Annotated in this window: 53 protein-coding genes, 1 pseudogene and 1 riboswitch (2 of these 55 running past the window's edge); of the genes and pseudogenes, 20 read left to right on the top strand and 34 right to left on the bottom strand. The window is 72.3% G+C overall.

All coding sequences use genetic code 11. The features are described from left to right. Positions 1-558: the 3' portion of an SDR family oxidoreductase gene (locus AQI70_RS30930; protein ID WP_062155758.1), read on the top strand. Its footprint begins 276 nt before the window's first position; only the last 558 of its 834 coding nucleotides appear in the window; the start codon falls outside the window, past its left edge; its stop codon occupies positions 556-558. 83 nt (positions 559-641) lie between these two features. On the opposite strand, the gene AQI70_RS30925 is transcribed toward AQI70_RS30930, so the two are convergent. Together AQI70_RS30925 and AQI70_RS30920 are read right to left on the bottom strand one after the other, a co-directional pair. Next, the gene (locus tag AQI70_RS30925) at positions 642-2,330 is read right to left on the bottom strand and encodes a DUF885 domain-containing protein (protein ID WP_062155757.1); all 1,689 of its coding nucleotides are present in this window, start codon (positions 2,328-2,330) and stop codon (positions 642-644) included. Positions 2,331-2,362: 32 nt separating this feature from the next. Next, positions 2,363-2,854, bottom strand: coding sequence for an Lrp/AsnC family transcriptional regulator (locus AQI70_RS30920; protein ID WP_062155756.1), 492 nt, complete (start codon positions 2,852-2,854; stop codon positions 2,363-2,365). A gap of 59 nt (positions 2,855-2,913) precedes the next feature. On the opposite strand from AQI70_RS30920, the gene AQI70_RS30915 reads away from it, so the two are divergent. Next, entirely contained in the window at positions 2,914-4,176 is a 1,263-nt protein-coding gene (locus AQI70_RS30915; RefSeq protein ID WP_062155755.1) for a trans-sulfuration enzyme family protein, read from the top strand. 3 nt (positions 4,177-4,179) lie between these two features. On the opposite strand, the gene AQI70_RS30910 is transcribed toward AQI70_RS30915, so the two are convergent. The 6 genes from AQI70_RS30910 to pdxR form a co-directional block, all read right to left on the bottom strand. After that, entirely contained in the window at positions 4,180-5,586 is a 1,407-nt protein-coding gene (locus tag AQI70_RS30910; RefSeq protein WP_062155860.1) for a GNAT family N-acetyltransferase, read from the bottom strand. 158 nt (positions 5,587-5,744) lie between these two features. Beyond that, a complete protein-coding gene (locus tag AQI70_RS30905) occupies positions 5,745-6,854 on the bottom strand; it encodes a barstar family protein (RefSeq protein ID WP_062155754.1) in 1,110 nt (369 codons plus the stop codon). A gap of 349 nt (positions 6,855-7,203) precedes the next feature. Continuing rightward, entirely contained in the window at positions 7,204-9,864 is a 2,661-nt protein-coding gene (locus AQI70_RS30895; protein WP_062155752.1) for a DUF7824 domain-containing protein, read from the bottom strand. Continuing rightward, on the bottom strand, positions 9,861-11,267 hold the full coding sequence (locus tag AQI70_RS30890; RefSeq protein WP_062155751.1) for an SWIM zinc finger family protein: 1,407 nt from the start codon (positions 11,265-11,267) through the stop codon (positions 9,861-9,863). Before AQI70_RS30890 ends, AQI70_RS30895 begins: the two co-directional genes overlap by 4 nt. A gap of 141 nt (positions 11,268-11,408) precedes the next feature. After that, positions 11,409-12,983, bottom strand: a complete 1,575-nt coding sequence (locus tag AQI70_RS30885; RefSeq protein ID WP_062155750.1) for an alkaline phosphatase D family protein — start codon at positions 12,981-12,983, stop codon at positions 11,409-11,411. A gap of 209 nt (positions 12,984-13,192) precedes the next feature. After that, on the bottom strand, positions 13,193-14,611 hold the full coding sequence (gene pdxR / locus AQI70_RS30880; RefSeq protein WP_062155749.1) for a MocR-like pyridoxine biosynthesis transcription factor PdxR: 1,419 nt from the start codon (positions 14,609-14,611) through the stop codon (positions 13,193-13,195). Between pdxR and AQI70_RS30875 the strand changes: the two genes are divergently transcribed. Further along, the gene (locus AQI70_RS30875) at positions 14,610-14,798 is read left to right on the top strand and encodes a hypothetical protein (RefSeq protein WP_062155748.1); all 189 of its coding nucleotides are present in this window, start codon (positions 14,610-14,612) and stop codon (positions 14,796-14,798) included. The two genes, pdxR and AQI70_RS30875, sit on opposite strands and share 2 nt — an antisense overlap. Before the next feature lie 169 nt (positions 14,799-14,967). Next, positions 14,968-15,756, top strand: a pseudogene (locus AQI70_RS37930) (EamA family transporter); the annotation flags it as partial. Positions 15,757-15,849: 93 nt separating this feature from the next. Here the strand turns inward: AQI70_RS37930 and AQI70_RS30865 are convergent. Next, positions 15,850-16,680 (bottom strand): alpha/beta fold hydrolase, encoded by an 831-nt coding sequence (locus tag AQI70_RS30865; protein ID WP_062155747.1) that lies wholly within the window; start codon positions 16,678-16,680, stop codon positions 15,850-15,852. Between the two features lie 217 nt (positions 16,681-16,897). Between AQI70_RS30865 and AQI70_RS30860 the strand changes: the two genes are divergently transcribed. Together AQI70_RS30860 and AQI70_RS30855 are read left to right on the top strand one after the other, a co-directional pair. Then, positions 16,898-17,785: an RNA polymerase sigma-70 factor gene (locus AQI70_RS30860; protein WP_062155746.1), complete on the top strand. Its 888-nt coding sequence runs from the start codon at positions 16,898-16,900 to the stop codon at positions 17,783-17,785. 171 nt (positions 17,786-17,956) lie between these two features. Further along, complete coding sequence (locus AQI70_RS30855; protein ID WP_062155745.1) at positions 17,957-18,718, top strand: GntR family transcriptional regulator; 762 nt, start codon at positions 17,957-17,959, stop codon at positions 18,716-18,718. 264 nt (positions 18,719-18,982) lie between these two features. On the opposite strand, the gene AQI70_RS30850 is transcribed toward AQI70_RS30855, so the two are convergent. The 3 genes from AQI70_RS30850 to AQI70_RS30840 form a co-directional block, all read right to left on the bottom strand. Further along, positions 18,983-20,140: an ROK family protein gene (locus AQI70_RS30850; protein ID WP_079051549.1), complete on the bottom strand. Its 1,158-nt coding sequence runs from the start codon at positions 20,138-20,140 to the stop codon at positions 18,983-18,985. 131 nt (positions 20,141-20,271) lie between these two features. Next, positions 20,272-20,934, bottom strand: coding sequence for a response regulator transcription factor (locus AQI70_RS30845; protein ID WP_062155743.1), 663 nt, complete (start codon positions 20,932-20,934; stop codon positions 20,272-20,274). 14 nt (positions 20,935-20,948) lie between these two features. Beyond that, on the bottom strand, positions 20,949-22,118 hold the full coding sequence (locus tag AQI70_RS30840; RefSeq protein WP_062155742.1) for a sensor histidine kinase: 1,170 nt from the start codon (positions 22,116-22,118) through the stop codon (positions 20,949-20,951). A 108-nt stretch (positions 22,119-22,226) separates the two neighbouring features. Here AQI70_RS30840 and AQI70_RS30835 point away from each other — a divergent pair, with 108 nt between their 5' ends. The 3 genes from AQI70_RS30835 (at position 22,227) to AQI70_RS30825 (ending at position 24,369) form a co-directional block, all read left to right on the top strand. Beyond that, positions 22,227-23,147 carry an ABC transporter ATP-binding protein gene (locus tag AQI70_RS30835; protein ID WP_062155741.1) on the top strand — a complete coding sequence of 307 codons (921 nt, stop codon included), beginning with the start codon at positions 22,227-22,229 and terminating at the stop codon, positions 23,145-23,147. 2 nt (positions 23,148-23,149) lie between these two features. Further along, the gene (locus AQI70_RS30830) at positions 23,150-23,875 is read left to right on the top strand and encodes an ABC transporter permease (protein WP_062155740.1); all 726 of its coding nucleotides are present in this window, start codon (positions 23,150-23,152) and stop codon (positions 23,873-23,875) included. 80 nt (positions 23,876-23,955) lie between these two features. Then, the gene (locus AQI70_RS30825) at positions 23,956-24,369 is read left to right on the top strand and encodes a hypothetical protein (protein WP_062155739.1); all 414 of its coding nucleotides are present in this window, start codon (positions 23,956-23,958) and stop codon (positions 24,367-24,369) included. Here the strand turns inward: AQI70_RS30825 and mug are convergent. Then, positions 24,356-24,925 carry a G/U mismatch-specific DNA glycosylase gene (mug, locus tag AQI70_RS30820; RefSeq protein WP_062155738.1) on the bottom strand — a complete coding sequence of 190 codons (570 nt, stop codon included), beginning with the start codon at positions 24,923-24,925 and terminating at the stop codon, positions 24,356-24,358. The genes AQI70_RS30825 and mug overlap by 14 nt on opposite strands. 33 nt (positions 24,926-24,958) lie before the next feature. Then, positions 24,959-26,401, bottom strand: a complete 1,443-nt coding sequence (gene purB, locus AQI70_RS30815; protein ID WP_062155737.1) for an adenylosuccinate lyase — start codon at positions 26,399-26,401, stop codon at positions 24,959-24,961. A gap of 552 nt (positions 26,402-26,953) precedes the next feature. On the opposite strand from purB, the gene AQI70_RS39850 reads away from it, so the two are divergent. Beyond that, positions 26,954-27,766 carry a hypothetical protein gene (locus AQI70_RS39850; RefSeq protein ID WP_208607476.1) on the top strand — a complete coding sequence of 271 codons (813 nt, stop codon included), beginning with the start codon at positions 26,954-26,956 and terminating at the stop codon, positions 27,764-27,766. A gap of 291 nt (positions 27,767-28,057) precedes the next feature. Here AQI70_RS39850 and AQI70_RS30805 read toward each other — a convergent pair whose 3' ends face one another. The 7 genes from AQI70_RS30805 to AQI70_RS30775 form a co-directional block, all read right to left on the bottom strand. Beyond that, entirely contained in the window at positions 28,058-28,840 is a 783-nt protein-coding gene (locus AQI70_RS30805) for an SGNH/GDSL hydrolase family protein (RefSeq protein ID WP_062155735.1), read from the bottom strand. A 94-nt stretch (positions 28,841-28,934) separates the two neighbouring features. Next, positions 28,935-29,948 (bottom strand): hemolysin family protein, encoded by a 1,014-nt coding sequence (locus AQI70_RS30800; protein WP_062155734.1) that lies wholly within the window; start codon positions 29,946-29,948, stop codon positions 28,935-28,937. Continuing rightward, on the bottom strand, positions 29,945-31,285 hold the full coding sequence (locus AQI70_RS30795; protein WP_062155733.1) for a hemolysin family protein: 1,341 nt from the start codon (positions 31,283-31,285) through the stop codon (positions 29,945-29,947). Before AQI70_RS30795 ends, AQI70_RS30800 begins: the two co-directional genes overlap by 4 nt. Positions 31,286-31,429: 144 nt before the next feature. Further along, complete coding sequence (locus tag AQI70_RS30790; RefSeq protein ID WP_062155859.1) at positions 31,430-31,855, bottom strand: GNAT family N-acetyltransferase; 426 nt, start codon at positions 31,853-31,855, stop codon at positions 31,430-31,432. 63 nt (positions 31,856-31,918) lie between these two features. Then, complete coding sequence (locus tag AQI70_RS30785) at positions 31,919-32,809, bottom strand: LLM class F420-dependent oxidoreductase (RefSeq protein WP_062155732.1); 891 nt, start codon at positions 32,807-32,809, stop codon at positions 31,919-31,921. Positions 32,810-32,855: 46 nt separating this feature from the next. Then, complete coding sequence (locus AQI70_RS30780; RefSeq protein ID WP_062155731.1) at positions 32,856-35,429, bottom strand: ABC transporter permease; 2,574 nt, start codon at positions 35,427-35,429, stop codon at positions 32,856-32,858. Between the two features lie 4 nt (positions 35,430-35,433). Continuing rightward, positions 35,434-36,252 carry an ABC transporter ATP-binding protein gene (locus AQI70_RS30775; RefSeq protein ID WP_062155730.1) on the bottom strand — a complete coding sequence of 273 codons (819 nt, stop codon included), beginning with the start codon at positions 36,250-36,252 and terminating at the stop codon, positions 35,434-35,436. A gap of 190 nt (positions 36,253-36,442) precedes the next feature. Here AQI70_RS30775 and AQI70_RS30770 point away from each other — a divergent pair, with 190 nt between their 5' ends. Next, positions 36,443-36,691 (top strand): hypothetical protein, encoded by a 249-nt coding sequence (locus AQI70_RS30770; RefSeq protein ID WP_062155729.1) that lies wholly within the window; start codon positions 36,443-36,445, stop codon positions 36,689-36,691. 4 nt (positions 36,692-36,695) lie between these two features. Next, positions 36,696-37,070, top strand: a complete 375-nt coding sequence (locus tag AQI70_RS30765) for a hypothetical protein (RefSeq protein ID WP_062155728.1) — start codon at positions 36,696-36,698, stop codon at positions 37,068-37,070. 10 nt (positions 37,071-37,080) lie between these two features. Here AQI70_RS30765 and AQI70_RS30760 read toward each other — a convergent pair whose 3' ends face one another. After that, positions 37,081-37,767 (bottom strand): class I SAM-dependent methyltransferase, encoded by a 687-nt coding sequence (locus AQI70_RS30760; protein ID WP_062155727.1) that lies wholly within the window; start codon positions 37,765-37,767, stop codon positions 37,081-37,083. Between the two features lie 83 nt (positions 37,768-37,850). Next, positions 37,851-38,537 (bottom strand): esterase/lipase family protein, encoded by a 687-nt coding sequence (locus AQI70_RS30755; protein WP_062155726.1) that lies wholly within the window; start codon positions 38,535-38,537, stop codon positions 37,851-37,853. Between the two features lie 115 nt (positions 38,538-38,652). Between AQI70_RS30755 and AQI70_RS30750 the strand changes: the two genes are divergently transcribed. Continuing rightward, positions 38,653-41,184 carry a helix-turn-helix transcriptional regulator gene (locus AQI70_RS30750; protein WP_063801624.1) on the top strand — a complete coding sequence of 844 codons (2,532 nt, stop codon included), beginning with the start codon at positions 38,653-38,655 and terminating at the stop codon, positions 41,182-41,184. Between the two features lie 10 nt (positions 41,185-41,194). Here AQI70_RS30750 and AQI70_RS30745 read toward each other — a convergent pair whose 3' ends face one another. Genes AQI70_RS30745 through bioB form a run of 4 tightly spaced genes read right to left on the bottom strand, consistent with a single transcriptional unit; the run spans position 41,195 to position 45,085 of the window. Continuing rightward, complete coding sequence (locus AQI70_RS30745; RefSeq protein ID WP_062155725.1) at positions 41,195-41,773, bottom strand: hypothetical protein; 579 nt, start codon at positions 41,771-41,773, stop codon at positions 41,195-41,197. A gap of 55 nt (positions 41,774-41,828) precedes the next feature. Then, a complete protein-coding gene (gene bioD, locus AQI70_RS30740; protein WP_062155724.1) occupies positions 41,829-42,545 on the bottom strand; it encodes a dethiobiotin synthase in 717 nt (238 codons plus the stop codon). 1 nt (position 42,546) lies between these two features. Then, entirely contained in the window at positions 42,547-43,827 is a 1,281-nt protein-coding gene (locus tag AQI70_RS30735; protein ID WP_062155723.1) for an adenosylmethionine--8-amino-7-oxononanoate transaminase, read from the bottom strand. Continuing rightward, complete coding sequence (bioB, locus tag AQI70_RS30730) at positions 43,820-45,085, bottom strand: biotin synthase BioB (RefSeq protein WP_062155722.1); 1,266 nt, start codon at positions 45,083-45,085, stop codon at positions 43,820-43,822. The genes AQI70_RS30735 and bioB overlap by 8 nt, the downstream gene beginning before the upstream one ends. A gap of 148 nt (positions 45,086-45,233) precedes the next feature. Between bioB and AQI70_RS30725 the strand changes: the two genes are divergently transcribed. Next, on the top strand, positions 45,234-46,361 hold the full coding sequence (locus AQI70_RS30725; protein WP_062155721.1) for an 8-amino-7-oxononanoate synthase: 1,128 nt from the start codon (positions 45,234-45,236) through the stop codon (positions 46,359-46,361). Positions 46,362-46,422: 61 nt separating this feature from the next. Here AQI70_RS30725 and AQI70_RS30720 read toward each other — a convergent pair whose 3' ends face one another. After that, the gene (locus AQI70_RS30720) at positions 46,423-46,650 is read right to left on the bottom strand and encodes a DUF397 domain-containing protein (protein ID WP_004002946.1); all 228 of its coding nucleotides are present in this window, start codon (positions 46,648-46,650) and stop codon (positions 46,423-46,425) included. A 9-nt stretch (positions 46,651-46,659) separates the two neighbouring features. Next, positions 46,660-47,538 carry a helix-turn-helix domain-containing protein gene (locus AQI70_RS30715; protein ID WP_062155720.1) on the bottom strand — a complete coding sequence of 293 codons (879 nt, stop codon included), beginning with the start codon at positions 47,536-47,538 and terminating at the stop codon, positions 46,660-46,662. Positions 47,539-47,751: 213 nt separating this feature from the next. Here AQI70_RS30715 and AQI70_RS30710 point away from each other — a divergent pair, with 213 nt between their 5' ends. After that, positions 47,752-48,210, top strand: coding sequence for an ATP-binding protein (locus tag AQI70_RS30710; protein WP_037890624.1), 459 nt, complete (start codon positions 47,752-47,754; stop codon positions 48,208-48,210). A 69-nt stretch (positions 48,211-48,279) separates the two neighbouring features. Here the strand turns inward: AQI70_RS30710 and AQI70_RS30705 are convergent, their stop codons facing one another. Further along, positions 48,280-49,194 (bottom strand): LysR family transcriptional regulator, encoded by a 915-nt coding sequence (locus tag AQI70_RS30705; RefSeq protein ID WP_062155719.1) that lies wholly within the window; start codon positions 49,192-49,194, stop codon positions 48,280-48,282. Between the two features lie 118 nt (positions 49,195-49,312). Between AQI70_RS30705 and AQI70_RS30700 the strand changes: the two genes are divergently transcribed. After that, on the top strand, positions 49,313-49,939 hold the full coding sequence (locus tag AQI70_RS30700) for a LysE family translocator (protein WP_062155718.1): 627 nt from the start codon (positions 49,313-49,315) through the stop codon (positions 49,937-49,939). Positions 49,940-49,994: 55 nt separating this feature from the next. Here the strand turns inward: AQI70_RS30700 and AQI70_RS30695 are convergent, their stop codons facing one another. From AQI70_RS30695 to AQI70_RS30685, 3 genes are all read right to left on the bottom strand, one after another. Further along, a complete protein-coding gene (locus tag AQI70_RS30695) occupies positions 49,995-50,468 on the bottom strand; it encodes a C40 family peptidase (protein ID WP_062155717.1) in 474 nt (157 codons plus the stop codon). Positions 50,469-50,471: 3 nt separating this feature from the next. After that, positions 50,472-50,604, bottom strand: a riboswitch (cyclic di-AMP (ydaO/yuaA leader). 418 nt (positions 50,605-51,022) lie between these two features. After that, entirely contained in the window at positions 51,023-51,331 is a 309-nt protein-coding gene (locus AQI70_RS30690; RefSeq protein WP_037890630.1) for a hypothetical protein, read from the bottom strand. A 7-nt stretch (positions 51,332-51,338) separates the two neighbouring features. Then, positions 51,339-51,974, bottom strand: coding sequence for an ATP-dependent Clp protease proteolytic subunit (locus tag AQI70_RS30685; protein ID WP_062155716.1), 636 nt, complete (start codon positions 51,972-51,974; stop codon positions 51,339-51,341). Between the two features lie 69 nt (positions 51,975-52,043). Between AQI70_RS30685 and AQI70_RS30680 the strand changes: the two genes are divergently transcribed. Further along, positions 52,044-52,322 (top strand): type II toxin-antitoxin system Phd/YefM family antitoxin, encoded by a 279-nt coding sequence (locus AQI70_RS30680; protein WP_062155715.1) that lies wholly within the window; start codon positions 52,044-52,046, stop codon positions 52,320-52,322. Between the two features lie 335 nt (positions 52,323-52,657). On the opposite strand, the gene AQI70_RS30675 is transcribed toward AQI70_RS30680, so the two are convergent. Beyond that, a complete protein-coding gene (locus AQI70_RS30675) occupies positions 52,658-53,704 on the bottom strand; it encodes a hypothetical protein (RefSeq protein WP_079051548.1) in 1,047 nt (348 codons plus the stop codon). Positions 53,705-53,832: 128 nt separating this feature from the next. Here AQI70_RS30675 and AQI70_RS30670 point away from each other — a divergent pair, with 128 nt between their 5' ends. The 3 genes from AQI70_RS30670 to AQI70_RS30660 all read left to right on the top strand — a co-directional run. Continuing rightward, complete coding sequence (locus tag AQI70_RS30670) at positions 53,833-54,462, top strand: TetR/AcrR family transcriptional regulator (RefSeq protein WP_062155714.1); 630 nt, start codon at positions 53,833-53,835, stop codon at positions 54,460-54,462. 132 nt (positions 54,463-54,594) lie between these two features. After that, positions 54,595-54,897: an urease subunit gamma gene (locus AQI70_RS30665; protein ID WP_037890687.1), complete on the top strand. Its 303-nt coding sequence runs from the start codon at positions 54,595-54,597 to the stop codon at positions 54,895-54,897. Between the two features lie 10 nt (positions 54,898-54,907). Then, a protein-coding gene (locus AQI70_RS30660; protein ID WP_062155713.1) for an urease subunit beta crosses the window boundary here: on the top strand, positions 54,908-55,140 show its 5' portion. 79 nt of this gene lie beyond the right edge of the window; 233 of the gene's 312 nt are visible here — the first part of the coding sequence; the start codon lies at positions 54,908-54,910; its stop codon lies beyond the right edge, outside the window.

Here is a 55,140-nt window from a genome sequence, read left to right as displayed (position 1 = left end):
GATCTGTCCGACCCGGACACGCCCGCCGAACTGATCGCCACGGCCGCCTCGGCGCTCGGCGGACGGCTGGACATCCTGATCGCCAACCATGCGCTGAGCGGCTCCGATGGCACCCTCGACGAGATCGACGCCGCGATGCTCGACGCTCACTGGGCGGTCGACACCCGCTCCGTGCTGCTCCTCGTCCAGGCCCATGCCCGGCTGAGGCCACCGGGCCCCGGCGGCCGCGTCGTGCTGATGACCTCGGGGCAGGACATCGCGAGCGGCATGCCGGGGGAGATCGCCTACGCCCTCCAGAAGGGCGCCCTCGCCTCGATCACCCGCTCCCTGTCGACCACGCTCGCCGGGCAGGGGATCACGGTGAACACCGTCAACCCCGGTCCCGTGGACACGGACTACCTGACCGGCGAGGCGTACGAGGCCGTGGCGGCCTGCTTCCTCGCCGGCCGGTGGGGCATGCCCGACGACCCCGCCCGCCTCATCGCCTGGCTGGCGACGGAGGAGGCGGGCTGGATCACCGGCGAGGTCATCAACTCCGAGGGCGGTTTCCGGCGTTGACCCGGCGGTGCTGATGACCCAGCGGCGTTGACCGGCGGAGTTGACCGGCGGAGTTGACCCGACGGCGTTGACCTGTCGGTGGGTCAGAGCTGGGACAGCTCGTCCACCAGGTCGTCCAGGCCCAGGGAGCCCTGGGACAGGGCCGCCATGTGCCAGGCCTTGAGGTCGAAGGCGTCGCCGTGCCGCTCACGCGCCTTCTCGCGGCCCAGCAGCCACGCCCGCTCACCGAGTTTGTAGCCGATGGCCTGGCCCGGGATCGTCAGATACCGGGTCAGCTCGCTCTCCACGAAGTCCACCGGACGGCTGCTGTGCGCGCCGAAGAACTCCTGGGCCAGCTCCGGAGTCCACCGCTCGCCCGGGTGGAACGGCGAGTCGGCGGGGATCTCCAGCTCCAGGTGCATGCCGATGTCGACGATCACGCGGGCGGCCCGCATCATCTGCGCGTCGAGATAGCCGAGCCGCTGCTCCGGGTCCGTGAGGAAGCCGAGCTCGTCCATCAGCCGCTCGGCATACAGCGCCCAGCCCTCGGCGTTGGCGCTGACCCCGCCGACGGTGGCCTGGTAGCGGGAGAGGTTCCCGGCGACGTACGTCCACTGCGCGAGCTGCAGATGATGGCCCGGTACGCCCTCGTGGTACCAGGTGGAGACCAGGTCGTAGACCGGGAAGCGGTTCTGTCCCATCGTCGGCAGCCAGGTGCGGCCCGGACGGGAGAAGTCCTCCGACGGGGGCGTGTAGTACGGGGCCGCCGCACCGCCGGGCGGGGCGATGCGGGACTCCACCTTCCGCACCGGCTCGGCCAGTTCGAAGTGCGTGCCGTCCAGCTTCTCGATCGCCTCGTCCATCAGGCTCTGGAGCCACTCGCGGACCTCGTCGACGCCCTCGATGTGCCGGCCGTGCTCGTCGAGGTGCGCCAGCGCCACCCATGGCGTCGCGGCGCCCGGGAGGATCTTCTCGGCCTCCTTCTTCATCTCGCCGAGCAGCCGGTGGTACTCGGACCAGCCGTATGCGTACGCCTCGTCGAGGTCGAGGTCCGTGCCGTTGAAGTAGCGCGCCCAGCGGGCGTAGCGCTCGCGGCCCACCGTGTTCGGCGCGCCCTCGATCGCCGGCGCGTACACGTCGCGCATCCAGTCCCGCAGCTCCAGCACGGCGTCCGTCGCCCCGCGGGCGGCCTCGTCCAGCTCCGCGCGCAGCGCGTCGGGGCCGGCCGAAGCGAAGTCCTCGAACCAGCCGTGCCCTTCGCCCGTGTCGGACCACTCGGTGAGCTGCTCGATGAAGGTGGCGGTCGGGCGGGGCGCCGCGTACAGCTTGCGCTCCAGACCCAGCGCCAGGGACTCGCGGTAGCCCGTCAGCGCGGCCGGCACCGCGCGCAGCCGCTCCGCGATCGCCGCCCAGTCCTCGTCGGTCTGGCTGGGCGTGACGGTGAAGACCTCGCGGACCGAGTGGGCGGGTGTGCCCAGGTTGCCGACCGTGCGCAGCCCCTCGTCGGCCTCGTGCACGGCGAGTTCCGCGGTCAGCCGCTCGCGCAGCAGGCGCGCGCACCGGCGCTCGATGTCACTGTCCGCGCCGGGCCGGCGCTCGGCCTCGGCGAGCCGCCCGAGCGTGGCCCGCTGGAGTGCCGCAAGCGCCTCCTGGCCCGCGGGTGAGAGGTCGGGGAGCTTGCTCGAACTCTCCTTCACGCCGAGATACGTACCGGTGACCGGATCGAGGGCGATGAGCTCGTCGACATACGCGTCGGCGACCTGACGGGGCAGCGGGCTCTTGGTCTCAGACATGCGGTCCATCCTCATACGAGGGGACCGGTACGTCACTCGGATTGAGCTGAGGGCGAAGGCGGCAGCAGAGGGCCGCAGTCCCACTGCTGGAAGATCAACCGGGTCTCCACCCGGGCGACTTCCCGGCGGGCGGTGAACTCGTCCAGGACCAGGCGTTGCAGGTCCGCCATGTCCGCCACCGCGACGTGGACGAGGTAGTCGTCAGGACCCGTGAGGTGGAAGACGGTCAGCGCCTCCGGCAGGGCGCGGATCCGTTCCACGAACGGCCCCACCAGCTCCCGTCGGTGCGGCCTGACCTGCACGGACAGCAGCGCTTGCAGACCCCGCCCGAGCTTCGCCGGATCCAGCTGGAGCCGGTGGCCGAGGATCACGCCCGAGCGGCGCAGCCGGGTCACCCGGTCCAGGCAGGTCGACGGCGCGACCCCGACCTGCGCGGCGAGGTCGCGGTAGGTGGTCCGGGCGTCGTTCTGCAGAAGTCTCAGCAGCTGGAGATCCACCGGGTCCAGTACGACAGATTCGGCCATTGGCCGAACGTAGCACGGGCCATGACCACTGTGGCCCGGTCGGTGTTCACCCTTCGGTCATGGACACGCCCCTGGACACGCCCGCGTACGACGGCGTACGCCGCACAGCACCCAGAGCACTCGCCACCGAGGCCGTGCACGCAGGCCGTGACGACCTCGCCCGGCAGGGACTGCACGCCCCGCCGATCGACCTGTCCACCACCTATCCCTCGTACGACAGCCGCGGCGAGGCCGCCCGTATCGACGCGTTCGCCACGACCGGCGCGGAGCCGGACGGCCCGCCCGTCTACGGCCGCCTGGGCAACCCGACCGTCGCCCGCTTCGAGACCGCCCTGGCCCGCCTGGAGGGCACCGAGGCGGCGGTCGCCTTCGCCAGCGGGATGGCGGCGCTGAGCGCGGTTCTCCTGGTACGGGCCTCGATGGGCCTGCGGCATGTGGTCGCCGTACGCCCGCTGTACGGCTGCAGCGACCATCTGCTCACCGCCGGGCTGCTGGGCTCGGAGGTCACCTGGACCGACCCGGCCGGGATCGCGGAGGCGCTGCGCCCGGACACCGGACTGGTGATGGTGGAGTCCCCGGCGAATCCGACGCTCGCCGAAGTCGATCTGAAGGCCGTGGCCCATGCCTGCGGCTCGGTCCCGCTGCTCGCGGACAACACCTTCGCCACACCGGTGCTCCAGCGTCCCGCCGAACACGGCGCCCAGCTGGTGCTGCACAGCGCCACCAAGTACCTCGGCGGGCACGGGGACGTGATGGCGGGCGTGGTGGCCTGCGACGAGGAGTTCGCCGGGCGGCTGCGGCAGATACGGTTCGCCACGGGCGGCGTCCTGCATCCGCTCGCCGGCTACCTGCTGCTGCGCGGCCTTTCCACCCTGCCGGTGCGGGTCCGGGCCGCCTCCGAGACCGCCGCCGAACTCGCCCGCCGGCTCGCCGCCGACCCGCGCGTCGCCCGGGTCCACTATCCGCGCATCGGCGGCGCCATGATCGCCTTCGAAGTCCATGGCGACCCGCACGAGGTCATAGCCGGCGTCCGTCTGATCACCCCCGCCGTGAGCCTCGGCAGCGTCGACACCCTCATCCAGCACCCGGCCTCCATCAGCCACCGCATCGTGGACGCGGACGACCGGCGCGGCGCCGGGGTGAGCGACCGGCTGCTGCGGATGTCGGTGGGCCTGGAGGACGTAGAGGATCTGTGGGCGGACCTGGACGGAGCGCTGGGGACGGCCGCGCGCCCCCGAAGGGGCGCCGACTTTATCGACATACGGCTGCACCGCGTGGGCGCGACCGACCGCAGCGAACCCGCAGGCGCCGGCCGCCCCTAGCCCCTACGGCGCTTCGGCCTTCCCCCACTCACCCGCGCCCGTCCCGCGCCCCGCGACTCCCACGGCGTCCTCCGGCTCGGCCGGCGGAGCCAGCCGCGCGGTGATGACCAGAGTCCCCTCCTCGACCTGATAGTCGAGGGGGAGGCCCAGGCCGCGCATCGCGGCGACCATGCCGGTGTTGGACGACTGCGTCACGGCGTACACGCTCGCGCAGCCCGCCTCGACCGCCATCGCCACCAGCCTGCGCAGCAACTCGCCGCCGATGCCGCGTCGCTGCCAGGCGTCCTCGACGAGCAGCGCGACCTCGGTCTCGTCCCCGTCCCACAGCAGGTGACCGAGGCCGACGACACGGCCCGACGCCGTCTGCACGGCGAGGGTACGGCCGAAGCGGGGGCTGAGCAGGTGGTTCAGATAGCGGTCGGCGTCGCCGACCGGACCGTGGTACCGCATCTTGAGCGTCCCTGCCGAGCACCGCTCGTGCATCTCCCGCGCGGCCCGAAGGTCATCGGTGTCCGCCCGGCGCACGGTGATGTCGTTGCCCTCGGGCAGCGTCAGCACGTCCTGGCCGCGCGGCACACGCGGGCCGAGCCGGGCGTCCAGCTCCACCAACGCCCGCGCCCGCGCGAATTCGGTCGGCGTGAACGGCAGATACGGCCGCTCCACCGTGATCACCCCGCCTTCCGGCGCCCGCAACCGCATCACGGTGTCCTCCAGGGCCCCTTCCACCGGTACCGACTGCGGCCCGCGACCGCCCCCGGCCGGGACCGCGGGCAGCGACCGGATGGTGCACCGGCCCAGCAACTGCCGCAGCGCCAGCGGCAGTTCCGCCGCGTCCAGGGCGGTACGGGTGGCGAGGCCGAGCACTCGGGTCGGCGCGTCCACCAGATCGTGGGCGTCGGCCCGCTCGATCCACGTCCCGGCGCCGCCGGCCACCGAGACCGCACGGGTGATCTCGGCCGCCGCCAGCCCGCCGGGCGCACGCAGCAGGAACTCGTCCACCGTGCCCTCGGCCAGCGGATGCGTCTGCAGGCTCAGGATGTCCACCCGCTGCCCGGCGAGCGCCGTGCACAGCGCGCCCAGCGACCCCGGTTCATCCTTCACCGTCGTCCGCATCCGCCACAGCGCACCCTCCTCGGACACTGTCGCAGCCGCGTCCTGCGCCTGGTCCGACGGCCCGGCCCGCTCCTCGGAGCGTGACCGGGCACCGGTATCGCTCGTCGGCGGTGCATGACCGTGGCGGCGTGCCCACCAGGTGTGGAACCCCGCCGTGGCGACCAGCACGACCGCCGAGATCAGCAGCAGCGCGGGTCCGTCGGGCCCGTGCCCGACCAGGTTCGCCACGGCGTCGGCCACCGCCACCGCCGTGAAGAGCGCGGCGAGTTCGATGACGTCCCGCCGCCAGTGGTGCACGGGACGGCCGTGTTTCGCGCGCGTCACATCAGACATGTCTCGACTCATGCAGCCACTGTGAAGGAAAGGTGTTGCGTGATCACGAACGCTTTGTGACCGGGCGGTAAAGAGGCTCTATGCCGGTTTTGTTGCTCTTTTTCAATTGTTGAAGACCGTGTTCAGACCAGCGTGACGTGCATGCCGCCCTCTGCCAGGACCTGGAGTGTCCCGGCGAACAGGTCGTAGGGCCGGCCCTCCGCGGTGAGGGTGTGGGAGAGGTGCTCGCGTGCGGTTGAGGCGTTGCGCCAGAGCAGGGTCGCAGGGGCTGTGTAGCCGAAGGTGCCGCGCAGGCAGTCGTCGAGGGCGGTCAGGCAGCCGCCGAAGTAGCCACCCGGCCCGTTCACGGCCTCACCGAGCGCCAGGTACAGGCCCGGCTCATCGGTGACGTGCCGGCCGTCGAGTTCGTAGGCATGACCAGCCGGCCGGTCACGGTGGGTGCCTCGACAGGCTCGCTCTCGGACGAGATCGAGCCAGGCCTTGCGGCACCTGGTGTCGAGGCCGGTCCAGGCGCCCGGGGTGTCCGGTGGTCCGGCGAACCACTGTTCCCAGACCGGCCGGGCGTATTCGGGGACAGGCGTGAGGTGCCCTGCGTCGAGTTCCAGGTCGATCAGCCCGGGCCCAAGATCAGAAGGGCGCCAGGAGCTGACCTTGGCCCACAGCAGTCGTTCGGCAAGCGGCTGGCCCCGTTCGTCCCGTATCTCCAGGGAGGCTTCCTCCAGGTTCAGCGCCCGCCTGGTTCCCTTCGCCAGCGCTGCCCGCAGTTGATCACTCTGGGCGAGGCCTCGCAGGACCAGTGGGAGCTGTGCCTGCTCCGGCTCCGGCTCCGGCGGCACGATGCGGGTGAGTTCCCGGCAGGAGCCCAGCCAGCGGTGCCCGTCGTGCACTCGGACAGGACGTCTGTGTCCCTCGGGCGGGCCTTCGTAGTCGTCGAGGCCGGTGAGCACGAGACTGTTCGTCCAGGAGCGCTGCCCTGGGCTCTCCACATCCTCCAGGAGCCAGGGGTCGAGCGCCTCGCCTTCCGGCACCAGCCACACCCGGCTGCCGATCCAGCCGCACACCTCGGCGCCTTCCGGGACCCAGTCGAGCAGCTCGTATGTGCCGCGGTGGGGCTCCCCGAAGAGTCCTTCCACTGCGGCGCACACACCCCAGACGTGGCCCTGCCCCGTCTCCGTCAGCGCGTACTGCATGTGCGCGCGATGGCCCCCAACCTCATGCACGGTAGGAATCATGCCCGGACTCGGCTGCCATACCGAAGTCTTTTTGCGGCGCTGTCGTTTTCGAGCCTTTTGCAAGAGTGCGGCCGGGCGACGGACCGGGGACCCCGTCACGTGACGGCGTGGCGGAGAACCTCCGTATCTTCGGCAGCGGCCCGGTCGAGAGCGTGCAAGACGCCGGGCGGCGCCTTTCCCCGACTGCCCGGGTCGCCTTCCTCGCCCTCGCCCTCGCCCTCGTCGTCGCTCGCGAGGGCGTCGCACTCGGACGGGGAGGCGCTGACCCGGGCAGGAAGGCGCCCATGAGCCCATGCTGAGCAGCACAGATGCCGAGCGCGCTGCCGACCGGGCTGTTCCGCCGCACTCGTCAGGCGGCCACCCCCTCCGCCAACGCGCTCCGCAGCCGCCGGGCCTCGGTCACGAGCCGGGACGAGCCGCGGCGGTCCGCCGTCCGGGTCAGGTGCGGCAGTTCCTCCCGGGCCCCCGTCCGCTCGGCGCATTCCGCGGCGACGGACAGGAGGTCGGCAAGTCCCCGAGCGGGCGCGGGCGTCTCGCCGGTCGCCAGATCGGCGAGCAGGGCGGGGAGGGTGTGCCGGAGTATCCCCCACACGGTGGCGTGCGCCCCCGTGGCCGCCGCCGTCCGTGCCGACTCCACCAGGCGCGACGGCTTCACGGCCCCGCGTCGCACCAACTGCCCGAGGTCCGCGCCCAGCCGCGCCGCGTCGAGCTGCCCGCGCGCCGCCAGCACCAGCAGGGCGTCCACGGCGGCGAGCCGGTCCTCCGGGTGCCGTGCGCCGAGCCCGTACGCCACGGACAGGTGTACGAGCTCACCCGCCGCACCGCCCGACTCGGCCAGCCGGGGCAGGATCGCCGCGGCGCCTCGGGCGTCGTCGACGGCGACCGTCGCTATGTCGCGCAGCATCCGGACCGCCACCAGTTCGCGCTGCTCGGGCAACAGGGCCAGCCAGTGCTGTCGCATGCCGTCGCTCCAGTGGTTGCAGTACCGGCGATCCCGGAACACGCTCACGGGCCGTCCCAGCGACTGGAACTCGGACGGCAAGTCGCCCTGCAGCTCGGGGACTTCCCCGGACTCCAGGAGGACGCGGTCCGCGGACGTCCGCCGCCGGGTCACCGGCACGGCGGGAGGCACCGAGGTCAGCCACTGGGCCAGACGCGCTCCCTCCGCTGTGCCGAGCAGCGCTGCCCGCTCCGCGGCCGCCTCGGCCGCCGCACGGTCGCCGCGCCGGACCCGCAGCAGCGCCTGTGCGAAGTCGGCCGCCGATACTCGTGCCCCCAGGCGCCGGTATTCGTCGAGGCGGGCCACCAGCTCGTCCGGCTCCAGCAGACCCGTGTCCCAGGTGGGCGTGGACAGCAGGAAGGGCAGCGGCTCGGTCCGGATCCGGTACGCCACTTCCCAGACGCGGGCCTCGAAGGCACGGGCGAGCGCGCTCTGACCGCAGTCGTCGGTGCCGGGCCGGCGCCGGACGGCGGTGTGGAGCGTGCTGGTGAGGACGTTCCCCCGCAGCGTGGCCAGCAGGAGTTCGAGAGCGTCCGCGGCGCTGACCAGGCCGTGGTGTCTGGTGAAGTAGTCGTCCACCCGGAACCCGTACTGTGCGTCCCCGTTGTCCCACCAGCGGCGTGTGACGACGGGTTCCAGCGCCTCCACAAGCGCGTCCCGGTTTCGGTACGCGTGCCGGACGACGCCGTCCAGCGCCCGCTCGAACGCCGCCACGTCACCACCGGACATCAGCAACGCCCCCACCTCTTCGGCGAGTTCCACCGCTGACTCGGGCGCGGGCCCGAGAGACACCGGTTCCGGTGCGGGCGGCAGGACCTCCTCGTACGGCACCGGTGCCGACGCCACCGGGGAAACGCCCAGGCTCTGCGCTGCCCGCCGGCGGAGTGTGGGGATCAACTGTCCGGCGGCCGAGGCGAGTTCCTCGCGTACGTCAGCCGTAGCGACCTTCCGGACATGCCGTTCCACCAGTTTCAGCGCCCGCTCCTGCACATCCGAGTCCTCGTGGCCGAAGGCCTGCGCGGCGGCGGGCAGCAGTTCGTCGGCGGCGGACGCGTCCCGGGTGAGCACCTTGCCGAGGAGTACGAGCTGGGCGCGCACGAGCTTCTTCTCGGTGCGGAAGAGCACCGCGCCCGACACCTCGGCCAGTTGGCGGGTGGACAGTTCACCGTCGAGAGCCAGCGACGCGAGCACCGACTGCGCGTGCGCGGCGACGACGGACGCGGCGTCGGAGGCCAGTGCCAGCCAGTCGGCCGTGTGCTCCCGCTCCTCGTCCCGGCTGAGGGCGAGCGCCCGCAGCATACGCAGGAACACCCGGTGGTCGGCCGGCGGGCCGCCCCGCAGCAGCCGGGCCAGGCACGCGTCGACCGTCGCCCTCCGGTCCAGGATGCCCTCGACGGTGAGCTGCGCGAGCGCCTCGGTCCAGCTGTTCGGACCCTCGACAGCGGTCCACGCCAGACGGCTGCCGATGTCGTTCGTCTCGAACAGCGCGGCCGTCAGCCGTGCGAGGTGCGGGTCCTTGCGCAGCCGGGCCAGCAATGTGTCACCGCGCTGCCAGACGTGGCCGATGTGCTCCACCCACCCGTGGACATACGCCTCGGTCGTCGGCACCGGGCATCCGGAGAGCCGTACCAGACCTGCCATCAGCTCATAGGGCACGCGCGCACTGAGCGGCCGCTCGGCGAGCCGGTGCACCACGTCGGCGAGCCAGCCGGGGGCCCGGTCGCTCAGGACGTCGATGAGCACCCCCGGCGACGCCTGCCACCAGCGCATGTCCGTGGCGGCGAGCCAACTCGCCACGCCCGCAGCGCCGGTCTGGCACGCGGCACCGGCCACATGCAGGGCGGGATAGGCACGGCGGGCCTCCGCAGTCCACGGATCCGCCCGTAGCTCCTTGCGCAGTGCCCTCAACTCCGGGAAGCAGGACCGCCGTTCGGCGTCCGTCATCCCGTCCAGCAGGCTCACCACCTCGGCCGTCCGCCCGGCCCGTACCGCGTCCATCAGCGAACTCATCGCGCACCCCCGTCGACTCGTGCCATGTCCCGCTCCGCCGCGGCGACGCCCCGCCGCACCATCCGCACCGCCAGCGCGTGCTTGCACGGCCCGCGCCCACCCCGGTACTTCGCCCACCACACACAGCTGCAGCTGAGCACCCCTGCCTCGTCACGCACCCGGTGCACATGGCCGTCCTCGGCCGTCACCGTCCCGAGGGCGCCGTCCAGCGCCACCGCGCCGGCCGCCACCAGCGCCCGGGCCGAGCGCAGGCGCGGGTTGTGACGCTCCACGCGCTCGGCGTCGTACGGCAGCTCCCGGTGGAAGTAGGCCGCCTCCGCCGTGTCGTACCCGACCCGTCCCGACGTGCCCAGACGGATCAGGGCCGCCCGGACGCGGTCGGGTGTGAGACCCGACGCGGTGGCCAGGTCGGCGACGTCGACGCGGGGCTCCCACGCGAGCAGCACCGCGATCAGCTCCGCGTTCTCGGCGGCCTCGTCGGTCGCGAGCGCGTCGAGGACCCCGCCCTCGCCGGAGAAGCCGCGCGAGGCGTCGGGCGACAGCGTCAACGTCAGCCGCATGCCCGGCAGGACCGCCTCCCAGGCACTCGCCGCGGCGGCACCGCCGGTGACCGGCGGGCCGTACACCCGCAGGGCCGTGGCGTACCGCAACACCCGCTGCAGCGCGACCAGTCGCTCCGGACCGGGCAGGCACACCGCGCCGGGCACCGGGCGCGTGGTCGGCCGCAAGCCGCTGCCCGAGGGCACCACCCACCGCGGACCGCCCGAGGCACCGCGTGCCCCACCGCGCGGGAGCGCCCGCAGGAACCGCACGGCCTCGGCGGCCGGCAGCTCGGCCCGCAGGTCGAAGCCGGCCGCCATCACCTGCGCCTCCGCGAAGCCGCGCAGCCAGCGGTCCGGGAGCGGCACCTTCTTCTCCACGACCGGGCCGTCCAGCGTGGTCACGGCCAACTCCTCCGGGCCCACCCGCAGATGGAGCGGATCGTCCGCGCCGATCCTGGACAGGGCCTCCCGCAGGGGGTTGTTGACGTCGACGTTCGTCGTGCCGTGCCCCACCTCGCCGCCGTCGAGGCCCGCCTCCAGCACGTCCAGGCGGGCGTACACCCCGCAGCAGCCGGAGAAGGACTCGAAGCGCAACCGGTCACCGTTGCCCGTCACCACCGGGTCGAGGGAGGCGCGCAGCTGTCGCTGGTAGTACCGGGCGGCCGCCACGTCGGCCACCGCGAGCAGGCCGGCGGAGGCTACCTGAGGGAACGTCAGGAAGCCTGCGAAGAACCGCGGATGGTCCTCGATACCCGAGGGCGTCGCACCCCGTGAGGTCTCCAGTCCCAGGCGCTGTCCGTCCGCTGCGGACTCCAGCACGGAGGGTCGGCAATAGGCCACGGCCTGCAAAGATCGCGTCATGGAAAAACCGTAGAGGCGACCACTGACAATCGGCCCTGACCTGCGCAAACGCCATACGCCACGAGGATCTTGGGGTCCTCGCGACGGTGCCGCGCACCGGGGATGACACCAGTGCGCGGCACGGGGTTCAGGCTACGGCAGTCACTGACCGACCCGGCCCGGCTGGAGCACCTGCTTGAACAGCACGGTGCCGTCCGACTCGCGCAGGCGAACCGTCAGTTCGCCGCTGTCGCCGTCGATGTCGACCTCGCCGAAGAACTGGTAGCCCCCGGCGGGCGAGACGTTCGCGGTCGTCGGCGCCTTGATGAACACCCGCTCCGGGCCGAAGGTGTCGTCCAGGGTGTTGGCCGGGAACGCGCCCGCGTTGAGCGGGCCGGAGACGAACTCCCAGAACGGCTCGAAGTCGGTGAAGGCCGCCCGCGACGGCTGGTAGTGCTGGGCAGAGGTGTAGTGGACGTCGGCGGTGAGCCACACCGTGCCGGTGATCCGGCGGTGCTTGATGAACCGCAGCAGCTCGGCGATCTGCAGCTCCCGCCCCAGCGGAGCCCCGGGGTCGCCCTGCGCCACGGCCTCGATGTTCGGCTGGCCGTCGCCGGTGTCCGGCACCACCAGGCCCAGCGGCATGTCCGAGGCGATCACCTTCCACACCGCCCGCGAGCGGGCCAGTTCGCGCTTGAGCCAGTTCAGCTGCTCGGCACCGAGGATGCCCTGCGGGTCGGTGCTCTGGTCGTCCCGCGAGTTGGCGTTGCGGTAGGTGCGCATGTCCAGCACGAACACATCGAGCAGCGGGCCGTGGTGGACCACCCGGTGGACCCGGCCGTCGGGGCGGCGCAGGGTCGAGATCGGGAAGTACTCCGAGAACGCCTGCCGGGCGCGGGCGGCCAGCACGTCGACGTTCTTCTCCGTGTAGCGGGAGTCGGCGAGGATCTCGCCGGGGTACCAGTTGTTGGTCACCTCGTGGTCGTCCCACTGGATGATGGCGGGGACCTGGGCGTTGAACCGCCTCAGGTTCTCGTCGAGCAGGTTGTAGCGGAAGTTGCCGCGGAACTCGGCCAGGGTCTCGGCCACCTTGGACTTCTCCTCGGTTGTGATGTTCCGCCAGGTGCTGCCGTCGGGCAGGGTGACGGACGCCGAGATCGGGCCGTCGGCGTAGATGTTGTCGCCGCTGCACAGGAAGAAGTCCGGGTCCAGCGCGGCCATCGCGTTGTAGATCCGGTAGCCGCCGAAGTCGGGGTTGATTCCCCAGCCCTGCCCGGCCAGGTCGCCCGACCACACGAAGCGCACGCCGTCACGCCGCCGCGCGGAGGCCGTACGGAACGTGCCGGTGACCGGCTCGCCGGTGCGGCGCGGATCGTCGGGGTCGGCGAGCAGCACGCGGTAGTGGATCTGTTCGCCGGACGGCAGGCCGCGCAGCCGCGTCGTACCGGTGAAGTCCGTCTCCGCGCCGAGCAGCGGGCCGTGCCATCTGCGCGCGTTGCGGAACGACTCGGTGGCGGACGTCTCGACGATCATCCGCGCCGGACGGTCGGACCGCACCCACACCAGCCCCGAGTCGCAGGTCACGTCTCCCGTCTGCACACCCCAGCCCGCCCGGGGACGCCCCGACAGGGCGAAGGCCGGTGCCGAGCCGAGGGCGGTGGGCAGGGTCAGGGCCGCCGACGCGGCGAGCGAGCCGCGCAGGACGCTGCGTCGGCCCGGGAAGGGACGGTGTGACATGGAGGCCTCCAGGGGCGGGATCCGGCCAGTGTGCAGTGCCACAACTACTGGTGCGCCGCAGCGCACACGGAAACCACAAGTGAACAACTGACCGCATCCACAAGGGAACCGGCGAGTCCTGGCGGTGCCCTGCCGGACGTGCGGTTCCGGTCACCTCCTGGTGGGCGCTTCCCCACGGGTGATTGCGCCGACCGCCGAGGAGGTCCTGATCAGTGCGGACGCGCCGCGACCGCCTCGGCCATCAGCCGTACGCCCGCCCGGATCCGCGCGGGCGACAGGTGCGCGTACCCCAGGACCAGCCGCACGCCGGCCTCCCCGTCGCCCCCGGCACGCGCGTGCGCGTAGTCCGACAGCGGGCGCACCGCAACCCCGGCCGCGGCCACGCGCGCGTGGAACCGCTCCTGGGGCCCGTACCGCTCCGGCAACGCGGCGATGACGTGCAGCCCCGCGGCGATCCCGGTCACCTCCGAGCCCGGAAAGTGCTCCCGCAGAGCGGTGACCAGGGCGTCGCGCCGCTCCCGATACGCGCGCTGGCAGCGGCGCAGCTGCCGGTCGTAGTCGCCGCGCTCCAGGAACCGGGCGAACAGCGCCTGATCGAGGGTGGGATGGCCGAGATCCATGGTCCGCTTGCGCTCGACGACCTCCTCGGCCAGGCACTCCGGTACGAGCAGCCAGCCGAGCCGCAACCCCGGGGCGAGGGACTTGCTGACCGACCCCGCGTAGGCGACGCGCTCCGGGTCGAGTCCCTGGAGCGCGCCCACGGGGGCACGGTCGTACCGGAAGTCGCCGTCGTAGTCGTCCTCCAGGACGAACCCGTCGACGGACCGCGCCCAGTCGAGCAGTTCGGCGCGGCGTGCGGCGGAGTAGGCGATGCCGGTGGGGAACTGGTGGGCCGGCGTCGTGACCACGGATCGTACGCCGGCCTGCCGCAGCGGGCCGATGGCGAGGCCCTCGTCGTCCAGCGGCAGCGGCACGGTGCTGACGCCGGCGGCGGCGTAGAGGGCGTCGTGCTGCGGGCTTCCGGGGTTCTCGACACCGACTTCGCGCATCCCGCGCGCGTGCAGCACGAAGCCGAGCACCGCCGTGGCCTGCGACACCCCGGAGACGACCACGATGCGCTCGGGGTCCGCGACCACGCCCCGGCGGCGCGCGAGCAGTTCGGCCAGGGCCGTACGCAGCCTGGGCAGCCCGCGCGGGTCGGGATAGCCGAGCTCGTGGTGCGGCAGCTCCGCCAGCACGCCGCGCTGTGCGGCCGCCCACGCGGCGCGCGGGAACAGCGACACGTCCGGCGTGCCCGGTACGAAGTCGGCCCGCGCACCCGCGGAGCGCGGAGCGAGGTCACGCGCGCGTGGCCGCGCGGCCCCCCGTACGGCGCCGCCCACCCAGGTCCCCGCACCCCGGCCGCTGCGGAGATAGCCCTCCGCCGTCAACTGCTCGTACGCCTCGGTGATCAGCCCGCGCGAGACGCCCAGGTCGGCGGCGAGATCCCGGCTCGACGGCAGCCGCGTACCCGGCGCGAGCCGCCCCGACCGCACCGCCTCACGCAGCGCCGCCTGCAACGAACGCCCACGCGCGCGTGCCGGCGCCGACGCGGCCGGCAGCAGCAGCTCCCAGGCGGCGGAAGCCATGTCCGTGGTGTCCCCGGTCGGCGTCGCAGGGGGCGTCGCCCGGCCGGTGGGATTGCTGGGCGGCGGTGATGGTGCGGTGATGGCGGTACGTGCGGGCCTGGCCGGATCGCTCGCGAGCGGCCCGGAAGAGCGCTCCGTCTCCTCGGCCGGACGGCTCGCGGACGGTCTCGCGGCGCGGTCCACCTGACCGGCGGGGTCTGCCGTGTACGGCACCGAGGCCCGGTCCACCTGCCCAGCCGGCCCCGGCGTCGACGGTAGCGAGGCGGACCGTGCCGTCCTCCCGGTGGGATTGGTCTCCGATGGCGTCATGAAAGTGGACCTTAATCCGGACCGCGCAGCTTCCTAGCGTCGCTGCCATGAACGCCACCACCACGCGCGGCGCCCTCCTGGCCGCGCTCGCCTGCGTCCTCGTCGGAGGGTCCTTCACCGCCAACAGCCTCCTCGGCGACTACCCGTACGCCGGCGGCCAGTTCCTGCGCTACGGCCTCGCCTTCCTCCTGCTCGTCCCCCTGGCGGGGCGGGACGCCGCGGCCCGGCTGCGCTCGCTCGGCGCCCGTCAGTGGGCCCGCCTCGCGGTGCTCGCCGCCGTCGGCATGGTGGGCTTCAACCTGGCCGTCATCGCCGCCGAGCGCACCGCCGAACCGGCGGTTCCCGGGGTCTTCGTCGGCTGCGCGCCGGTCGTCGTGGCGGTGGTCGTACCCCTGCTGGACGGGCGCCGCCCCCAACGGGCCGTCCTGTACGGGGCGTTGCTCGTGGCTGTCGGGGCGTTCACGGTGCAGGGCTGGGGGCGCACGGACGGGCTCGGCATCGCCTTCTCCGTGTGCGCGCTGGTCGGCGAGGTCGGTTTCGCGGTCCTCGCCGTGCCCGTGCTGCGCCCGCTGGGTCCGCGGCTGCTGTCCGCCTCGGTGTGCGGCGTCGCCGCCGTCGAGTCCATGGCCGCGGGGCTGCTCCTGGACGGCACCGCCTGGCTGCGCCGGCCCGACACCACGGAGGTGACGGCACTCCTGTGGCAGGCGGTGGTCGTGACCGTCGTCGGCTTCGTGTGCTGGTACATGGGCATGCAGCGGATCGGCGCCGAGCGCGCCACGCTCTTCTCCGGTCTCATCCCGGTCGCCGCCGCCGGCACCGCCCCGCTCGTGGGAACCGGCTCCTACGGCGCCGTCCAGGCGCTGGGCAGCGCCCTGGTCGGCGCCGGTGTCGCCCTGGGCTCAGGCGCGTTGAGGCGCGCCCCGCGCGGGTCAGCGGCTGCCGTCGAGGATGACGCGCGCGACCAGGGCGGGGTCGTCGTTCATCGGGCAGTGGCCGCAGCCGGGCAGCCGAACCAGACGCGCCCGGGGAATGATCTGCTTGGCGCGCACCCCTTGGCGGCGCACGAGCAGCCGGTCCCTGGTGCCCCAGGCCACGGTGACCGGTATTCCGGGGAGGTCGTCGGTGAACTGGACGGTCCGGCCGGCCCGGAGGGTCTGGTCGAAGCCCGTGGCCCCCGCGAGGGCGAGCGTCTCGGCGACCACGGCCTCGGGTGAACGCCGGCCCGGGCGGGCGTAGATCGTGCTCGTCAGGACCGTACGGCCGGCCGCCGACCGGGACAGCTGTTCCACCAGAGGCAGCGGCAGCCGCCGCGAGATGTGCCGCATCGCCAGCAGCACGCCGAAGGCGTAGCGCCGCTCGGCCGCGGACCAGAACCCGGCCGGGGAGAGGGCGGTGACGGACCGCACGAGCTTCTCGCGGCCGAGCTCCAGCGCGATCAGTCCGCCCAGCGAGTTGCCCACCACATGCGGCCGCTCCAGCTCCATGGCCGCACAGAAGGCGCCGAACACGGCCGTCGTCGTGGCCAGGTCGTAGGAGAGGCCGTCGGGCAGGCCGGGAGAGGCCCCGAACCCGGGCAGATCCACGGAGATCACGTCGCGCTCGGTGGCGAGGACGTCCACGACCGGCTCCCAGACCTGCCGGTGGTGACCGATGCCGTGCAGCAGGAGCAGCGGTTCGCCGCGCCCCACGCGCGCGTAGTCGACGGTCACGCTCCGCGGGCCGTGGGGGGAGGGGACCTTGAAGGAGACGGTGGCGGACATGGGGTGCTCCTCGTCTGGGACACGCGACGGACGTCCGTAGACAGCTTGTCAGCGATTGCTACCGACGGGTAGACCCCGGCGCTCGCCGGCCCCCCCAGGCCAGGCTCGGGGGCGCGGCGCCCGCAACCCGCCCCGCGCGTCTGCGGGTTGCGCCACACCTCCCCGGGGACGCCGATTTCGCCTGGACACGGCCGGTCGCGTCGGATGGGATGGTGCGGTGACCACCGAAACCGAGACAGACGTCTTCGAAGAGCACCGCCCCGTCCTCCTGGGAGTCGCCTACCGCATGCTCGGCCGTGTCGCCGACGCTGAGGACGTGGTGCAGGAGGCCTGGCTGCGCTGGTCCGGCGCGGACCGGTCGGCGGTGCGCGAGCCGCGCGGCTATCTGGTGCGCGTCACCACCCGGCTCGCCATCGACCGGCTGCGCCAGGTCAAGGCGCGGGGCGAGACCTACGTCGGCCCCTGGCTCCCGGAGCCGTACGTCACCGACTTCGGGGACAGTGTCCCCGACACGGCCGAGCGGGCCGTCCTCGCCGACTCCGTCTCACTCGCCGTCCTCGTCGTCCTGGAGTCGCTGTCGCCCCTGGAGCGGGCGGTGTTCGTCCTCAGGGAGGCCTTCGGCTACCCGTACGCCGAGATCGCCGCCATGCTCGACCGCGGCGAGGCGGCGGTGCGGCAACTGGCCGGGCGGGCCCGCAAGCACGTCGACGAGCGGCGGCCGCGCTACGAGGTCGACCCCACCCAGCGACGCGATCTCACCGAACGATTCCTGGCCGCGGCCGGAGAGGGCGACCTGGAGGGGCTCATGTCACTGCTGGCCCCGGACGTCCGCCTCGTCGGCGACAGCGGCGGCAAGTCCAGGGCGCCGCTGCGGGTCGTGGAGACGGCCGACAAGGTGGGCCGCTTCCTCGTCGGCGCCGCGAAGAAGGGCGACGTCCCCGACCTGTCCTTCCGGTTCATGGAGCTCAACGGCGGCCCCGCGGTGCTGGTGCTGTCCGGCGACAAGCCCGACTCCGTCTTCCAGGTGGACATCCTCGACGGGCGCATCCAGTCGGTCTACATCATCCGCAACCCCGACAAACTGAGGTCGCTGCCGACGGCGTAGATCCCGCCGCCACGTCATGGGCGTGGCGGCGCACGTCCGTCCCGTGAACGTTCCCGGCCATTGGTCTTGACCAAGGGTGAGGGCCGCCCTATGGTCGCAGAGAAGTGCAACAACCTTTAATAAACAAGGGCGCTAAAACGCCGATGGGCCACGGCGATTGCGGAGGACAGGGTGGGGACCACGCAGCTCGAAACGGTGCCGGAGCCGAAGTACTGGCACCTCAGGACCGTGCTCAGTGAGGCACTGGACTCCGAATTCTCCGTGGGCGAGATCCTGCCCAACGAGCGCGACCTGGCCGCCCGCTTCGGCGTCGCCCGGGCCACGCTCCGCCAGGCCCTGGAACAGCTCGAACTGGAAGGCAGGCTGCAGCGTCGCCGCGGTGTCGGTACGACCGTCGCGCCGCCGCGGGTGGGTGTGTCCGTCGGCACTGAGCAGCACGCCTGGCCGGGAGCGGCCGACGACGTCTGGCAGCCCACGGACTGCACACAGGCGCTGCCGCCCGTGTCTGTCGCCGCCGCCCTGGAGAGCGGCCGGGACGAGCCCGTGCACATCGTGCGCCGCTCCCGTGTGACGCACGGCCAGCCCGTCGCCGCCGAGCTGCTCTACGTCCCGCAGTCGTCGGTGCCCGCCCTCTCCGCCATCGACGCGCCGTCCGGAGCGGCACGCGCGCGTGCCGTGCTGCGCGAGCTGCAGCGCCTGGAGCTGGAGGGCCAGGAGAGCGCCGTCGAGCTGGGCTCGGCCCGCGCGGACGACGCGAAGGAGCTGGACCGCCTCCCCGGGGCGCCCGTCCTCGTCGTGACCACCCGCTACATCGCCGAGGGCCGCACCGCCGCGCTCTCCGTGGCCACGTACCGCGCGGACACCTGCCGGCTGACCTTCGGCGACTCGGGCGGTGTGGAGATCCAGCAGGACCCGGAACGCCGGGCGTCCTGACCGCCGTGTCACTTTCCGCCCCGCGCCTCGGGACTGCTCCGGGGCGCGGGGCGTCGGCGGAGAAGCCGCCCTGCGGCTGATCGGCGCGACGGCCCCGGGCGGGCGTCCCGGTCCGCACCCCCGCTCCCGGGCACACGACCGGCGGCTGCCGACGCGCCTCCTGCTCGGACCGGCCCCCACGGTGCCGCGGCGGCGCATGGTACTCAGCCGCCGGCGCATGGGTCCAGCTGCCACCGACCACACCAGGCCCTCGGCCCGATCCCCTCAGCGCCGCCCCGTGACCGTCCCCTCCACCGCGAACAGCTGCTCCTCCACATGGTCGAGGGCGAGCCGCAGCGCGCCCGTCGCCACCGCCGCCTCGCCGAGCAGGGACAGGGCCACCTTCGGCGGGCGCAGACAGTAGCGGGCCAGTTCGCGCCGCAGCGGCTCCAGGACGCCGTCCAGACCGGCCGCCCAGCCGCCGATGACGACCAGTTCGGGGTCGAGGGCGAGGACGAGCGCGGCCACGTCGTGGACGAGGCGCTGGATGAAGCGGTCGACGGCCGCGCGGGCCCGCTGGTCGCCCTCGCGGGCCTGCGCGAAGACCTTGGCGACGGCATGCTCGTCGAGGGGGCGCAGCGGCTCGTCCGTGGTGGACAGCAGGGTCTCCGGGGTGGCCTCACGGCCCAGCAGATGCAGCGCGCCGATCTCACCGGCCGCTCCGCCGAACCCCCGGTGCAGCTGCCCGCCGATCAGTGCGCCGGCGCCCGGGCTCAGCCCCGCCAGCACGAACACCACGTCGTCGGACTCGGTGGCGGAGCCCTTCCAGTGCTCGGCGACGGCCGCCGCGTTGGCGTCGTTCTCCACCAGGACCGGGCACTTGAAGGACCGGCTCAGCCGCTCGCCCAGCCGCAGCCCCGTCCACTCGGGCAGCGCGGCACCCAGCCGCACGGTGCCGTCCGCGTCGACGATGCCCGGCGTCGCGACCCCCACGGCCCGCAGCGACCCGCGTGCGACCCCGGCCCGGCGCAGCAGTTCCGCGACCGCGGTGCGCAGCCGTTCCAGGCGCTCATCGGCCGGGGCCGTCTCCTCGACATCCTTGGCGATGGAGCCCAGCACGCGGCCGTCCAGGTCGGCGAGGAGCGCGGCGACCCGATGCGACCCGATGTCCAGGCCCAGCAGATGACCGGCCTCGGCGCGGAACCGGAACCGCCGCGCGGGCCGCCCCTGGCGCCGGACGACACTCTCGTCGGCCGCCTTCTCGATGACGTACCCCGCCTCGATGAGCCCCTCGACGACGCCCTCGACGGTCGGCCGGGACAGTCCGGTCACCCGGGTGATCTCCGTCAGCGTGGCGGCGTCCGTGGCACGCAGCGCGTGCAGTACCACCGCCGAATTGATCCTTCGCAGCAGCGAGGGATCCCCGCCGGTCAGCCGCCCCAACGTCCGTCCTCCCAGCTCGTGCGCATGTGGGCCGGATGGTACTCGCCAGGGCCGACCCCGGCGAGTCATGGGCACCCACCCACCTACCGGCCGGTCCGCGCCAGGCCGCGTCGCTCACCCGCCTGCGCGGATCACGCGGGCGCCATGAAACCCGACTCGTACGCCGTGATCACCGCCTGGGTGCGATCACGCGCCCCCAGCTTCGCCAGCACGGCACTCACATGCGACTTCACCGTCTCGGTGCCGACCACGAGCCGGGCGGCGATCTCCGCGTTCGACAGACCGCGCGCCATCAGCCGCAGCACCTCGGCCTCCCGCCCGGTCAGCCGGGCCCGCTCCAGCAGGGCGCGCGCCGCCAGGTTCCCGGCCTCGTCGCCGTACCGAGCGGCGAGCTGCCGGACCGAGGCCGGGAACAGCAGTGACTCGCCCTCGGCGACCAGCCGGACCGCGTGCACGATCTCGGCCGGCCGCGCCCGCTTCAGCAGGAAACCGTCGGCACCGGCCCGCAGCGCCTCGTACACGTACTCGTCGTTCTCGAAGGTCGTGATGACGACGATCTTCGGCGGGTCGTCGACCGTCCGCAGCACCGCGCGTGTGGCCTCGATCCCGTCCAGCAGCGGCATCCGCACATCCATGGCGACCACATCGGGCCGCAACTGCCGGACCAGCGGAATCACCGCCGCCCCGTCCGCCGCCTCCCCGACGACCTCGATGTCCGGCTGCGCCTCCAACACGGCGCGCAGACCGGCGCGTACGAGGGGTTCGTCGTCGACCAGGAGAACGGTGACCGGCATCCGGCCAGCGTAGATCAACCGATCGGCAGCTCAACAAGCACCTGCCACTCACCTTCGTCGGGGCCGGTCCGCGCACGGCCGCCCAGCAGGGCGGCGCGCTCGCGTATGCCGCGCAGCCCGCTGCCCCGGCCGGGCCCCGGTATCTCGGCGGTGAGCGGATTACGGACCTCAAGGGTGAGCGTGCCGGCAGCGACGGCGACACGGGCCCGGACCGGGACGGATCCCGCGTGCCGCAACACATTGGTCAGCGACTCCTGGAGGATGCGGTAACCCTCCCGGGAGACCGGCCCGGGCACGGTGTCCAGGGGCCCGGTCACATCGGCCTCCACCTTCGCACCGGAGGCACGCGCGGACTCCAGCAGCCGGCCGACGTCCGTGAGCGTCGGCCGGCTGCTGACCGGCCGCTCCGACTCGCGCAGGACGCCCAGGACGCGTTCCAGGTCCTCGAGGGCGGCGTGGCCGGTCTCCTCGATGGCGTCCAAGGCCCGGTCGGTGAAGGCGGGATCGCCTGCCGCACGCGCGGCTCCGGCCTGCACCACGGCCACCGTCAGGGCGTGGCCGATGGAATCGTGGAGTTCGCGGGCGATGCGCGTGCGTTCCAGGAGCTGCTCGGTGCGCTCCTCCAGGGCGGCGAGGCGCTCGGCGGGGGAGGGGCCCAGGAGGCGGTGGGCGAGCGCGGTGATGAGGTGGCCCGACGCGACCAAGGTCACCGCCAGCACGAGCAGCGCCACGGGCGCGAGCAGGATGTGCCACCAGTCGTGGCCGCCGAGGCGGAACAGCTCGCCTGCGTCGCTGTCACGGCCGAACGCCGCCGACACCGAGTCCACCGAAGTGAGGAGCAGTTGGACGGTGAACAGCCAGGTCGCGCAGCCGAGCAGCAGCCGCATCTCCAGCCACAGCACGAGCCGCCCCCGGTCGCTCCAGGAGGCGGACGGCGCGACGACGATGTCGGTGCTCTCACTGTCGTGCCGGTGACCGGTCAGCAGCAGCCTGGCCTGCAGCCCCTCCACGGTGCGCATCGCGGGCACGAGCCCGGCCGGGGCGAGCGCCGCGGCCGCCACCGCCCAGGTCCACCAGGCGTCCTCGATGAACAGCCACATGGCCGGCCACACGACGGCGATGCCCAGATGCAGCAGTCGTGTGTACGTCACCGCCCGACCGAACGGGCGCAGCAGGCGGACCATTTCGTCATCGTGCCAGCCGCCACTGACAACGGACCTCCCCCGCACGGGGGAGCCGTTCTCCACCGGCGGGGGAGGATCCGGCCCGCCCCAGCGGCCAGGCTGGCTGCCATGACCAGCATCGACGTCCAGGACCTCACCAAGGAGTACGGCACTCGCCGGGCCGTGGACCACCTCACCTTCCGTGTCGAGCCCGGCCGTGTCACCGGCTTCCTCGGCCCCAACGGCGCCGGGAAGTCCACCACCATGCGGCTGGTGCTCGGCCTGGACCGGCCGACCTCCGGAACCGCCATGGTCGGGGGCCGCGCCTATCCGACCCTGAACGAACCCCTGCGCCATGTGGGCGCGTTGCTCGACGCCCAGGCCGCGCACGGCTCGCGCACCGGCCGTGACCATCTGCGCGTCCTGGCGGCGAGCAACCGCATCCCGAACCGGCGCGTCGACGCGGTGCTGGAGGAGACGGGGCTGGCATCGGTGGCGCGCCGCAGGGTGAAGACGTACTCCCTGGGCATGCGCCAGCGGCTCGGGATCGCCGCCGCCCTCCTCGGTGACCCCGAGGTGGTCATGCTCGACGAGCCGTCCAACGGTCTCGACCCCGAAGGCATCATCTGGATCCGTGAGTTGCTCGGCCGGCTCGCGGAGGAGGGTCGCACGGTCCTGGTCTCCAGCCACCTCATGAACGAGACGGCGTCCTTCGCCGACCACCTCGTCGTCCTCGGCCGGGGCCGCCTGCTCGCCGACACCCCCATGCGGGCGTTCATCCACGCGCGCGTGGAGCCCCGCGTCCGTATCCGCACCACGGACGCCGCCGCACTCGAGACCGCCCTCAGCCGGTACGGCCACGACGCGGTCCAGCACGAGGACGGTCACTGGAGCGTGCGCCACGCGCGTGTGGACGACATCGGCCGCATGGCCGCGGAGGCGGGCGTCACCCTCCTCGAACTCGCGCCCGAGGAGGGCACGTTGGAGCAGGCCTACCTCGATCTGACTGCCGGCGAAGCCGAGTTCACCGCACAGCCCCAGGAGGCCTGACCATGACATCCCCACCCGTGCTCCACGCGGAGTTCCTCAAGATCCGCACCCTGCGCTCGCTGCCGGGAGCACTGCTGGCGCTGTTCGCCGGGACCACCGCGTTCTCGGCGCTGGCCGGTGCCTCCGGGACCTCGGACCCGGAGTTCGACCCCCTCTTCACGGCGCTGTCGGGCGTCCTGCCGGGACAGATCGCGGCCATCTCGTTCGGCGCGATGGCCGTGTCGGCGGAGTATCACGGGGGTGCGCTCCGGTTGTCGCTCGCCGCGGTTCCCCAGCGCGGACGGTGGTTCGTCGCCAAGCTGACGGCGATTGCCGTGCCGACGCTGTTCGTCGGACTGGCCACCGCCTTCGCCGCCCTCGTGGTGGCGAGGGCGGGACTGGGCTCCGCAGCGAGCGGGCTCACCGTGGCCGAGGATGTGCGCGGGGTCGTCGGCTGCGGGATCTACGTCACGCTGATGGCGCTGTCGGCGGCCGGCCTCACCGCCGTGCTGCGCAGCGGCGTCGCCACGCTCTCCGTCCTGATCCCGTTCATCCTCGTGGTGTCGTTCGTGATCGACGACGCCGCGGGCACCGTCGCCGACTTCCTGCCCGACCAGGCGGGCCAGATCGTCCTGCACCAGACGTACGAGGGCACCCTCGGCCCCTGGTCGGGACTGATGGTGACCGCGCTGTGGACGGTCGCCGCGATGCTGGCGGGGGCCTGGAGCGTACGGCGGCGGGACGCCTGACCGCAGCGCCGACTCGGTCGGAGACGTACGGCAGGCTGACGCCCCGCCAATTGTCAGTGCCGGCCGCTTTACTGGATCACATGGACATCGTGGACGACCTCGCCCTGATCGACCTGCTGTGCGCCCGGGACCTCCCCGCGGAGCACGGCGGGACGGACGCCGGCATGGGCGGACCGGGTTACCGCATCGTCCCGTTAGGGCCGGACGACTGGGAGAGCCCGGACGACTGCTACGCCTACGAGGCGGCCGTCGCCGAGCGGTTGACCGCGCGGCACGGAGAGCCGGCGCGGTGGGGGACCGCCACCCTCGGCGAGCGCATGGCCCGCGGCGAGGACATATCCGAGCCCTGGGCCACGCTCGGCGCCCTGGCGTACGAGCTGCGCGCGTGGGAGGCGAAAGGCACCGGTCGCTGGGTCGCCCTGGCGGTCGCCGACCGGGACGCCGACGAGCAGCCCCGGCTGTGGGCCGCCGTCACGGACGTCAACCCGCCGTGATCTCCTGGCCCTCGGCCGTCGCCGCCACCCACAACCGGGCGAACTCCTCCGCCATCGTCGCCGCCGTCCAGTGCGCGTTCAGCCCGCTCGGATTCGGCAGCACCCACACGCGCGTGTCCCCGATCATCCGTTCCTGCGGACCCACCTGGGCCTTGCGGTCGCCGAAAGCCGCCCGATACGCGGTCACCCCCACCACGGCCAGCCAACGCGGCCGCAGCCGTGCCACCTTGGTCGCCAGCAGCCGCCCGCCCTCGCGGTACTCCTCGGCGCTCAACTCGTCGGCCCGCGCGGTCGCCCGTGCGACGACGTTCGTGATGCCGAGCCCGTAGGACAGCAACTCCCGCTGCTCCGACGGCTTCAGTAGCCTCGGCGTGAAGCCGGACAGATGCAGCACCGGCCAGAAACGGTTGCCGGGCCGGGCGAAGTGATGGCCCGTCGCGGCCGTCGTCAGACCGGGGTTGATGCCACAGAACAGCACGTGAAGGCCGTCCGCGACCACGTCGGGGACGAGTCGGTCGCGGGCGGCTTCCAGTTCGGCCGGGGTGAAGCGTGCCATGGCGTGCGGTGTGTCAGCTTCCGGGGCCGCGGGTCAGAGGATCGCCCCGGGCGTGTACCCCGCCGCCTCCGGGCGCTGCTTCACGATCTCCTCGATCCGGCTCACGACGACGCCGACCTGGTCGGCCGCGGCGCCCGTGAAGGACAGCTTGTCGGCCATCAGCGCGTCCAGCGCGGCGCGGTCGAGCGGGATGCGCTCGTCGGCGGCCAGCTTGTCGAGCAGTTCGTTGCGCTCGGCGCCCTGCTCGCGCATCGCCAGCGCGGAGGCCACGGCGTTCTCCTTGATCGCCTCGTGCGCGAGCTCACGGCCGACCCCCGCGCGCACCGCGCCCATCAGCACCTTGGTGGTGGCCAGGAACGGCAGGTAACGGTCCAGCTCACGCGCCACGACCGCCGGGAAGGCGCCGAACTCGTCGAGGACCGTCAGGAACGTCTCCAGCAGACCGTCCAGCGCGAAGAACGCGTCCGGCAGCGCGACCCGGCGCACCACCGAGCAGGACACATCGCCCTCGTTCCACTGGTCGCCCGCCAGCTCGCCGGTCATCGAAGCGTAGCCGCGCAGGATCACCATGAGGCCGTTGACGCGCTCGCAGGAGCGGGTGTTCATCTTGTGCGGCATCGCGGAGGAGCCGACCTGGCCCGGCTTGAAGCCCTCGGTCACCAGCTCGTGCCCAGCCATCAGCCGGATCGTCTTCGCCAGCGAGGACGGCGCCGCGGCCAGCTGCACCAGCGCGGTCACGACCTCGTAGTCCAGCGAGCGCGGGTAGACCTGGCCGACCGAGGTGAACGCCTGCGAGAAGCCCAGGTGCCCGGCGATACGGCTCTCCAGCTCCGCCAGCTTGGACGCGTCCCCGCCGAGCAGGTCCAGCATGTCCTGCGCCGTACCCACCGGGCCCTTGATGCCGCGCAGCGGGTAGCGGCCGAGGAGCTCCTCGACCCGGCCGTAGGCCACGAGCAGCTCGTCGGCCGCCGTCGCGAACCGCTTGCCCAGCGTCGTGGCCTGCGCGGCGACGTTGTGCGAGCGGCCGGCCATGACCAGCTCGCCGTACTCACCGGCCAGCTTGCCCAGGCGGGCCAGCACGGCCACCGTACGGTCGCGCATCAGCTCCAGCGAGAGGCGGATCTGGAGCTGCTCGACGTTCTCAGTGAGATCGCGGGACGTCATGCCCTTGTGCACGTGCTCGTGCCCGGCGAGGTCGTTGAACTCCTCGATCCGCGCCTTCACGTCATGCCGCGTGACCTTCTCGCGCTCGGCGATCGAGGCCAGGTCGACGGTGTCGAGGACACGCTCGTAGTCGGCGATCGCCTCGTCCGGCACCTCGATCCCCAGGTCCTTCTGGGCCCGCAGCACGGCGAGCCAGAGCTGACGCTCCAGCCTCACCTTCTGCTCGGGCGACCAGAGCGTGGCGAGCTCGGTGGAGGCGTAGCGTCCGGCGAGGACGTTCGGAATGCGGGGCTTGGCGGGCGCAGAAGTCACGTGTACGGAGTTTACCCGGCGCCCGGATGGCCTCCGGCTGGTCCATACGGTCCGGACAGCGCAGGTGGGACGCGAACCGACCGGCGGCCGTCAGCTCGCCCTGAGAGTTTTCTGCGGGCGCCGGTCCGTACTCGATCGGCTAATCCCCATTCGGTAACAGCGAGTCGCGCAATTTCTGCGGTATTCGCAGAAGACGCGCTGCTGTGCAGCGGCGGGAATTCCGGGCCGGTGAACTCGCCCGCCGACAGACGCTCGGACGGGCTGTCGAGTGTGGGTTCGAGCTTGGCGAGCAGCCGCTGCCGCGTCCGGCCGACGGGTCCGGGCGGGTGTGGCGGTCGCGCGCAGACGGGCGATCGGGTGAATTCCCAGGCCGTCAACGCGTCCCGGTTTCCTGGGGGCTCCCTCTCTCGTTCATAGTCGGCAGGTCGTGGCGAGTTTGCACGCGCGGCATCACGGTTCCTGCGAGGACCCTGCGAATCGCGGCAATCGACAAGATCGCGTCAACGACTGACGTCGGCTTCCCCCGTTCCGCCTGAGAGGAAGACAACGAGAATGCGACAGAGCCTGACCAAGGGATTGATCGTGGCTGCCGCCGCGACAAGCGCCTTGTCTCTGTACGGGACATGCGCGTCCGCGGCCCCCCGCCTGCATGGGGCCGTGGTCTCCGCCGCCGCACTGTCGGGCCGCACGGATCCCTGGGACTCGGACGGGCTGGACCAGCTGAATGGGATGGATGAGAAATTCAGCGAGATGCAGGACAAATTCAGTGAGCTGAACGAAAAGCTCGGCGAGCTGGACCGGATGGATCCCGCCGCGGGAATCCGCGTGCCCGAATTCGGCACGTCCGGGCACGGCGCGGGTTCGAGCGGCCACGGCTACGGCGACGAGAAGTCGAGCGGTTATGGCTACGGCGACGAGAAGTCGAGTGGCCACGGCTATGGCAACGAGAAGTCGAGTGGCCATGGCTACGGCAACGAGAAGTCGAACGGCTACGGTGACGAGAAGTCGAGTGGCTACGGCTACGGTGACGAGAAGTCGAGCGGTTACGGCTACGGTGACGAGAAGTCGAGCGGTTACGGCTACGGTGACGAGAAGTCGAGTGGCTACGGCTACGGCGACGAGGAGTCGAGTGGCTACGGCTACGGTTACGGCAAGGAGCCCAAGCCCACACCCACCAAGAGCAACCCGCCGAAGCACAAGCCCACCCCTTCGCCCGAGCCGACGCCTCCTCCGTCGAAGCCCGAGAAGCCGAAGATGCCCGAGACCGGCGCTGAGGGCGTCATCGCAGGCGTGGCCGCCAGTGGGGCGCTGCTGATCGCCGGAACCGTCCTGTACCGGCGAGGCCGGATCTCGTTCCGTCGGTAGCGCACCGGGTCCCTGTCCCGTGGGCAGGGACCGTGCGGCTCGGTGTACCCGGGCTGCCGGGCGACGGCGCGCACCCTGTGGGCGGGGTCGTCCGTCCGGGGAGTGCTCACCGGGCTGCCCGGCAGCGCGGGGCAGGCCCAGGACGGGAGGAAGCACCCGCACGGCGGCCGGGCGCGGCGCGGCCCCTGCCGCAGCGGTGACCGGACCGCCGGCTGTGACCGGAGGCTGTGACCGGAGGCCGGGTCCCGCGCCGGGCATGGCCCCCGGCATGGCCCCCGCATCGCCGAGGGCCTACGCCGCCAGCCCCTCGTACGGCAGCAGTTCCGGCCGCTTGGGCGGCCGCCCGTCCCCGGACGAGCGGCCCGTCAGCCGTCGCCCGATCCACGGCAGGAGATGCTGACGCGCGAACCGCACGTCCGCGATCCGCCGGGCGACCCACCCGGGCGGCAGCGTGGCCGGCATCGGCGTGTGCCACTCGGTGTCCTCGGGGTCGCAGCCGAGCGCCTGCCACACCGCCTCCGCGACCCGGCGATGCCCCTCCGCCGTCAGATGCAGCCGGTCCACGTCCCACAGGCGAGGGTCGCCGAGCGACGGGGCCCCGTACAGGTCGACGACGACCGCGCCATGCCGCTCGCCCAGCTCGTCGACGCAGGCGAACAGTTCCTCCATGCGGGGCCGGAACCGCTCCAGGACCGGTCCCTGGCGGCCCGGGCTGCGCATCAGCACCAGTTGCTTGCAGGACGGGGCGAGCTTCTCCACGGCCTCCTCCAGGAGACCGCGCACCCGCCCCATGTCGCACTTGGGCCGCAGGGTGTCGTTGAGCCCGCCGACGAGTGTGATCACGTCGGCGCCCATCGCGGCGGCCACGTCGACCTGCTCCTCGACGATCTGCCCGATCAGCTTCCCGCGCACCGCGAGGTTGGCGTACCGGAAGCCGGGCGTGCGGGCGGCCATCCGCCCGGCGAGCAGGTCGGCCCAGCCCCGGTAGGAGCCGTCCGGGAGCAGGTCCGACATGCCCTCGGTGAAGGAGTCGCCGACCGCGACGAGGCTGGTGTGAGTGGGGTTCGTCTGCATGGCGACACAGATGGTATCCGGGCTCCATACCCAGCGGTCGGTCGGCCCGGGCGCCGGCCGCCCGAGACCGTCGGGCTCGCCTCGAACCCGCCTGTCAGGCCCGCTGGCCGAACAGCTCCCGCAGCACGTCCTCCATGGTCACCATCCCGGCCAGCCGCCCGTCGCCGCCCAGTACGGCCGCCAGATGCGTACGGCTGCCCCGCATCGCCGTGAGCACGTCGTCCAGCGGCGTGCTCTCCCGCACGCGCGCGATGGGCCGCATGTCCCGCACCTGGAACGGGACGTCCCGCGGGGAGGCGTCCAGCGCGTCCTTCACATGCAGGTAGCCCACGATGCGGCGCCCCGCGTCGACGACCGGGAAGCGGGAGAAGCCCGACTCGGCCGACAGCCGCTCCAGCTCCTCCGGCGTGACGCCCACGCGCGCGTGGACGACGGCTTCCAGGGGAAGCACCACGTCACGCACCGGCCGGCGGCCCAGTTCCAGGGCGTCGTGCAGCCGCTCGCGCGCACGCTCGTCGATGAGGCCGGCCTCTCCGGAGTCGCGCACCAGCCGGGCCAGCTCGGCGTCCGAGAACGTCGCGGCGACCTCGTTCCTGGTCTCGACGCGCAGCAGCTTCAGCAGCGCGTTGGCGAAGGCGTTGATCGTGAAGATCACCGGCCGCACCGCCCGGGCCATCGCGACCAGCGGCGGACCGAGCAGCAGGGCGCTGCGCACCGGCTCGGCCAGCGCGATGTTCTTCGGCACCATCTCGCCGAGCAGCATGTGCAGATACGTGGCCAGCGTCAGCGCGATCACGAAGGACACCACGTGCCCGGCGCTCTCCGGCACGCCCGCCGCGTGGAACACCGGCTCCAGCAGGTGCTCGATGGCGGGTTCCGCGACCACACCGAGCACCAGAGTGCACAGCGTGATGCCGAGCTGGGCGGCCGCCATGAGCGCGGACAGATGCCGCAGACCCCACAGCACGCTCTTGGCGCGCCGGTCGCCCTCGTCGGCGTACGGCTCGATCTGCGAGCGCCGAACCGAGATCAGTGCGAACTCGGCGCCCACGAAGAAGGCGTTGACGACCAGCGTCAGGAAACCGATGAACAGCTGTACGGCGGTCATCGCCCGCCCTCCTTCTCGTCCTCGGCGGAGTCGTCGAACGGCGCGTGCAGCAGGACCCGCGCGGCCCGGTGGCCCGCCGCGTCCACGACGTCGAGCCGCCAGCCGCCGACCTCGACGCGGTCGCCCACGGCGGGGATACGGCCGAGCTCGGTCGCGACGAGACCGGCCAGGGTCTCGTACGGCCCGTCGGGCGCTCTCAGGCCGACGCGGGCGAGCTGGTCCACCCGGGCCGAACCGTCGGCCGAGTACAGCGCCCGGCCCTCGTCGTCGCTCCCCGCGGGGGCGAGGTCGGGCGTCTCGTGCGGGTCGTGCTCGTCGCGTACCTCGCCGACGACCTCCTCGACGATGTCCTCCAGCGTGGCCACGCCGGCCGTACCGCCGTACTCGTCGATGACCACGGCCATGGTGCGCTTGCCGGAGAGCCGGTCGAGGAGCCGGTCGACGGTGAGCGTCGCGGGGACGAGGAGCGGCTCGCGCATCAGCTCGGCGACGGAGACACGGGGGCGGCGCTCGGCCGGCACCGTCAGGATGTCCTTGATGTGCGCGGTGCCCACGACCGAGTCGAGGCTGCCGCGGTAGACCGGGAACCGGGACAGTCCGGTGGCCCGCGTCGCGTTCGCCACGTCCTCGCAGGTCGCCTGGGCCTCCAGGGCGATGACCTGGACGCGCGGCGTCATGACGTTCTCCGCCGTCAGGTCGGCCAGGTTCAGGGTGCGGACGAAGAGCTCGGCGGTGTCCGGCTCCAGGGCGCCCTCCCGGGCGGAGTGCCGGGCGAGGGCGGCCAGTTCCTGGGGCCCGCGCACGGCCGCCAGCTCCTCGGTGGGGTGCAGGCCGAAGCGGCGCACCACGCGGTTCGCCGTGTTGTTGAGGTGGGTGATGAAGGGGCGGAAGATCGCGCTGAACCAGCGCTGGGCGTTCCCCACCCGCTTGGCCACGGCCAGGGGCGAGGAGATCGCCCAGTTCTTGGGCACCAGCTCGCCGACCACCATCAGCATGACGGTCGACAGGGCCGTGCCGATCACCAGCGCGATCGATTCCGCCGCCGGGTGGGCGATGCCGAGCGACTCCAGCGGGCTCGCGATCAGCGAGGCGATCGACGGCTCGGCGAGCATGCCGACGACCAGGTTCGTGACGGTGATGCCGAGCTGCGCGCCGGAGAGCTGGAACGTCAGATTCCGTACGGCCTTCAGGGCGCCGGCCGCGCCCCGTTCGCCGCGCTCCACGGCGTGCACGAGCTCGCTGCGCTCGACCGTGGTCAGGGAGAACTCGGCCGCGACGAAGGCGCCACAGGCGAGCGACAGCAGGATCGCCACCAGAAGGAGGAGCACTTCGGTCATCGGGTCACCTCCGTCCCATGGTGGGACAGGGTGGGGAGGATCGCGCGATGTCGGGTACTGGGAGGCTCGCCCATGGGCGGACGCTCACACCTTTCATTGGAGGACCGAAGCGGCCCGCCAATAGTAAAGGACAGGCAAAGTGTTTCAGTCGGCGAGGGGTTTCACCCACCGCCGCCAGTGTTCCTCGGGCGTGTACCCCGCCGCGCGCCACGCATGATGCGCCGTCTCGTTGCGCCGCAGCACCATCGCGTCCCCACGGCGCCCTCCGAGCCGTACGAACCTCTCCTCCGCGGCGGCCAGCAGGGCTGAGCCGATGCCGCGGCGGCGGCGCTCCGGGTGCACCGCCAGCCGGTACAGATGACAGCGCCAGCCGTCGAAGCCCGCGATCACCGTGCCGACCAGCTCGCCCTCCAGCTCCGCCAGGATCAGCGCCTCGGGATCACGGGCGATCAGCCGCTCCACGCCGTCCCGGTCGTCGCTGATGCTCGTGCCCTCGGCGGCCGTCTTCCAGAAGGCCAGCACGGTGTCCAGGTCGTCGGCCATCGCGGGCCGTATCCGCAGATCAGTCATGCCGTGGATCACATCACGGGTGGCGGAGCCGGGTACGGAATTCCAGTATCCGGACGGTCCGGGCTACTTGCCGCGCAGCCGCTCGATCACCGGCGCGAACGCCTCCATGTACGGCTCCAGGACCGTGAGATACGAGAACCCGTACCGCTCGCGCCGTGCCAGCACCTGATCGACGATCTGTTCCAGGGTGCCGATCAGCAGGATGGGCAGTTCCAAGGCCTGCGTCAGGGTCAGTTCCGGCACACGGTCGAGAAGGGGCTGGACGGTTCCCTCGCGGTCCTCGGTGACGGCCACCATCTGCACGAGCAGGTTCAGCTCCGCCGGTTCGGCCCGGCTCGCCGCGAACTTCCGGTACCGGGCCACCCGCTCGTCGAACTGCTCGGCCGTGATCGGCAGCAGCCGGCCGGTCGTGCTCCGCGGGTCCGGGTACGCGCCCCCGAACGCCGCGATGTCGGCGTGCTCGGCGGCCAGCCGCAGCACACGGTCGCCGTTTCCGCCGATCAGCAGCGGTACGCGCGGTTCCTGTACCGGCCGCGGCTGATGATCCGGCGATCCGAGCAGCCGCTCCAGCTCCTCGACCGTGCGCCGCAGATGGTCCACGCGCTCGCCGGGAGTGCCGAAGGGCAGCCCCGCGCTGTCGTGCTCGGCCTGTACGTAGCCCGCGCCCAGCCCGAGTTCGAGGCGCCCGCCCGTCAGGGCGTCGGTCGTCGCCACCTCGCGAGCGAGCAGGGCCGGATTCCAGAAGCCCGCGTTGAGCACGAACGTGCCCAGTCGTGGCCGCTCGGTCGCCTCGGCCGCCGCGACCAGGGCCGGGAACGGCGCCGGCATGCCCAGATGGTCGGGGACCAGGAGCACGTCGTAACCGAGTTCCTCGGCCCGGCGGCACTTGGCCCGCCACTCACCCGTCGGAGCGGGGGTCATCAGATTGACGCCGAAACGGAACGGACGCGGCATGAACTCTCCTCGCCTTCAGGTGACTTGAGCGGCTGCCGCGATTCCATCACTCGTGCGCGATGGCCGCCAGCACATTCATGCGCGATGCACGCAACGCCGGCAGCAGCGCCGCCACGACGCCCACGACCGCCGAGCCGATCACCACCGCCACGATCGTGCCCCAGGGGACGGCCAGCGCCGTCATGCCCTGCAACGCCAGCACCTGCTGGGTGCACACGCCCCACACCAGCCCCAGCGCCAGGCCCAGGACCGCGCCGAACACGGCGATCACCACCGACTCCAGCCGGATCATCCGGCGCAGCTGCCGCCGGGCGAGCCCGATGGCCCTGAGCAGCCCGATCTCCCGGGTGCGCTCGACCACCGACAGGGCGAGGGTGTTCACCACGCCGAGCACGGCGATGATGATCGCGAGCCCCAGCAGGGCGTACACGAGGTAGAGCAGCACGGCGATCTGGTCGTGGACCAGCTCCTTGTAGTCGGCGATGTCCCGGACCTTCACCTGGGGATAGGGGTCGAGCGTCGCCTCCAGGCCGGCGCGCAGATCGCCCGCGCTCGTACCGGAGGCGGCGTTGACGTACACGGCCGCGTCCTGCCCGCCCGGCGCATACTTCTCAAGCGTGGCCAGGCCGAAGTAGATGCCGCCCTGGGTGCCGAACCCCTCGGCGGTCTCCTGGTCGGTCAGGGCGCCCACGGTCAGCTCGGCCGTGCGCCCGCCCTGGAACTCGACGGGGAGCGTGTCGCCGACGCCTGCGCCGTGATCCTCGGCGAAGTCCTTGTCCATGGCGAGGTGGCCGCTCGCCAGCGCGGCCGGGGTGTCGCCCTGGGCGTAGGTGATGTTGGCGACCTCGTCGAGCTCGGGTTCGTAACCCGCGGCGGTCGTCTTCACCCGGTCGCCGTCCGGGAGGCGCACCGAGACCGTCGTGAACTGCGAGCGTACGACGAGCCCCACGCCCTCGGTGTCCCGGATCCTTTCGGTGATCTCCCGCGGGAACGGCACGAAGTTGCCGTTCTGCACCACGAAGTCGGCGCCGAGCGTCTTGTCGATCTGCTCGTCGAACGACTCGGTCATCGAGGCGCTCGCCACCGACATCCCGCCCACCAGCGCGAGGCCCACCATCAGGGCGGCGGCCGTGGCTCCGGTACGGCGCGGATTGCGCAGGGCGTTGCGCTGGCTCATCCGGCCGACCGAGCCGAACAGCGCGGGGAAGGCCCCGCCCAGGACCCGGATCACGGGCCGCACGAGCAGCGGTCCCGCGACGACGGTCGCGATCAGGGTCATGATGACGCCGAGACCGAGCAGGGACGCAGCCGACGACGTCTCCGACGACACCGCACAGCCCGCCAGCGCCGCCGCACCGGCCGCCCCGACGACCGAGCCCACCACCGCGCGCAGCCGCAGCGGCCGTCCGATGTCGGCGATCTCGGCGTCCGCGAGGGCCGCCATCGGCGAGACGCCCGCCGCGCGCCGGGCCGGCAGGTACGCCGCGACGAAGGTGACGCCGAGGCCGACGACGTACGCGGTCACCGGCGTTCCCCAGCCGATGACCATCTCCGTCGCCCTGATGTTCATGCCCATCAGACCCATCAGCTCGATGAGTCCGACGGCCAGCCCGATCCCGGCCGCGAGGCCCACCGTCGAGCCGACCAGCCCGAGCAGCAGCGCCTCGGTGAGGACCGAACGCCGCACCTGGCGCCGGTCGGCGCCGAGCGCCCGCAGCAGGCCCAGTTCGCGGGTGCGCTGGGCGATCAGCATCGAGAACGTGTTGACGATCAGGAACACGCCCACGAGCACGGCGATCCCGGCGAAGCCGAGCATGACGTACTTGATGATGTCGAGGAATCCGCCCAGCTGTTCGACGTCCGACTCCGCCTGTTCCTCGGCGGTGCGCAGCTCGTAGGTGTCGGCGCCGGGGCCGAGCGCGGCGGCCACGCGCCGCTTGAGCTCGGCGTCGCCGACGCCGTCGGCCGCGTCGACCGAGATGCTGGTGGCCGCCTTCGGGTCGCCGAGGAGTTTCGTCTGCGCGGTCGGCGGGTCGAAGAAGACCAGCGCCGCCCCGGGGTTGGTGGTGGTGAAGGTGACGATGCCGACGACCTCGACCGGGAAGGAACCTTCCTGCCCGATGACCGTGAGGCGGTCTCCGATCCGCACGTCCTTGCTGTCGGCGGTGTCCGCGTCGATCAGCACCTGCGCGTCGCCCTTCGGGGCGTGCCCGGAGGTGAGCTCCACGGGGCTGCGCTCGGTCGGGTTCCAGGCGGTGCCGATCGTGGGGGCGCCCGTGGTCGGGCTCACCGACTCGCGGTCCTCGTCGGCGACGGTGATGCCGTCCACGTCCACTTCCGCCCGGGCCGCTGCGACGCCGTCGACCCGGGCCAGGCGGTCGGCGAGCGCGGCTGGCAGGGTCAGCGTCTGTCCGGAGGGCACCGTCTCGTCGAGGGTCTCCTTCGGGGTGACGGTGACGTCGGCGGCGGTCGAGGCGAAGAGCCGGTCGAAGGTGCGGCCGACCGTGTCCGAGAAGATCAGGCTGCCCGCGACGAACGCCACGGACAGGATCACCGCCAGGGCGGAGAGCAGCAGCCGTCCCTTGTGGGCGAGGAAGCTCCGGAGCGTCGCCTTCAGCACGGGGTCAGCGCTCCTCGGACGACGTGGGCCCGCGGCCGTCGGACTGGCCGCGGATCACGTCGAAACGCTTCATCCGCTCCAGCACGGCCTCCGCCGTCGGCCGTTCCATCTCGTCCACGATCCGCCCGTCGCCCAGGAAGAGCACCAGGTCGGAGTGGGCGGCGGCGCCCGGGTCGTGGGTGACCATGACGACGGTCTGGCCCAGCTGGTCGACGGCCTCCCGCAGGAAGCCGAGTACCTCCAGGCCGGCCCGCGAGTCCAGGTTGCCGGTCGGTTCGTCCGCGAAGATCAGCTCCGGCCGGGCGGCGAGCGCGCGGGCACAGGCGACGCGCTGCTGCTGGCCGCCGGAGAGCTGGGACGGACGGTGCCTCAGGCGGTCCCGCAGGCCCAGCGTGTCGATGACCTGGTCCAGCCACTTCTCGTCGGGCTTCTTGCCCGCGATGTCCATGGGCAGGGTGATGTTCTCGGCCGCGTTCAGGGTCGGGATGAGGTTGAACGACTGGAACATGAACCCGATCCGGTCCCGCCGCAGCCGGGTCAGCTCCCGGTCCTTCAGGCCGGTGATCTCGGTGTCGCCGAGCCACACCTGCCCCGCCGAGACGTTGTCGAGACCCGCCAGACAGTGCATCAGCGTGGACTTGCCGGAGCCCGACGGCCCCATCACGGCCGTGAAACGCCGGCGCGTGATGTCCACGTCCACCGAGTCGAGGGCGAGCACCGTCGTCTCGCCCGAGCCGTACGCCTTGGTCAGCCCGCGGGCGCGGGCCGCTGTCCCGTCGGCCGACGCAGGCCCCGGAGTGTGCTGCGCAGCTGCTGTGGACAAGACCGCCTCCTCACGGACATCACGGACTCCTCCCCGCCGAGCGTAATGTGATCCAGTGCACACCCGGAATCCTCCCCAGGTCCCGGTCCGTCTCCGCCCCAGGTCGGGCCACTGATGTCGATGTAAGGGGCACTCTCCACCCGTCGGTGGCCCCTTGCCGGTGCTAGCACCCCGGCGCTAGCTTCGAGGTATGGCGAAGACCCAGTTGAACGTGAGAGTGGACGAGGGCACCGCCCGGGCGGCCCGCGAGCGCGCCCTGGCCCGAGGCATGAGCGTCAACCGCTACATCGAGGAGCTGGTCAGGAAGGACACCGGCGAGGTCGGTCATACGTTCGTGGAGGCCGCCGCCGATTTCATGAAGCAGTACGAGTCGGTGTTCGCCGAGGAGTTCGGCCCCGACGGCGCCCCGTCGGACCGCACGCGCGAAGGTCGCCACTGATCCCTTGAACAATCTGAACATCGACCTTGCCTGGCTGCTGATGCTCGCCGAGAAGAGGACACCGGGGGATCCCCAGGTCACCGACTGGGGCGCCCTCGTCGCCGCCGTAGCACGCCATCAGGCAGAGATATTCGACGTCCCCGTCTACGACACCCCGCACGCCCGGGCCGCCGCCCTCCTCCAACTGCTCATCCACGTCCCCGCGCTGGAGCGCTCCAACGCCCTGTTCGCCTCCGCCGTCGCCTACGCCTACCTCGTCGCCAGCGGCCTGAAGGTCGTCACCTCTCCCGAGCAGGTGCGCGAGCTGGCCCGGCTGGTGAAGAGCGGTGAGGCCTCGGTGCACGACATCGCGCGGGAACTGCGGCAGTGGAGCCTGTGAGAGGCGGTGGCTACTCGCCGAGCCGCGGACGCCACGCCGTGCCCAGTACGCAGTACGACGTGGGCAGCGTCGGCCCCTTCTCCGGCATCATCACCCGCCGGTAGGGGCCGAGCTCGAAGCCGGCGTCCCGCAGCGCCGCGACCGGGTCGCGCGAGACATGACAGCCGCCGTTGAGCACCGGCCACACCGTCCGGTCCAGCGCCCGCTGGGTGAAGGTCATCGCGCGCCCGCCGCCCCGGCCGTGCTCGAAGAACCGCACGACACCGCCGGGCCGCAGCACCCGCCGTACCTCACCGAGCGCCCGCGGCACGTCCCGCACGCTGCACAGCACCAGCGAGAGCACCACCGCGTCGAAGGCCTCGCTCTTGACCGGCAGCGCCTCCGCCGCGCCCGGCACCACGTCCACCGGCACCCCGGCCCGCAGCGCGGACTCCACCGCCAACTTCCGCAGCACACGCTCCGGTTCGATCGCGACGACCTCCGAGACCGCACCCGGATAGTGGGCGAAGTTCAGACCGTTGCCCGCGCCGATCTCGATCACCCGGCCGGACAGCCCGGCCAGCAGCCGGTCGCGGACACCGCCCATGCCCATCCGCGTCTCGGCGTTGACGCTGATCCGGGCGTAGAAGCGGGCGAACAGCGGGTGGTGCACGGCATCCCGTGACACCTTGCCGGAGCCGGCGGGCCGTAGGGCCATGGGAACCTCCCGGGCAGGACGGGCCTACCCCGATTCTCCCCCGTACGGGCCCGCCGCACCCCCGCTGTCGCCGTCGCTCTCGCTCAGCCGATGAAGTCGCGCACCTGCTCGTACACGCCGTGATCGTTGTTCATGTCGGTGTGCGAGACACAGCCGACCTCGACGTTCGTCGCGCCGCTGAGGATCGCGGTGGTGTCGGGCGTGAGCGCGTCGTCGCAGTTCGACCAGTAGCTGGCGTACGACACGCTGCCCGGGGTCTCGTCACCGGAGTTCAGGGCGGTCAGGAACGAGCTGCCGGTGTTCATCTCCGCGCAGGAGGTGTACAGCCACGCACACCACGAGGCGGTGCTCGTGCCGTGGTTCGTGCCGGCGGTCGAGACGAAGTCGTCGACGTAGGCCGTCCCGCCGAGGTTCTTGAGGTAGTAGCGGGAGCTGAGCGCGCCCATGGAGTGGACGACCAGGTCGACCTTGGAGGCGCCGGTGCGGGAGAGCACGTTTCTGATCTCGGTCTGGAGTTGCCGGGCGGTCGTGGCGTTCGACTGGGCCCAGTCGTACGACCAGGCGTTCAGCTCGGCGGAGGTGTAGCCGTCGGCCTTGAAGTAGCCGACCCAGTCGTTCCAGCTGCTCGACGAGCTGCTCAGGCCGTGCACGAAGACGACGGGATCGCGGGTCGCGGCGTGCGCCGGGGTGGGGGAGAGGGAGAGTGACAGAAGGAGCGATGAGGCCAGAGCCGTCAGGGCCGTGGCGATGCGACGCTTGTGGCGCTGCATGATGCCTCCTGAAACGTGTGGGGTTGTCAGGAGTGTCGAGCCGGGTCTACGCGCGCCGCATCGGCGAAATCGCCGGTCTTTACGGTTCAATTAACTCGCCAGTAACGTCACTTGTGTGGTGACTCCGGTGAACCCCCCGCATCTCGGTCGCACTTCGCCACCGCAGGGCACGCACGCGTGGCGCCGGCTGGCCGCCACCCTCCCGGAAGGCGTCCGCGTTCGGGTGCTGCGTGCCGTGTACGGCGATCCGCGCGCGGCAGCCGAACTGGTCCCGCGCCTGACCGACCGCCAGCGCGCGGGACACGACCCGCTCCCCGCCGAACCGGCCGAACTGGCCCTGACACTGCTGCGCGAACGCCGGGCGGAGATCAGGGCGTTGCCGGACGACACACGCCTTCTGCTGCTGCTCGCCGCGGCCGACCAGCACCCGGTCCGCACCGACGCCTTTCTGCGCGCCGTCGTGGCCGCCCGCCTCGACACCCGGCGCCTGGACGCCGCCGAGGTGGCCGGCGTCGCACACGCGGGAGCGGGCGGAGTGGTCTTCCGCGACGCGTGGACGCGGATCGCGGCCTACGAGACGGGCTCCCCGGCCGACCGCCGCGACGTCCACCGCCTGCTGGTCCGGGTGCTGCGCGGCGAGGGCGAGACGCCGTGGCGTTCCTGGCACCGGGGTGCGGGGGCGCTCGGCCCCAGCGGGCGGCTCGCGGCGGAGCTCGGCGGGGCGGCGGACAGGGCGGGTGCCGCGGGGCGGCTTCCCTTGGCGCGGGCCCTGGCGGAGCGGGCCGCGGCGCTGTGCCCCGACCCGTCCGAGCGGACCCGCCTGCTGGCCCGGGCCGCCGGGTACGCCTGGCAGTCGGGCGACGGGGACCGGGCCCGCAGATTGGCCGCCGCCCTCTCCGACGACGCACTGAGCGGGGTGCTCGCCCTGCGGGCGGGGAACGCGTCGGAGGCGTTCGACGCGTTGCTGACAGCCGTGGCCTCCCAATCCTCGGCCGCCCCCACTGCGCCGGGGCCCGCAACGACCGCCGCCGACACGGCGCCTGCACCGTCGGCCGGGGGCGGTACAGCCGCCTGTACGTCAGCCGCCGTTGGCACAGCCGCATATGCGTCAGCCGCCGTCGATGCAGCCACCAACGCGTCAGCAGGCGACGGCGCAGCCACCACCACTACGCCAGCCACCACCACTACGCCATCCACCGTCGATACAGCCACCACCGCGTCAGCCGCCGTAGGCGCAGCCACCGCTACGCCAGCCCCCGTCGTCCCCACCCCCCTCAACCCCCTCACCTCGGCCCCCCTCTTCCCCGCTTCCCTCGCCCCCGCTCCCCTCACCCCCGCCCTTCACCTCCTCGCCCGAGCCACCGAAGCCGCCATCTACACCGGAGACGTACGTCGGCTGCGAGAGGCCGCCCGTCTCGCCGATCGGCTCGGCGTCGTGCCGCCGGGCACGCTGAGCGGGCTCGTGGCCGCCTTCGACGGGCGGTACGAGGACGCGCGCGACCTGCTGCAGGCGGCGGCGGGGCGCGGTGGGCCGGGCGGTGACCCCACGGTCCTCATCCACGCCGGGATCGCCGCCCTGCTCCTCGGTGACCACACCCGCGCGGCCACCGCGACGGTCCGCGCGGTCGCTTCCGCCCGGGCCCGGGGCACTCCGGTGACCGTGGCGCAGGCGATGGAGTTCCGTGCCTACGCCGACTTCTGGACGGGGCGTCCCAGGGCGGGCGAGGCCACCGCGGCGGACGCGCTGTGGCAGGCCCACGCCACCGGTCAGGACAACGGCGCCTGCCATCTGCAGGCCGCCCTCGCCATGTTCGCGGCGCTCACCGCAGACGCCGACGTCTGCCGCGAACGCGCCGCGACGGCACGGTCGTACGCCCTCGCCCACGGTCTTGGCCTGCCCGCCGCCCTCGCCCGTTGGGCGCTCGCCTTCCTCGACCTGAGCAGCGGCCGGTACGCCGCCGCGGCCACCCGACTGCGCGCCCTGGCCGCTTTCGGCCCGGGCCACGGCCACCGGGCCATCCGCCACCTGGCCACCCCGCACTACGTGGAGGCCGCCGTCCGCACCGGCGACACCCGGGTGGCCCGCGTCGCGCACGCCGACTACCACCGCTGGGCGAGCGCCGTGCGCAGCCCCGACGACCTGGCCCTCAGCGCCCGCTGCCGTGCCCTGCTCGCCCCCGGCGAGGAAGCGGTGGACCACTACCGCACGGCACTCGACCTGCACGCCCACGGCACCCGGGACTTCGAACGCGCCCGCACGGAGCTGTTGTTCGGCAGCGCGCTGCGCCGACTGCGCCGCCGTACGGAGGCACGCGACCGTCTGCACAGCGCCCTGGAGGCGTTCGACTCCTTCGGTGCTCCGCACTGCGCGGCCCAGGCCCGCACCGAACTCCGCGCCCTGGGCACCCCGGCCGCCCCCGCGCCGACCGCCCCCGACAACCCCACCGCCCGCCTCACGGCCCAACAGCTCCTGGTCGCCCGTATGGCCGCCGAGGGCGCCACCAACCGTGAGATCGCCGCCCGCCTGGCCCTGAGCCCGCGCACGATCGACCACCACCTGCGAGGCGTCTTCACCCGCCTGGGGATCCGCTCCCGCATCGAACTGGTGCGGCTCCTCGCCGAGAGCGGGGAGGGAGGTTCGTGCTAGCCGCTCCGGCTCAGTCGGCGAAGGCGCGGGCGAACCCGGCGAGGTTCCGCGGACAGGCCCATATCTCCCGGGTCATCCGGCCTTCGAACCAGTTCTCGGAGTCCTCGTCGGGCCGGAGCTCCTCGTCGGCCAGGGACGCCTCGTGGGCGGCGTCCCGCTCCGGCCGGGCCAGCATCTCCAGGACGTACCGGAGGTTGTCCAGCTCGTCGTCGAGCGGCATGTCGTCGCAAGGATGCTCGTCATGGGCACAGGGCGTCTCCCCGAGAGCCCGCTCGACGGCGCTCATCGCCTTCAGCACCCGGGCCTCGGCCGCCGCGTCCGGGCGGGCGTAGATCACATAAGGGCCTATGAGCACCAGCCCGAGGGTCCAGAGCGCGGTGTCCGGTCCGCCGGCTGCCACGCTCGCCTCGACGTTTCTCGCGCACTCCAGCACCCTCCCCGGTGTATCGCCGAGGTGGTAGCCCTGCCGGATCTCGTCCCACTCCGCGATCAGACCGGCCCACTCGTCGGGGGTGGGCCTTCCCGCCCATGCCGGTGCCGGAGCCGCCTCGTCGTCGTGCCGGTCTTCGACCGCGTCTGCATTGACCATGATCAGAGCATGGCACGAGGGTCTGACACCCCGGCAGCGTCACCCGTAGCAGGCCTCAGGGCGCTTCCCGCGCCCGGAACCCCTCCGCGTCCCACGTCCCGAACAGCCGCGGCGCCAGCCAACCCGGTGACGCGACCCGGAAGTCGGCCGGTGCCAGCGCCCCCGCACCCGCCGGCAGGGCACCCAGCAGCGGCGCCCCCGCCACGTCCGGCAGGTCCGCGACATTGCAACGCGACGCCAGATCCGGCGCGGCGGGCCAGCTGCCGATCACGACGCCCAGCAGGTCCAGCCGTCTGCCGCGCAGTTCACGTGCCGTCAGCTCCGTCGTGTTCAGGGTGCCGAGCCCCGCCGACGCCACCACCAGCACCGGCGCCGCCATCAGCTCGGCCGCGTCCGCCAGCGTCCCACCCGCCTCGTCGAAGCGGACGAGCAGTCCGCCCGCCCCCTCCACCAGCACCAGGTCGTGCTCGGCGGCCAGCTTGGCGGCGGCCTCGGCGACCTGCTGCGGACGCACCGGTGTCCGGCCGGCCCGCCGTGCGGCCGTCGCCGGGGCCAACGGATCGGGAAACCGGGCGAGTTCGGCCGTCGCCACGGCTCCCGCGAGCCGCGCGACCTCGTCCGCGTCCCCGCGCTCATCCGGCCGTACGCCTGTCTGCGCGGCCTTCAGCACCGCCACCGACCGGCCCGCCGCCACCGCGGCCGCGGCAACCGCGGCCGTCGTGACGGTCTTGCCCACCTCCGTGCCCGTCCCCGTGATCACCAGTACCGGCATGTCAGCCCTCCCTCGCCGCCGCGCACACCGCGCGGGCGATCCGTGCCACGTCCGCGTCGCCCGTGACGTACGGCGGCATCGTGTAGATGAGGTCGCGGAACGGCCGCAGCCACACGCCCTCGCGCACGGCCGCGTCCGTCGCCGCCTTCATGTCCACGGCGTGGTCGAGCTGGACGACGCCGATGGCGCCGAGCACCCGCACGTCCCGCACGCCCGGCAGGCCCGCCACGGGGGCCAGCCCCTCCCGCAGCCCCGCCTCGATCCGCTTGACCTCGGCGAGCCAGTCCTGGCCGAGCAGCAGCTCGATCGAGGCGCAGGCGACGGCGGCAGCCAGGGGGTTGCCCATGAACGTCGGTCCGTGCGCCAGGACCGGCACCTCGCCCTGCGAGATCCCGTCCGCCACGCGTGAGGTGCACACAGTGGCGGCCAACGTCAGGTAGCCGCCGGTCAGCGCCTTGCCCACGCACATCACATCCGGCGTCACCGCCGCGTGGTCCGCCGCGAACAGCGCGCCCGTGCGCCCGAACCCGGTCGCGATCTCGTCGAACACCAGCAGCACGTCGTGCGCGTCGCACGCCTCCCGCAGCACCCGCAGATACGCAGGGGAGTGGAACCGCATCCCGCCCGCGCCCTGGACGACGGGCTCGACGATCACCGCCGCCAGTTCGTGCGCATGCCGCTCGATCAGGGAGCGCAGATGGTCGGCGTACGACTCGTCGTACTGGGCCGGCGGCGGGTCCGCGAACACCTGGCGCTGGAGCACGCCGGTCCACAGCTCGTGCATCCCGCCCTCGGGGTCGCACACCGACATCGGCTGCCAGGTGTCGCCGTGGTAGCCGCCCCGCCAGGTCAGCAGCCGCTGTTTGCCGGGGCGGCCCAGGGAACGCCAGTACTGCAGGCACATCTTGACCGCGACCTCGACCGACACCGACCCGGAGTCGGCGAGGAAGACATGCTCCAGGCCGTCGGGCGACATGTCGACAAGGAGCTTCGCCAGCCGTACGGCGGGCTCGTGCGTGAGCCCGCCGAACATCACATGGCTCATCCGCGCCAGCTGCTCGTGCGCGGCCTCGTTGAGCACCGGGTGGTTGTAGCCGTGGATCGCGGACCACCAGGACGACATGCCGTCGACCAGCTCGCCCGAACCCCCCGCCAGCTTCAGCCGCACCCCGCTCGCCGACTCCACGACGAGCGGGTCGATCCGGCCGGGCATGGGGCCGTACGGATGCCAGACGTGCCGCCGGTCGAGCGCCAGCAGCTCTGGCACGCTCAGGTCAGGCATTGGGCGCGAGGTCCGTTCCGGCGCCACGGCGGCGTACGGCGACCAGGTCGGGGCGCGGCTCGTTGGCCGGGGCGCCGGCGGCCGTACCGCACACACCGCCCCCCTCGTGCGACCCGCACCCGGCGCTCTCATGGGACCCGCATCCGGCACTCTCGGCAGTGCCGCACCCAGCACTCTCCTGCGACCCGCACCCGGCACTCTCCTGCGACCCGCACCCCGCGCTCTCGTGCGAGCCGCACCCGCCCCCGGCCGTCGCCCGGTGCTCCGGCAGCGTCACCTGGTCGGCGCCCTCCACCTCGAAGCCGGCGTCGGCGATCATCTCCAGGTCGGCCTTGCCCGCCTGGCCCTCGCTGGTGAGGTAGTCGCCGAGGAAGATCGAGTTGGCCAGGTGCAGGGCCAGCGGCTGCATCGTGCGCAGATGCACCTCACGGCCGCCCGCGATGCGCACCTCGACGTCCGGGCACACGAACCGGACCATCGCGAGGATCCGCAGACAGCGCTGCGGGGTGAGGTTCCACTCCTTGGCCAGCGGGGTGCCCTCGAACGGGATCAGGAAGTTCACCGGTACCGAGTCGGGGTCCAGCTCACGCAGCGAGTAGACGACGTCGACCAGGTCCTCGTCGCTCTCGCCCATGCCCGCGATCAGGCCGGAGCAGGCGGACAGACCGGCCGCGTGCGCCTTCTGCACGGTGTCGACACGGTCGGCGTAGGTGTGCGTGGTCGTGATGTCCGCGTAGGTGCCCTCGGAGGTGTTGAGGTTGTGGTTGTACGCGTCCGCGCCCGCCTCGCGCAGGCGCTCCGCCTGGCCGTCGGAGAGCAGACCGAGGCAGGCGCACACCTCGACGCCCTCGTTCTGCTCCTTGATCGTCTTGATGGTCTCGGAGACCCGGTCGACGTCGCGGTCCGTCGGACCGCGCCCGCTGGCCACCAGACACACCCGCTTGGCGCCACCCGCCAAACCGGCCGACGCGGCCTTGGACGCCTCGTCCGGCTTGAGCCAGGTGTACTTGAGGATGCCGGCGGTGGAGCCGAGCCGCTGGGAGCAGTAGGAGCAGTCCTCCGGGCACAGGCCCGACTTGAGGTTGACGAGGTAGTTGAGTTTCACCCGCCGGCCGAACCAGTGACGGCGTACCTTTCCGGCCGCGGCCACCACATCGAGCAGGTCGTCGTCGGAAGTGGCGAGGACGGCCAGCGCTTCCTCGCGGGTCGGCAGCTCGCGCCGAAGCCCCTTGTCCACCAGCGTGTTCAGCAGGTCCATGGGGACCGATCCTGTCCTATCGAGCCGTCCCGGGCCAAGGTGGGGATCACACAACACACCCGGTTCGACGTGTGGGTATTGCCACACCATGGGTGGCCGGTCGTACCGCTAGTGTCTGTCCGCTACCTACAAAAGCCCCGGAGGACCCATGGCGTTCGGCTGGATCGACGAGCAGGCGGAGCTGCGCCATCGTGCCGGACTCGTACGGACCTTGCGCCCCCGCCCCGCCGACTCGCCGCTGCTCGACCTGGCGAGCAACGACTACCTGGGACTGGCCCGGCACCCCGAGGTCGTCGAGGGCGCGGCGCGGGCGGCGCGGACCTGGGGCGGCGGCGCGACCGGGTCCCGGCTCGTCACCGGCACGACCGAACTGCACACGGAGCTGGAGCGCGAGCTGGCCGACTTCTGCGGCTTCGAGGCGGCGCTCGTCTTCTCGTCCGGTTACGCGGCCAACCTCGCCGCGGTCACCGCGCTGGCCCCGCACGGCTCGCTGATCGTCTCCGACGCGGGCAACCACGCCTCGCTCATCGACGGCTGCCGGCTGGCCCGCGGCACGACCCAGGTCGTCGCGCACGCCGAACCGGACGCCGTGCGCAAAGCGCTCCGGACACACGACGGACCGGCGGTCGTCGTGTCCGACACCGTCTTCTCGGTCGACGGCGACGCCGCCCCGCTGGCCGGGCTCGCCGCGGCATGCCGGGACCGCGGCGCCGGGCTGGTCGTCGACGACGCGCACGGGCTCGGCGTGCTCGGCGACGGCGGCCGCGGCGCCCCGCACGCGGCGGGGCTCGCGGGCGCCGACGACCTCGTCGTGACGGTCACGCTGTCCAAGTCGCTCGGCAGTCAGGGCGGTGCCGTCCTCGGCCCCGCCCGGGTGATCGACCACCTGGTCAACGCGGCCCGGACGTTCATCTTCGACACGGGCCTCGCCCCCGCCGCGGCGGGGGCGGCCCTGGCCGCACTGAGACTGCTGCGCCGTGAACCGGAGCGCGCGGCGCGGGCGCGCGCGGTGGCGGGCGAACTGCACACCCGGCTGACGGCCGCGGGCCTGGAAGCCGTACGTCCGGACGCCGCGGTCGTCTCCGTGCGGGCGCCGTCCCCGGAAGGGGCCGTGCGCTGGGCGGCCGAGTGCCGTGCGGCGGGCCTCGCCGTGGGCTGTTTCCGTCCTCCTTCCGTTCCCGACGGCATCTCACGGCTGAGGCTCACCGCCCGCGCGGACCTCTCCCAGGGGCAGATCGAAGGCGCTGTACGGGTGATCGGCGAGACACGACCATGAGTCGGCGTGACACGGCCGTGCGCTGGGACTGGCAGAACCGATCAGAATTTGTCAGGGATTGTCAGGACTGGAACGCGGCCGTGAAGCCCGCCCAGCTCTCGGGGGAGAAGAGCAGTGCGGGTCCGGCCGGATCCTTGGAGTCGCGCACGGCGAGCAGTCCGGTCCAGGGACCGGTGCGCGGACGTGCCGTCTCGACGCAGTTGTTCGCTCCCGTGCTGTAGCTGCTGCGCAGCCATCGAACACCGGGCAGAGCGGTGCTGGAGGGAAGGTTCCGAGGCAGTGCTGACATGGTGCCTCCTTACGCGCCGCCACCTATCGCGGCGATGTAATCCAACGAATCCTCGGGCGAAAGGGCGTGGACCTGAAGGGCGTTGAAGGCCTCCGTGTAGGCCTGGAGGTCTTCTTTCCGTTCGAGGTAGAGGCTACTCGTCAAGTGGTCGAGAACAACCACATCCAGATCAGAAGTGCGCGAAAATGAGAAGATAACGAAAGGCCCGGTGACGCCGACATGCTCCCCGGCCGCGAACGGCAGGACTTGGAGCCGGACTTGGGGCAGTCGCGCCGCCTCCATCAGCCGCCTCAGCTGCCGCGTCATCACCTCGGGCCCGCCGACCTCCCGGCGCAGCACCGCCTCGTCGAGCACCGCGCTCAGCTCCAGCGGCGGATCGCCGCGCAGCACGTCCTGCCTGGCCAGCCGGACCGCGACCAGCGCGTCGAGCCGTTCGTCGGCGGTGGCGGCCTCGGCGGCGAGTCCGCCCACCGCGGCCCGGGTCACCGCCCGGGCGTACTCCGGCGTCTGGAGCAGCCCGGGCACCACGGAGGTCTCCAGCGTGCGCATCGCGCTCGCCTGGGACTCCAGGCTGATGAAGTCCCGGTAGGTCGGCGGCAGCACCCCCCGATAAGCGTGCCACCAGTGGTGTCGCCCGCCACCGTCGTCCGCCCCCGCCAACGCCAGCAGCAACTCGCGCAGTTGGGAGTCCCGCACGCCGTATGCGTCGAGCAGTAACCGCACATCGGCCGGTTTCACCCCGCTGGCGCCGGTCTCGATCCGGCTCACCTTGGACTGGTGCCAGCCCACCAGCCGGGCCGCCTCACCACTGGTGAGCCCCGCCCCGGTACGCAACGCACGCAGTTCTGCGCCCAGTTTCCGGCGGCGCACCGCGGGACCGTACTGCATGGGCAACTCCTTACTCCAACCGTGCCGCCCAAATACGGTCCTCCGTCGCAGAGTTCACCGCTTCGAGCGACAGATATATGCATATCTTGGTGGATCGCCACCTCTGACGGTCGCGGTAGTGGCAGTCTGGCGACGAAGCACCAGTCCGGGACCGTACTCGAACCATCCGCTCCGTGTCGGACTGCGGTCCCGTGGGAAAGGGACTACGTCGCCATGGCAGACCATTTGGAAGCATCCGTCACTCTGCCGAGCGATCCCGCCTCGGTCTCCGCTGCCCGCGCCTACGTGGTCACCACCCTCGCGGAGTGGGGACTGCCACCGGACACGGACGTGGCCGACACCATCCGGTTGATCGTCTCCGAACTCACCACCAACGCCGTACAGCACACCCTCGGGCAGTCCCCCACCTTCACGGTGGACCTGGAGCTCGACCGTGACGAACAGCTGCGCATCGGCGTCACCGACAGCCACCCGCGGTTCCCCAAGCGACTGCCGGCCGCCGTCCAGCAGGACAACGGCCGCGGCATGGTGATCATCCGCTGGCTGACCGCCGAGTGCGGCGGCAAGCTGAGAGTGCGGCCCACCCGCGAGGGCGGCAAGACCGTCTCCATCGAGCTGCCGTGGTCGTTGCCCGCGGCACCGGTGCCGGCGGCGGGGCCGCAGGAGAAGTAGCGCTCCGCCGGTTGTGCCGCGAGGGGAAGTGCCGCGGCGGGTTGCCCGTCGTCCGCGGGCGCCCCTGGGTCAGGACTGCTGGGCTCGGCCGAAAGTGCCCCGCAGCAACGCACGGAAGGCTTCCGCCGCGGGCGACATCTCGTCGCTTCGGTAGGCGACCGAAATCGTACGGCGCAGCCCTCCGCCCTCCAGGGCGCGCACCCCGACCGGAGTGACCGACGTGCGGGCCACCATCTCCGGCACGACGCCGACGCCGAGCCCCGCGCTGGCCAGCGCGCACACCAGGAGATACCCCGGCGTCGGGACCCGCACCGAGGGCGTGGCCCCGGCCCGGGCCAGCAGCGCCTCGACGTCCCGGCGGGCCGGAGCGTCCGGTGCCATGCTGATCAGCGGCTGCCCGGCCAGCTCGGCCAGCGGCAGCCGGGAGGTCCCGCTGGTGAGGGCGTGGCCCGGGGCGGACACCAGGACCAGCTCCTCGACGAGGATCGGCTCGGCGCCGACGGAGGAGGGGAGCGGGAGCGGCCCGCCCGGCGTGTAGGTGTGCGTCAGCGCCAGATCGACGTCACCGGCCGCCACGGCGGCGACACCGGCCGACGGTTCGTAGTCGGCGACCGTCAGCTCCACGTCCGGATGCGCCCGGCGGAAGGCGCTGAGGGCCGGGGGCAGCAGATGGATGCCCGCCGTCTGGAAGGTGCCCAGCCGGAGTGTCCCGCCCGTCAGGCCCGTCAGCCGGGCCAGTTCGTGCCGTGCCCGCTCCAGCTCGTCGAGCACCCGCCGCGCCCGGGCCACGAGCAGTTCGCCCGCACCCGTCAGCCGTGCCCCGCGATGATGCCGTACCAGCAGGGCGGTGCCCGCCTCGCGTTCCAGCTTGGCCAGCTGCTGGGAGAGCGCGGGCGTGGTGTAGCCGAGCCGCTCGGCCGCCCGGGTGATCGAGCCCGCCTCGGCGACCGCCACCAGCGCGGCGAGGCGGGTCGGGTCGTACATGGTGGGTCCCTTCGAGCGGCCGTCGGCGTGCCTGAAGCGCGTGCCTAAAGCATCCCTTAAGGATTCCTCAGAAGATTGGAAATACCTGCTGAAGGCCTCCGCGCGGCAGGCTGGCCGCATGGACGCTCAGCTCATCGCCTTCACCGGGGTCTCCGCCGGCCTGGTCGCCATGCCCGGGGCGGACTTCACCGTCGTCGTACGCAACGCCCTCGTATCGCGCCGGGCCGGCATCGCCTGCGCGCTGGGGATCGGCGCCGGGCTCCTGGTGCACGTGGCGCTGGCGGTGGTGGGGATCACCGCCGTCCTGGCCGCCGTACCGGCGCTCTTCCGCGCGCTCCAGGTCGTGGGTGGCGTCTATGTGCTGTATCTCGGTGTCCAGACGCTGCGGCAGCCGCACAGCCCCGTGGGGAACCCGCAAGGGGGACCCACGGCGCGACCGCTGCGGCAGGGCTTCGTCACCAACGCCCTCAACCCGAAGGTGTCCGTCACCTTCGTCAGCGTGCTGCCGCAGTTCGTCCCCGCGGGCGCTCCGGCGCTGCCCCGGACCCTGCTGCTCGCGCTGATCATGGTCGCTGTCGCGCTGGTCTGGTTCCAGGTGGTCGCCCTGCTGGTGGACCGGCTGGGCCGCTGGCTGCGCCGCCCACGGGTCGCCCGCGGGGTCACGGCCGTCACCGGCGCCGCGCTGACCGTCTTCGGGTCGGCACTCCTCGCCGGGCCGCTCCGGGCCCTGCTGAGGGCCCTCTGAGGGCTCCCGGGGGCGGTGACGGGGCATCAGGACCCCTGCACCGCCCCCGGGCCGGTCACTTGACCCGGCCGTACCAGACGCTCCTGGTCCAGATCTTCTGCAGCTTCACGACGTCCCCGCTCTTCGGGGAGTGCCAGATCTTTCCCTTCCCGGCGTAGATGCCGACGTGGTAGACGTTCGACCCCGAGTGGAAGAACACCAGGTCTCCGGCCTTGCGGTTCTTGGCCGAGATGTGGCGGGTCTTGTTGTACTGCTGGGCCGCGGTGCGGGGCAGTGTCTTGCCCGCCTTCTTGTACGAGTACAGCGTGAGCCCGGAGCAGTCGAACCTGTGCGGCCCGACGGCGCCCCACTTGTACGGGGCGCCCTTCTTGGAGGCCGCGACCTGGAGTGCTTTCGTCGCCGGCGCAGCGGCTTCGGCCTCGGGGGCGAAGCCGGGGGCGACGACGGTGCCGCCCACCGCGGCGAGCGTGAGGGCCGAGGCCGTACCGGCACGGGCCATGAGCGACGGGACACGATTGAGCGCTGTCATGCGCAACCCTTCGTCAGCCGCCTGTGAAGGATGACCTGTCGGATTCGGGCTGGCGAAGTTGCCCGGCCGCGTTGCCGCGGCTTCACCCCAAGGGCTGCTCGGATCGAACGAACGTCCGCTCCGGCGACCCGTCTTGCTCGGGTCCTCCACTCCTGCCGATCCACTCCTGTCGACCGGTCATCCGGGCGGCGGCAGGACTCGGCGTCCGCCCGGACCGCCCCGCCGTTGTGGCGGGGGCTTGTCGTCAGACAGGGATCTTGACGCACGGATGAACGAAAAACCCAACGGAACCGGGGATTTGTGGCGTTACTCACCACTCGCCCGTTCGGGTGGACATCCGCACGTTCGGCCGGGTGTCCACGTGTGCGAGGAGCCTCGGACCAGCGAGGAAACCTCTGATTCCCCCTTGTGGCCATGCTCGTTGCGCAACCGGAGGGGTACACAAAATGACTGTCTGATACGCCGAAAGTGGGTACACCTTTCGGTCGGTTTGAGTCTGGTTCCGGACACCCCGTCAGCGCGCCGAGGAGTCCGGAACCGCTCTGGACGCATCGTCAATTGTCGGAGCGCGGCGGCACCGTGACACGAGCCGTGCGGCGCTCTCCGTCCAGCACGCGCAACGCACGCGCCAGCGTGGGAGCGTGCAGCTCCGTCTCGCCCCGCTGGTGCATCAGCGCCAGCGCGTCCCGGAGCTCGGCGGCCTTGCGGACGAGCGCCTGGGCGGCGCGCAGGCCTCGGTAGGTGTCGCCGTGCTGGGCCGGGTTGATACGGCCGAGCAGGTCCACCACGTCGAGGTAACGGTCGATCAACTCCCCTTCCGCGCGGGTCAGCGCGGGCAGGGGCGGCAACTCGGGTGGGAGCACCGGCCGATCACCGCCCCGTGGGCGGGGCGAGAGTGGCCTTGCGGCTGGGGATGATCCGGTCCACCAGCCCGTACTCCACCGCCTGCTCGGCGTTCAGGACCTTGTCCCGCTCGATGTCCTCGGTCACCTGCTCGCGGCTGCGCCCGGTGTGCCGGGCGAGCATCTCCTCCATACGCGCCCGAATGCGCGTCAGTTCATCGGCCTGGATGGCCAGATCGCTCGCCTGCCCCTCGACCGGCTCGGGCAGCGCCGGCTGATGGATCACCACCCGGGCCCCCGGCAGCGCGAACCGCTTGCCCGGTGTGCCCGCGGCGAGCAGTACCGCGCCGGACGCGCCGGCCTGGCCCAGGCAGATCGTCTCCACGTCACAGGTGACGTACCGCATCGTGTCGTAGATCGCCGACATGGCGCTGAACGAGCCGCCCGGCGAGTTGATGTACAGCGAGATCTCCCGGTCGGGGTCCTTGTGCTCCAGATACATGAACTGGGCCATCACGTCGTTCGCCGAGGTGTCGTCGATCTGTGTGCCGAGGAAGACGATCCGCTCCTCCAGCAGCTTCGAGTAGGGGTCCTGTGTCCTGGTGCCGGAACTCGTGCGTTCGGTGAACTCGGGCAGCACATAGCGGGCGATCGGTCGGGTCATTGCTCACGCCTCCCTTGGCGGAGTGCCTGTAAAAAATGTACAGGACGTACATGACGTAATGTGGGGAGCATGGCCTACGAGATTCCGGTGACGCAAGCCAGGGCTGAGCTCGCCGACCTGATCAATCGCGTGGTGTACGGCGGCGAGCGCGTCGTCGTGACGCGGCACGGAAAGCCCCTCGTCGCCCTTGTCTCCGCCGCTGACCTGGAGCGGCTCGACGCCCTCGACGCCCCGGTCGAGGAACAGGTGATCAGCGCGGTCTCCGGCGTCCGCGAGGTCGCTTCCGCTCCCCGCGAACGGCAGCGCTTCGGCATCGCAGCCGAGCACCGTGGAGTCGGCCCCTCATAAGCCACCCCGCCCCGCACATCCCGCCCGGAAACGCCGAGACCGTGCACCCCCGTCCGCTCGGCGGGGGTGCACGGTCCGTTCGGTGCGGTCGGGGTGGGCGACCGGCGCTACGCGCTGCGCACCGAGTGCGGTGAGGTGCTGTCGGTCGGCTGCGGGTCCGTTGTGGCCGGCCGCGCGGTTTCCCGCGCCTCTTCGGGGTGCTGTCGCTCGGTGGTCCGCGTGCGCGTCCGCAGGGCGCTGCCCAGCAGTACGGCGCCCAGGCTCAGTGTGGCCCCCAGGTCAGCGTCAGCGTCAGCGTCAGGTGCGTTCGGTGCGGTCGGGGTGGCCGACCGGCGCTATGCGCTGCGTACCGAGTGCCGTGAGGTGCTGTCGGTCGGCTGCGGGTCCGTTGTGGTCGGCCGCGCGGTTTCCCGCGCCTCTTCGGGGCGGTGCCGCTCGGTGGTCCGCGTGCGCGTCCGCAGGGCGCTGCCCAGCAGCACGGCGCCCAGGCCCAGCGCGGCCCACCAGGTCAGCGTCAGGGCCGGGCCGGTCGCCGCCGCGCCGTCGAAGAAGGACACCGACCGCAGCAGGGTCGTGCCCGCCCCCGGCTGCAGCCACTGCCCGATCGTGCCGGCCGGCTCGGGCAGCATCTGCGGCGCGGAGGTCGCCCCCGAGAAGGGGTTGCCGAACAGCATCACGATGCCCGCCATGATCCCGACGCCGGCGGTGCCGAGCAGGGCGGCGAGCCCCGCGACGGCAGCGCTCACCGCCAGTGTCGCCAGCGCGAACACCCCGGCCTCCGCCCACCAGTCACCGGTGAGGACTCCAAGCCAGCTGTGCGCGAGCGCGGCCGCCACCAGGCCGATCAGGGCGGCGGCACCGACGAGGGCGCTCACGGCGCGGATCCCGCGGAGCCCGAGCAGGGTCACGGCGGCGCCGGCCGCGATGCCGGCCAGGGCGAGTGGCAGCACGCTCGCATTCAGGGCCGCGCCACGGGGGTCGTTCCCGGGTGCGGGTACGACATCGACCGTCCTGACCCGGGTGCCCTCGGCGGAGGCCTGTTCGGCCACCGCCTGTTGCAGCAGCTGGGCGACCGTCGGGCTCGCGGCCGACGCGGTCAGCAGTTCGGGACCCCGGGGGGTGACGACCACCGCGCCGTATACGGTCCGGTCCTCGATGGCCTCACGGGCGGCGGCCTCGTCGGCGTACCGGTGGATCTCGAACGCGCCGTCGTGCCGGCCGAGCTGCCGCTCCACCTGGGCCGTGGCGGCGGCCGGGCCTGCCACGCCGAGCGGCAGGTCTCGGGGAGCGGTGCGGGCCGCCGGCCAGGCGAACGCCCACAGGGCGAGGGCGGCCAGGGCGGGGACGAGGGCGATGACCGCGATCAGGCGACGGGTGGACATGGGATTCCTCTCCGGGGCTGTGGGCTCTCCACGCTAAAAAGAAGGATCGTTCGTTTTTGGTGACGTCAACACCGTCCCTCCGCAGCGGCTCCTTGTCAAGAATGAATATTCGTTTTACGTTGGCGGTCATGGCCCGCGTATCCCAGGAACACCTCGACGCCCGCCGCCGGCAGATCCTCGACGGCGCCGCGATCTGCTTCGCCCGCAACGGCTTCCACGCCACCTCCATGCAGGACGTGCTGAAGGAGGCCGACCTCTCCGCCGGTGCGGTGTACCGCTACTTCCGGGGCAAGGAGGAGCTGATCGGCGCGATCGTCGCCGAGGTGCTCGGATCGGTCCGCGCGGCCTTCGAGGAGGCGGCGCTGCAGAGCCCGCCCCAGCCGCCCGACGAACTCGTCACCTCGGTCCTCGGCAGGACGCTCGCCGCCCGCGAGTCCCTGCTCGTCGACGGGCGGCCCGCGTTCCCGCGGCTCGTCATCCAGGTGTGGACGGAGACGCTGCGCAACGACGAGCTGGCGGCCCTCCTGCGGGAGGGCTACGGCTCGGTGCGCGCGGCCTGGTCGAAGATCGTCGAGGGCTACCAGGAAGCCGGGATGATGCGCACGGACGTGGAGCCGGACCATGTGGCCCGCACCATGATCGCCGCCGTGCTGGGCTTCCTCGCGCAGCAGTCCCTTTTCGGCCCCGCCCCGGTCGAGGTCCTCCGCGACGGTCTACGGGCGTTGATGAGCATGCCGGACGACCAGTCCGCGGGCTGATGGATCACAGCTCGGTTAACTTGCTTGAAACCCGGTCCAACTAGCCTGCCGATCCACGCCACCAGGGACTTTGCCCCGTGGCTGCGGCAACCGGACCCCGCACGGTCCGGAGCGAGGACTGTGAGGTGGGACGTGCAACTGACCCCGCACGAGCAAGAGAGGCTGCTCATCCACGTGGCGGCCGACGTGGCCGAGAAGCGCCGGGCCCGCGGCCTGAAGCTGAACCACCCGGAGGCGGTCGCCCTCATCACGTCGCACATCCTCGAGGGCGCCCGTGACGGCCGTACGGTCGCCGAGCTCATGTCCTCCGGACGCAAGCTGCTCACCCGGGACGACGTCATGGAGGGCGTCCCGGAGATGATCCACGACGTCCAGGTCGAGGCGACCTTCCCGGACGGCACCAAGCTCGTCACCGTCCACGACCCGATCGTCTGAAGGGGCCTCGATGATTCCCGGAGAGATCCTCTTCGCCGACGGCCCGATCGTCTGCAACGAGGGGCGCGAGGTCACCCGGCTGACCGTCCTCAACGCCGCCGACCGGCCCGTCCAGGTCGGCTCCCACTACCACTTCGCCGAGGCCAACCCCGGTCTGGACTTCGACCGCGCCGCCGCCCGCGGCAAGCGGCTCAACATCGCCGCCGGCACCGCCGTGCGCTTCGAGCCCGGGATCCCCGTCGA

Origin of the sequence: Streptomyces curacoi, from assembly GCF_001513975.1 — a bacterium.
GTDB lineage: Bacteria > Actinomycetota > Actinomycetes > Streptomycetales > Streptomycetaceae > Streptomyces > Streptomyces curacoi.
Note: the sequence above shows the minus strand (reverse complement) of the source record. Positions and strands in the feature narration are given on the sequence as shown.

Bases quoted from the DNA above. Each gene is read 5' to 3' on its own strand.
- AQI70_RS30705 (WP_062155719.1), bottom strand. From the start codon at position 49,194: ATGTACGACCCGACCCGCCTCGCCGCGCTGGTGGCGGTCGCCGAGGCG.
- AQI70_RS30915 (WP_062155755.1), top strand. From the start codon at position 2,914: ATGGACACGCCCCTGGACACGCCCGCGTACGACGGCGTACGCCGCACA.
- AQI70_RS30695 (WP_062155717.1), bottom strand. From the start codon at position 50,468: ATGACAGCGCTCAATCGTGTCCCGTCGCTCATGGCCCGTGCCGGTACG.
- AQI70_RS30875 (WP_062155748.1), top strand. From the start codon at position 14,610: ATGTCCGTGGTGTCCCCGGTCGGCGTCGCAGGGGGCGTCGCCCGGCCG.
- AQI70_RS30725 (WP_062155721.1), top strand. From the start codon at position 45,234: ATGGCGTTCGGCTGGATCGACGAGCAGGCGGAGCTGCGCCATCGTGCC.
- AQI70_RS30920 (WP_062155756.1), bottom strand. From the start codon at position 2,854: ATGGCCGAATCTGTCGTACTGGACCCGGTGGATCTCCAGCTGCTGAGA.
- bioB (WP_062155722.1), bottom strand. From the start codon at position 45,085: ATGGACCTGCTGAACACGCTGGTGGACAAGGGGCTTCGGCGCGAGCTG.
- mug (WP_062155738.1), bottom strand. From the start codon at position 24,925: ATGGCACGCTTCACCCCGGCCGAACTGGAAGCCGCCCGCGACCGACTC.
- AQI70_RS30790 (WP_062155859.1), bottom strand. From the start codon at position 31,855: ATGACTGATCTGCGGATACGGCCCGCGATGGCCGACGACCTGGACACC.
- AQI70_RS30745 (WP_062155725.1), bottom strand. From the start codon at position 41,773: ATGGTCAATGCAGACGCGGTCGAAGACCGGCACGACGACGAGGCGGCT.
- AQI70_RS39850 (WP_208607476.1), top strand. From the start codon at position 26,954: ATGCGACAGAGCCTGACCAAGGGATTGATCGTGGCTGCCGCCGCGACA.
- AQI70_RS30710 (WP_037890624.1), top strand. From the start codon at position 47,752: ATGGCAGACCATTTGGAAGCATCCGTCACTCTGCCGAGCGATCCCGCC.
- AQI70_RS30715 (WP_062155720.1), bottom strand. From the start codon at position 47,538: ATGCAGTACGGTCCCGCGGTGCGCCGCCGGAAACTGGGCGCAGAACTG.
- AQI70_RS30675 (WP_079051548.1), bottom strand. From the start codon at position 53,704: ATGTCCACCCGTCGCCTGATCGCGGTCATCGCCCTCGTCCCCGCCCTG.
- AQI70_RS30845 (WP_062155743.1), bottom strand. From the start codon at position 20,934: ATGCCGGTCACCGTTCTCCTGGTCGACGACGAACCCCTCGTACGCGCC.
- AQI70_RS30805 (WP_062155735.1), bottom strand. From the start codon at position 28,840: ATGCAGACGAACCCCACTCACACCAGCCTCGTCGCGGTCGGCGACTCC.
- AQI70_RS30680 (WP_062155715.1), top strand. From the start codon at position 52,044: ATGGCCTACGAGATTCCGGTGACGCAAGCCAGGGCTGAGCTCGCCGAC.
- AQI70_RS30735 (WP_062155723.1), bottom strand. From the start codon at position 43,827: ATGCCTGACCTGAGCGTGCCAGAGCTGCTGGCGCTCGACCGGCGGCAC.
- AQI70_RS30685 (WP_062155716.1), bottom strand. From the start codon at position 51,974: ATGACCCGACCGATCGCCCGCTATGTGCTGCCCGAGTTCACCGAACGC.
- AQI70_RS30760 (WP_062155727.1), bottom strand. From the start codon at position 37,767: ATGGCCCTACGGCCCGCCGGCTCCGGCAAGGTGTCACGGGATGCCGTG.
- AQI70_RS30830 (WP_062155740.1), top strand. From the start codon at position 23,150: ATGACATCCCCACCCGTGCTCCACGCGGAGTTCCTCAAGATCCGCACC.
- AQI70_RS30755 (WP_062155726.1), bottom strand. From the start codon at position 38,537: ATGCAGCGCCACAAGCGTCGCATCGCCACGGCCCTGACGGCTCTGGCC.
- AQI70_RS30840 (WP_062155742.1), bottom strand. From the start codon at position 22,118: ATGGTCCGCCTGCTGCGCCCGTTCGGTCGGGCGGTGACGTACACACGA.
- AQI70_RS30670 (WP_062155714.1), top strand. From the start codon at position 53,833: ATGGCCCGCGTATCCCAGGAACACCTCGACGCCCGCCGCCGGCAGATC.
- AQI70_RS30785 (WP_062155732.1), bottom strand. From the start codon at position 32,809: ATGCCGCGTCCGTTCCGTTTCGGCGTCAATCTGATGACCCCCGCTCCG.
- AQI70_RS30905 (WP_062155754.1), bottom strand. From the start codon at position 6,854: ATGATTCCTACCGTGCATGAGGTTGGGGGCCATCGCGCGCACATGCAG.
- AQI70_RS30770 (WP_062155729.1), top strand. From the start codon at position 36,443: ATGGCGAAGACCCAGTTGAACGTGAGAGTGGACGAGGGCACCGCCCGG.
- pdxR (WP_062155749.1), bottom strand. From the start codon at position 14,611: ATGGCTTCCGCCGCCTGGGAGCTGCTGCTGCCGGCCGCGTCGGCGCCG.
- AQI70_RS30825 (WP_062155739.1), top strand. From the start codon at position 23,956: ATGGACATCGTGGACGACCTCGCCCTGATCGACCTGCTGTGCGCCCGG.
- AQI70_RS30865 (WP_062155747.1), bottom strand. From the start codon at position 16,680: ATGTCCGCCACCGTCTCCTTCAAGGTCCCCTCCCCCCACGGCCCGCGG.
- AQI70_RS30890 (WP_062155751.1), bottom strand. From the start codon at position 11,267: ATGACGCGATCTTTGCAGGCCGTGGCCTATTGCCGACCCTCCGTGCTG.
- AQI70_RS30800 (WP_062155734.1), bottom strand. From the start codon at position 29,948: ATGACCGCCGTACAGCTGTTCATCGGTTTCCTGACGCTGGTCGTCAAC.
- AQI70_RS30835 (WP_062155741.1), top strand. From the start codon at position 22,227: ATGACCAGCATCGACGTCCAGGACCTCACCAAGGAGTACGGCACTCGC.
- AQI70_RS30720 (WP_004002946.1), bottom strand. From the start codon at position 46,650: ATGTCAGCACTGCCTCGGAACCTTCCCTCCAGCACCGCTCTGCCCGGT.
- AQI70_RS30795 (WP_062155733.1), bottom strand. From the start codon at position 31,285: ATGACCGAAGTGCTCCTCCTTCTGGTGGCGATCCTGCTGTCGCTCGCC.
- AQI70_RS30700 (WP_062155718.1), top strand. From the start codon at position 49,313: ATGGACGCTCAGCTCATCGCCTTCACCGGGGTCTCCGCCGGCCTGGTC.
- AQI70_RS30895 (WP_062155752.1), bottom strand. From the start codon at position 9,864: ATGAGTTCGCTGATGGACGCGGTACGGGCCGGGCGGACGGCCGAGGTG.
- AQI70_RS30885 (WP_062155750.1), bottom strand. From the start codon at position 12,983: ATGTCACACCGTCCCTTCCCGGGCCGACGCAGCGTCCTGCGCGGCTCG.
- AQI70_RS30925 (WP_062155757.1), bottom strand. From the start codon at position 2,330: ATGTCTGAGACCAAGAGCCCGCTGCCCCGTCAGGTCGCCGACGCGTAT.
- bioD (WP_062155724.1), bottom strand. From the start codon at position 42,545: ATGCCGGTACTGGTGATCACGGGGACGGGCACGGAGGTGGGCAAGACC.